53 protein-coding genes and 1 pseudogene (2 of these 54 only partly in view) are annotated in these 54,873 nt (G+C 67.9%); 26 read left to right on the top strand and 28 right to left on the bottom strand.

Annotation, left to right across the window (positions count from 1 at the left end; genetic code table 11):
- Positions 1–224 carry the 3' portion of a hypothetical protein gene (locus tag BLV60_RS10795; protein ID WP_093054171.1) on the top strand. Its footprint begins 43 nt before the window's first position, so 224 of the gene's 267 nt are visible here — the last part of the coding sequence; its start codon lies off the left edge, out of view; its stop codon occupies positions 222–224.
- Here BLV60_RS10795 and rpe read toward each other — a convergent pair.
- Positions 214–909, bottom strand: coding sequence for a ribulose-phosphate 3-epimerase (gene rpe / locus BLV60_RS10790; RefSeq protein WP_093054169.1), 696 nt, complete (start codon positions 907–909; stop codon positions 214–216). The two genes, BLV60_RS10795 and rpe, sit on opposite strands and share 11 nt — an antisense overlap.
- Positions 910–1,018: 109 nt before the next feature.
- Between rpe and BLV60_RS10785 the strand changes: the two genes are divergently transcribed.
- The 5 genes from BLV60_RS10785 (at position 1,019) to BLV60_RS10765 (ending at position 7,432) form a co-directional block, all read left to right on the top strand.
- The gene (locus tag BLV60_RS10785; RefSeq protein WP_176928767.1) at positions 1,019–2,398 is read left to right on the top strand and encodes an RDD family protein; all 1,380 of its coding nucleotides are present in this window, start codon (positions 1,019–1,021) and stop codon (positions 2,396–2,398) included.
- Between the two features lie 48 nt (positions 2,399–2,446).
- A complete protein-coding gene (gene apaG, locus BLV60_RS10780) occupies positions 2,447–2,842 on the top strand; it encodes a Co2+/Mg2+ efflux protein ApaG (protein WP_093054165.1) in 396 nt (131 codons plus the stop codon).
- A 119-nt stretch (positions 2,843–2,961) separates the two neighbouring features.
- Entirely contained in the window at positions 2,962–4,947 is a 1,986-nt protein-coding gene (locus BLV60_RS10775; protein ID WP_093054163.1) for a site-specific recombinase, read from the top strand.
- Positions 4,944–6,215: a cation:proton antiporter gene (locus BLV60_RS10770; RefSeq protein ID WP_093054161.1), complete on the top strand. Its 1,272-nt coding sequence runs from the start codon at positions 4,944–4,946 to the stop codon at positions 6,213–6,215. Before BLV60_RS10775 ends, BLV60_RS10770 begins: the two co-directional genes overlap by 4 nt.
- Positions 6,212–7,432 carry a YbdK family carboxylate-amine ligase gene (locus BLV60_RS10765; RefSeq protein ID WP_093054159.1) on the top strand — a complete coding sequence of 407 codons (1,221 nt, stop codon included), beginning with the start codon at positions 6,212–6,214 and terminating at the stop codon, positions 7,430–7,432. The genes BLV60_RS10770 and BLV60_RS10765 overlap by 4 nt, the downstream gene beginning before the upstream one ends.
- A gap of 49 nt (positions 7,433–7,481) precedes the next feature.
- On the opposite strand, the gene BLV60_RS10760 is transcribed toward BLV60_RS10765, so the two are convergent.
- Complete coding sequence (locus BLV60_RS10760; RefSeq protein ID WP_093054157.1) at positions 7,482–7,943, bottom strand: hypothetical protein; 462 nt, start codon at positions 7,941–7,943, stop codon at positions 7,482–7,484.
- An 80-nt stretch (positions 7,944–8,023) separates the two neighbouring features.
- Between BLV60_RS10760 and thiL the strand changes: the two genes are divergently transcribed.
- Positions 8,024–8,980 (top strand): thiamine-phosphate kinase, encoded by a 957-nt coding sequence (gene thiL / locus BLV60_RS10755; protein ID WP_093054155.1) that lies wholly within the window; start codon positions 8,024–8,026, stop codon positions 8,978–8,980.
- A 27-nt stretch (positions 8,981–9,007) separates the two neighbouring features.
- Here the strand turns inward: thiL and BLV60_RS10750 are convergent, their stop codons facing one another.
- A complete protein-coding gene (locus BLV60_RS10750) occupies positions 9,008–9,718 on the bottom strand; it encodes a DUF3053 domain-containing protein (RefSeq protein WP_093054153.1) in 711 nt (236 codons plus the stop codon).
- Positions 9,719–9,754: 36 nt separating this feature from the next.
- Entirely contained in the window at positions 9,755–10,651 is an 897-nt protein-coding gene (locus BLV60_RS10745) for a LysR family transcriptional regulator (RefSeq protein WP_093054151.1), read from the bottom strand.
- Between the two features lie 97 nt (positions 10,652–10,748).
- Here BLV60_RS10745 and BLV60_RS10740 point away from each other — a divergent pair, with 97 nt between their 5' ends.
- Complete coding sequence (locus tag BLV60_RS10740; protein WP_093054149.1) at positions 10,749–11,780, top strand: Bug family tripartite tricarboxylate transporter substrate binding protein; 1,032 nt, start codon at positions 10,749–10,751, stop codon at positions 11,778–11,780.
- A gap of 30 nt (positions 11,781–11,810) precedes the next feature.
- Positions 11,811–13,526 (top strand): FAD-dependent oxidoreductase, encoded by a 1,716-nt coding sequence (locus tag BLV60_RS10735; RefSeq protein WP_093054147.1) that lies wholly within the window; start codon positions 11,811–11,813, stop codon positions 13,524–13,526.
- 28 nt (positions 13,527–13,554) lie between these two features.
- Here BLV60_RS10735 and BLV60_RS10730 read toward each other — a convergent pair whose 3' ends face one another.
- A complete protein-coding gene (locus BLV60_RS10730) occupies positions 13,555–15,003 on the bottom strand; it encodes an MFS transporter (protein WP_093054145.1) in 1,449 nt (482 codons plus the stop codon).
- 182 nt (positions 15,004–15,185) lie between these two features.
- On the opposite strand from BLV60_RS10730, the gene BLV60_RS10725 reads away from it, so the two are divergent.
- Both BLV60_RS10725 and BLV60_RS10720 read left to right on the top strand, forming a co-directional pair.
- Positions 15,186–15,713: a phosphatidylglycerophosphatase A family protein gene (locus tag BLV60_RS10725; protein WP_093054280.1), complete on the top strand. Its 528-nt coding sequence runs from the start codon at positions 15,186–15,188 to the stop codon at positions 15,711–15,713.
- Complete coding sequence (locus tag BLV60_RS10720; protein WP_093054143.1) at positions 15,707–16,234, top strand: CinA family protein; 528 nt, start codon at positions 15,707–15,709, stop codon at positions 16,232–16,234. Before BLV60_RS10725 ends, BLV60_RS10720 begins: the two co-directional genes overlap by 7 nt.
- Positions 16,235–16,272: 38 nt before the next feature.
- On the opposite strand, the gene BLV60_RS10715 is transcribed toward BLV60_RS10720, so the two are convergent.
- A complete protein-coding gene (locus BLV60_RS10715; protein WP_256328960.1) occupies positions 16,273–17,457 on the bottom strand; it encodes an Acg family FMN-binding oxidoreductase in 1,185 nt (394 codons plus the stop codon).
- Positions 17,458–17,534: 77 nt separating this feature from the next.
- Here BLV60_RS10715 and BLV60_RS10710 point away from each other — a divergent pair, with 77 nt between their 5' ends.
- Genes BLV60_RS10710 through BLV60_RS10700 form a run of 3 tightly spaced genes read left to right on the top strand, consistent with a single transcriptional unit; the run spans position 17,535 to position 19,267 of the window.
- Entirely contained in the window at positions 17,535–18,431 is an 897-nt protein-coding gene (locus tag BLV60_RS10710; RefSeq protein ID WP_093054139.1) for a LysR family transcriptional regulator, read from the top strand.
- Positions 18,432–18,458: 27 nt separating this feature from the next.
- Complete coding sequence (locus BLV60_RS10705) at positions 18,459–18,953, top strand: nuclear transport factor 2 family protein (protein ID WP_093054137.1); 495 nt, start codon at positions 18,459–18,461, stop codon at positions 18,951–18,953.
- Positions 18,950–19,267, top strand: a complete 318-nt coding sequence (locus tag BLV60_RS10700) for a GNAT family N-acetyltransferase (RefSeq protein ID WP_093054135.1) — start codon at positions 18,950–18,952, stop codon at positions 19,265–19,267. The genes BLV60_RS10705 and BLV60_RS10700 overlap by 4 nt, the downstream gene beginning before the upstream one ends.
- Here BLV60_RS10700 and BLV60_RS10695 read toward each other — a convergent pair.
- Together BLV60_RS10695 and BLV60_RS10690 are read right to left on the bottom strand one after the other, a co-directional pair.
- Positions 19,257–20,444, bottom strand: coding sequence for an MFS transporter (locus tag BLV60_RS10695; protein ID WP_093054134.1), 1,188 nt, complete (start codon positions 20,442–20,444; stop codon positions 19,257–19,259). The two genes, BLV60_RS10700 and BLV60_RS10695, sit on opposite strands and share 11 nt — an antisense overlap.
- A 52-nt stretch (positions 20,445–20,496) precedes the next feature.
- Positions 20,497–21,291: a YecA/YgfB family protein gene (locus BLV60_RS10690; RefSeq protein ID WP_093054132.1), complete on the bottom strand. Its 795-nt coding sequence runs from the start codon at positions 21,289–21,291 to the stop codon at positions 20,497–20,499.
- A gap of 55 nt (positions 21,292–21,346) precedes the next feature.
- On the opposite strand from BLV60_RS10690, the gene BLV60_RS10685 reads away from it, so the two are divergent.
- Positions 21,347–23,044, top strand: a complete 1,698-nt coding sequence (locus tag BLV60_RS10685) for an FMN-binding glutamate synthase family protein (protein WP_093054130.1) — start codon at positions 21,347–21,349, stop codon at positions 23,042–23,044.
- Between the two features lie 64 nt (positions 23,045–23,108).
- Positions 23,109–24,020 (top strand): BUD32 family EKC/KEOPS complex subunit, encoded by a 912-nt coding sequence (locus tag BLV60_RS10680; RefSeq protein WP_093054128.1) that lies wholly within the window; start codon positions 23,109–23,111, stop codon positions 24,018–24,020.
- A gap of 18 nt (positions 24,021–24,038) precedes the next feature.
- Here the strand turns inward: BLV60_RS10680 and BLV60_RS10675 are convergent, their stop codons facing one another.
- The 3 genes from BLV60_RS10675 to BLV60_RS10665 all read right to left on the bottom strand — a co-directional run bounded on the left by BLV60_RS10675 (position 24,039) and on the right by BLV60_RS10665 (position 25,374).
- A complete protein-coding gene (locus BLV60_RS10675; protein WP_093054125.1) occupies positions 24,039–24,284 on the bottom strand; it encodes a hypothetical protein in 246 nt (81 codons plus the stop codon).
- A complete protein-coding gene (locus BLV60_RS10670) occupies positions 24,281–24,763 on the bottom strand; it encodes a type VI secretion system amidase effector protein Tae4 (protein ID WP_093054123.1) in 483 nt (160 codons plus the stop codon). Before BLV60_RS10670 ends, BLV60_RS10675 begins: the two co-directional genes overlap by 4 nt.
- Positions 24,764–24,942: 179 nt before the next feature.
- Entirely contained in the window at positions 24,943–25,374 is a 432-nt protein-coding gene (locus BLV60_RS10665) for a putative toxin-antitoxin system toxin component, PIN family (protein WP_093054121.1), read from the bottom strand.
- 129 nt (positions 25,375–25,503) lie between these two features.
- Here BLV60_RS10665 and BLV60_RS10660 point away from each other — a divergent pair, with 129 nt between their 5' ends.
- The gene (locus BLV60_RS10660) at positions 25,504–25,971 is read left to right on the top strand and encodes a surface-adhesin E family protein (protein ID WP_093054119.1); all 468 of its coding nucleotides are present in this window, start codon (positions 25,504–25,506) and stop codon (positions 25,969–25,971) included.
- Here the strand turns inward: BLV60_RS10660 and BLV60_RS10655 are convergent.
- Positions 25,957–27,195: a THUMP domain-containing class I SAM-dependent RNA methyltransferase gene (locus BLV60_RS10655; RefSeq protein ID WP_093054117.1), complete on the bottom strand. Its 1,239-nt coding sequence runs from the start codon at positions 27,193–27,195 to the stop codon at positions 25,957–25,959. The two genes, BLV60_RS10660 and BLV60_RS10655, sit on opposite strands and share 15 nt — an antisense overlap.
- An 82-nt stretch (positions 27,196–27,277) precedes the next feature.
- Here BLV60_RS10655 and BLV60_RS10650 point away from each other — a divergent pair, with 82 nt between their 5' ends.
- The 5 genes from BLV60_RS10650 to BLV60_RS10630 all read left to right on the top strand — a co-directional run bounded on the left by BLV60_RS10650 (position 27,278) and on the right by BLV60_RS10630 (position 31,704).
- Entirely contained in the window at positions 27,278–29,068 is a 1,791-nt protein-coding gene (locus tag BLV60_RS10650; RefSeq protein ID WP_093054115.1) for an ATP-binding response regulator, read from the top strand.
- Between the two features lie 87 nt (positions 29,069–29,155).
- Positions 29,156–29,740 (top strand): cytochrome b, encoded by a 585-nt coding sequence (locus BLV60_RS10645; protein ID WP_093054113.1) that lies wholly within the window; start codon positions 29,156–29,158, stop codon positions 29,738–29,740.
- Positions 29,740–30,327, top strand: a complete 588-nt coding sequence (locus BLV60_RS10640; protein ID WP_093054278.1) for a YceI family protein — start codon at positions 29,740–29,742, stop codon at positions 30,325–30,327. Before BLV60_RS10645 ends, BLV60_RS10640 begins: the two co-directional genes overlap by 1 nt.
- Positions 30,328–30,392: 65 nt before the next feature.
- On the top strand, positions 30,393–31,037 hold the full coding sequence (locus BLV60_RS10635) for a YceI family protein (protein WP_093054276.1): 645 nt from the start codon (positions 30,393–30,395) through the stop codon (positions 31,035–31,037).
- 19 nt (positions 31,038–31,056) lie between these two features.
- Positions 31,057–31,704 carry a LysE family translocator gene (locus BLV60_RS10630; RefSeq protein ID WP_093054111.1) on the top strand — a complete coding sequence of 216 codons (648 nt, stop codon included), beginning with the start codon at positions 31,057–31,059 and terminating at the stop codon, positions 31,702–31,704.
- A gap of 7 nt (positions 31,705–31,711) precedes the next feature.
- On the opposite strand, the gene BLV60_RS10625 is transcribed toward BLV60_RS10630, so the two are convergent.
- The 7 genes from BLV60_RS10625 to argS form a co-directional block, all read right to left on the bottom strand.
- Entirely contained in the window at positions 31,712–33,319 is a 1,608-nt protein-coding gene (locus BLV60_RS10625; RefSeq protein ID WP_093054109.1) for a phospholipase D family protein, read from the bottom strand.
- A 10-nt stretch (positions 33,320–33,329) separates the two neighbouring features.
- Positions 33,330–34,931 carry an RNA polymerase factor sigma-54 gene (gene rpoN, locus BLV60_RS10620; protein WP_093054107.1) on the bottom strand — a complete coding sequence of 534 codons (1,602 nt, stop codon included), beginning with the start codon at positions 34,929–34,931 and terminating at the stop codon, positions 33,330–33,332.
- A gap of 17 nt (positions 34,932–34,948) precedes the next feature.
- Entirely contained in the window at positions 34,949–35,743 is a 795-nt protein-coding gene (lptB, locus tag BLV60_RS10615) for an LPS export ABC transporter ATP-binding protein (RefSeq protein ID WP_093054106.1), read from the bottom strand.
- A complete protein-coding gene (gene lptA, locus BLV60_RS10610; RefSeq protein ID WP_093054104.1) occupies positions 35,740–36,453 on the bottom strand; it encodes a lipopolysaccharide transport periplasmic protein LptA in 714 nt (237 codons plus the stop codon). The genes lptB and lptA overlap by 4 nt, the downstream gene beginning before the upstream one ends.
- 166 nt (positions 36,454–36,619) lie before the next feature.
- Entirely contained in the window at positions 36,620–37,267 is a 648-nt protein-coding gene (locus BLV60_RS10605; RefSeq protein ID WP_093054102.1) for a thiol:disulfide interchange protein DsbA/DsbL, read from the bottom strand.
- A 142-nt stretch (positions 37,268–37,409) separates the two neighbouring features.
- Positions 37,410–38,171 (bottom strand): SPOR domain-containing protein, encoded by a 762-nt coding sequence (locus BLV60_RS10600; RefSeq protein WP_093054274.1) that lies wholly within the window; start codon positions 38,169–38,171, stop codon positions 37,410–37,412.
- 11 nt (positions 38,172–38,182) lie between these two features.
- Positions 38,183–39,868: an arginine--tRNA ligase gene (argS, locus tag BLV60_RS10595; RefSeq protein ID WP_093054100.1), complete on the bottom strand. Its 1,686-nt coding sequence runs from the start codon at positions 39,866–39,868 to the stop codon at positions 38,183–38,185.
- Between the two features lie 131 nt (positions 39,869–39,999).
- On the opposite strand from argS, the gene BLV60_RS10590 reads away from it, so the two are divergent.
- Positions 40,000–40,338: a hypothetical protein gene (locus BLV60_RS10590; protein WP_093054098.1), complete on the top strand. Its 339-nt coding sequence runs from the start codon at positions 40,000–40,002 to the stop codon at positions 40,336–40,338.
- A 77-nt stretch (positions 40,339–40,415) separates the two neighbouring features.
- Here BLV60_RS10590 and BLV60_RS10585 read toward each other — a convergent pair whose 3' ends face one another.
- The 6 genes from BLV60_RS10585 to BLV60_RS10560 form a co-directional block, all read right to left on the bottom strand.
- A complete protein-coding gene (locus tag BLV60_RS10585; protein WP_093054096.1) occupies positions 40,416–42,464 on the bottom strand; it encodes a spermidine synthase in 2,049 nt (682 codons plus the stop codon).
- Between the two features lie 7 nt (positions 42,465–42,471).
- The gene (locus BLV60_RS10580; protein WP_093054094.1) at positions 42,472–42,924 is read right to left on the bottom strand and encodes a DUF2214 family protein; all 453 of its coding nucleotides are present in this window, start codon (positions 42,922–42,924) and stop codon (positions 42,472–42,474) included.
- 61 nt (positions 42,925–42,985) lie between these two features.
- Positions 42,986–43,912 (bottom strand): LysR family transcriptional regulator, encoded by a 927-nt coding sequence (locus tag BLV60_RS10575; protein ID WP_093054092.1) that lies wholly within the window; start codon positions 43,910–43,912, stop codon positions 42,986–42,988.
- Positions 43,913–43,961: 49 nt separating this feature from the next.
- Entirely contained in the window at positions 43,962–44,942 is a 981-nt protein-coding gene (locus tag BLV60_RS10570; protein ID WP_093054090.1) for a Bug family tripartite tricarboxylate transporter substrate binding protein, read from the bottom strand.
- 4 nt (positions 44,943–44,946) lie between these two features.
- Positions 44,947–46,137, bottom strand: a complete 1,191-nt coding sequence (locus BLV60_RS10565) for a CaiB/BaiF CoA transferase family protein (protein ID WP_093054088.1) — start codon at positions 46,135–46,137, stop codon at positions 44,947–44,949.
- Entirely contained in the window at positions 46,130–47,068 is a 939-nt protein-coding gene (locus BLV60_RS10560; RefSeq protein ID WP_093054086.1) for a hydroxymethylglutaryl-CoA lyase, read from the bottom strand. Before BLV60_RS10560 ends, BLV60_RS10565 begins: the two co-directional genes overlap by 8 nt.
- A gap of 131 nt (positions 47,069–47,199) precedes the next feature.
- On the opposite strand from BLV60_RS10560, the gene BLV60_RS10555 reads away from it, so the two are divergent.
- The gene (locus tag BLV60_RS10555; RefSeq protein ID WP_093054060.1) at positions 47,200–47,940 is read left to right on the top strand and encodes an IclR family transcriptional regulator; all 741 of its coding nucleotides are present in this window, start codon (positions 47,200–47,202) and stop codon (positions 47,938–47,940) included.
- A gap of 12 nt (positions 47,941–47,952) precedes the next feature.
- Here BLV60_RS10555 and BLV60_RS10550 read toward each other — a convergent pair whose 3' ends face one another.
- Positions 47,953–48,924: a Bug family tripartite tricarboxylate transporter substrate binding protein gene (locus tag BLV60_RS10550; RefSeq protein WP_093054058.1), complete on the bottom strand. Its 972-nt coding sequence runs from the start codon at positions 48,922–48,924 to the stop codon at positions 47,953–47,955.
- Positions 48,925–48,969: 45 nt separating this feature from the next.
- Positions 48,970–49,953 (bottom strand): annotated as a pseudogene (hisC, locus tag BLV60_RS10545) (histidinol-phosphate transaminase); the annotation flags it as partial.
- A gap of 200 nt (positions 49,954–50,153) precedes the next feature.
- On the opposite strand from hisC, the gene BLV60_RS10540 reads away from it, so the two are divergent.
- On the top strand, positions 50,154–52,328 hold the full coding sequence (locus tag BLV60_RS10540; protein ID WP_093054054.1) for a malate synthase G: 2,175 nt from the start codon (positions 50,154–50,156) through the stop codon (positions 52,326–52,328).
- Positions 52,329–52,385: 57 nt separating this feature from the next.
- Here the strand turns inward: BLV60_RS10540 and BLV60_RS10535 are convergent, their stop codons facing one another.
- Positions 52,386–53,585 (bottom strand): PDDEXK nuclease domain-containing protein, encoded by a 1,200-nt coding sequence (locus BLV60_RS10535; protein WP_256328959.1) that lies wholly within the window; start codon positions 53,583–53,585, stop codon positions 52,386–52,388.
- A 144-nt stretch (positions 53,586–53,729) separates the two neighbouring features.
- Between BLV60_RS10535 and BLV60_RS10530 the strand changes: the two genes are divergently transcribed.
- Positions 53,730–54,873, top strand: partial view of an MFS transporter gene (locus tag BLV60_RS10530; RefSeq protein WP_093054050.1) — the 5' portion only. Its footprint extends 146 nt past the window's final position; only the first 1,144 of its 1,290 coding nucleotides appear in the window; its start codon is at positions 53,730–53,732; its stop codon lies beyond the right edge, outside the window.

Genomic DNA, 54,873 nt, shown 5'->3' with positions numbered 1-54,873 from the left:
AAAAGGATGCCGGCGGCGGCAAGACGAAGGTGGAGCAAGGCGGCGAATCGGCGCCGCGCCTGCCGCACGAGCACGACCAGTCGTCCGACAGCCAGCAGACGCAGGACGGCCGTCCGACCGAGGTGGGCCGCCAAGCCCATGAAGACGTGGAGCGCGGTTTGGTCGATACCGACCGCGGGCTGGAGGCCAACCGCGTCTACAAGAGCGGGAAGATCAAGCGCTGACGACGCCCGCCAGCTGCTTGCGCATGTCGGTGATGACGGCGCCGTAGTCCTTGGCGTTGAAGATGGCGCTGCCCGCCACGAAGGTGTCGGCGCCGGCCGAGGCCACGCGCGCGATGTTGTCGGCCTTGATGCCGCCATCCACCTCGAGGCGGATGTCGCGTCCGCTCTGCTCGATGCGCTTGCGCGCGAGTTCGATCTTGCGCAGCGCAGAGTCGATGAAGCTCTGGCCGCCGAAGCCGGGGTTCACGCTCATGATCAGGATCAGGTCGATGTCGTCGATGGCCCAGTCGAGCGCCTCCAGGCCCAGCCCCGGGTTGAACACCAGCCCGGCCTTGCAGCCGGCCGCCTTGATGGCCTGGATGCTGCGGTGCGTGTGGGGCGAGGCGTCGGGGTGGAAGCTGATGTAGTCGGCGCCCGCTTGCGCGAAAGAGGCCGCCAGTGCGTCGACCGGCTGGATCATCAGGTGCACGTCGACGGGCACCGGGGTGCCGTCGGCGGTCTTGGCGTAGGGCTTGAGTGCCTGGCAGATCATCGGGCCGAAGGTCAGGTTCGGTACGTAGTGGTTGTCCATCACGTCGAAATGGATCCAGTCGGCGCCGGCCGCAATCACGTCGGTCAGTTCTTTGCCGAGGTGCGCGAAGTCGGCGGACAGGATGGAGGGCGCGATGCGAAACGGGGTGCTCATGCCCCCGATTGTCGCTTCAGCCCCGCCCGCTTGTCCTTGGAGCAAGGAGTACTTCCCGATACATTTGTGTGGCCCGCAGAGGGCGGCACTACAAGACGGGGGAGCTTCCATGGACGAGGGCTGGTGGTACGCACGGGGCGAAGACAGGCAGGGTCCGTTGTCGGTCGCGCAGATCCATGAACGCATTCGCACGGGCGTCATCGACGCGCAGACGCTGGTCTGGCGTCCGGGGCGGCTGGCCTGGAAGCCCCTGCACCAGGTCGAGGAACTGATGCTGCCCGGCATGCGCATGGAGCCAGTGCTGCTGCCGGACTTCGGGCCCGCCGCAGTGCGCGAGGCGCCGCCTTTGCCCGACGAGGAAGCAGCCCCGGACCACCCGATGCCCGCGCCGCAGTCCGCGCGCCCCGACCCGGAACCGTGGCTGTCCGACGGCCCCCTGGAGGCACCAGCACCGCAAAGGCGTGACCCCGGCCTGCCGGCGGCCGGCCCGTGGCGCCGCTTTTTCGCCCGTCTCTTCGACGTCTGGACGATGTGCCTGCCCGCCGGCTTCTTCATGGCCGCGGTGGTGGGCCGCATCTGGCCGGCCTTCGGCCTGTGGATGGAAAACCCGTCGTCCACGCCAACGCTCGGGATCATCTTCCTGCCCGTGGCGCTGGTCTTCGAAGCCATCGTCTTCGGCCTGTTCGGCACGACGCTGGGCAAGCTGCTGTTCGGCGTGCGGGTCAGGCTGCGCGACGGCGGGCGGCCAACCTTCCTTCAGTACCTGGGACGCGTGGCGTGGATGTACCTGTCCGGCCTCGGCCTGGGCATTCCCTTCGTCACGCTGTTAACCATGGGCCGCCAGTTCTTCGAGGTGAAGGAGGGCCGCCCCGCCACCTACGACGCGAAGCGCTATCTGGTGCAGGCGGCCGGAACCGGCGTGTTGCGCACGGGCCTGGCCGTGACCGCACTGGCGGGCCTCGTGGCCGGAGTGGTCTTCATCAACCAGCGCGAGGCGCAAAGAAGCATGCGCTTCTACGCCGGCTTCGAGTGGACGAACCCTGTCACGAAGCTGCGCGCGAGCATCCCGCGCGGGTGGCAATACCGGGAGCAGTCCAACACCACCGGCGACGTGGTTCACACCTTCTTCTCGGACACCGTGGTCGCGGTCTTCGCCGTGGAAGGTGGCATGGAGCAGGTGAGCCTGGACGAGTACCAGCGGATCTGGGCGATGGCGGTGCGCCCGTCGATGGAGCTGGACGCGCGCGCGCGCCCCATCAACGTCAAGGGCCGCCTGGGCCTGCAGATGAAGGGTGCGATGACCACGGACGCCTCGCGGCACGTGGACGCCACGCTGCTGAAGAGCGGCACCCAGGTCTGGCGCATCGTGCTGGTCGGCACCTCGGACCGGGACCCGGACACGGCCGCCACCGCGGCGCTGCGCGACCTGCTGTTCCAGACCGTTCCGGCCGCGGCACCCGAGAGCACGCCGAAGGGCAACACGATCTGACATCGCCAGGCGGACATGGGGAAAAGGCCTCCAGTTACCATCGCGCCCATGTCACACAGCCCCTTCAGCGTGCAAGTCGAACCGCGCTACCTGGCCGAACAGTCGTCGGCCAAGGACAACATCTACACCTTCTCGTACACGGTCACCGTCACCAACACGGGGACGGTGGCTGCCCAGCTGATCGCCCGCCACTGGCTCATCAACGATGCCTCGGGCCATGCGCAGGAGGTCAAAGGCCTCGGCGTGATCGGCCAGCAGCCGCTGCTGGCGCCCGGCGAATCCTTCCGCTACACGAGCGGCTGCCGCCTGCAGGCGCCCAGCGGGACGATGCATGGCAGCTATTTCGTGGTGACGGAAGAAGGCGAGCGCTTCGACGTGCCGATTCCGATGTTCGTGCTTGAAGCGGATGTGGGCGGAGCCCCCGTCTCCCGCGTGCTTCACTAGGTACTCCCCCAGGCTTCGCGCACTTCGTGTCGCTTCGCCAACCCCCTCGCCGGGGGCAACACCAGCGGCCCGGCAAAGCCGGTTCCGCGGCGTTCCCCGGCGCTTGACGAGATCGTTCCATGGCTGCCGCATCGCGCGACTTGCAGGGGCTGCTTGCCGGCCTCGACCCGACAGCCGACGTGGCGCAGCGCCACATCTGGCTCATCAATATCTTCGACTGGCTGCGCGGCGACCGCGCCTCGCCCCAGGCGGCAATTGGCCGCGTGCAGCTGCTGCTCGACGCCATCGAGGCGCGGCCCGAATTGCGCGAGCGGCTACGCGCCTGGTGGCGCGTGTTCACGCAGGCGGTCGACCTGACCACGCTGCTGGCCGACTACGGCTTTGCGCCGCGCACCGCCTTCGCCAGCGAGCTGGGCGAGCGGCTGCGCCGCAAGATCCTGCCCGGCACGCCCGAGACCACCGACGCGTCGGACCTGTTCCGCATGGTGCTGCCCGGCGTGTTCGACGCGGGCTGGATCGCTCTGCTCGACGAAACGCAGCTGGCCCGCATCGGCGCGCTGCTGGCCGATGCGGCGCTGGACGACGACGGCGCGCCGCGCTGGCGCCACACGGTGATGGATGCCGTCACCTACTGCAGCAGCCAGGTGGTGGCGGCCGGTTTCTCGCCGGAGCTGCGCCTGCGCATGAGCACCGAGGTGCTGGGCCAGGGGCGCCCTTTCCATTCGCTGATGGCCGACCTCGACGAACTGCGCGAGCAGATGTTCGACCGGCCCGGCGAGCCCCGCGACGAGGAGGCGCTGCAGGCTGCCTTCTTGGCCTTCCGCGACCGGCTCGACGCCTGCCGGGCCGGCGCCGCCTCGGTCTACACGCACCTGGAAGACAACGGCATCTCGGTCGGCCTGGTGTTCCGGCTGCGCCAGTTGCGCGAGCGGGTGTTGCGCATCCGCGAGCTGCTCGACTGCCTGATGGCGCCCAACCCCGCGCCCAGCGTCGCGCGGCTGGTAGGCCGGCTGGTGCTGGCGGGCGGCGAGCGCAACAGCATCCGCGCGCTGATCGCCTCCAATTCATCGATGCTGGCCGCCAAGGTGACCGAGCGCAGCGCCGAGACCGGCGAGCACTACATCACCCGAGACCGCGCCAGCTACCTGCAGATGGTGAAGAAGGCCGCGGGCGGGGGCGCGCTCACGGCCATCACGGTGCTGCTGAAGTTCGGCATCTATGCGCTGGGCCTGTCGGCCTTCTGGAGCGGGCTGGGCGCGGGGCTGATGTATGCGGCCAGCTTCGTCGCGATCCAGCTGCTGCACCTGACGCTGGCCACCAAGCAGCCCGCGATGACGGCGCCGGCCATGGCGGCGCGGCTGCGCGACATCGATTCGGACGGCGCGGTGAACGATTTCGTCGACGAGGTCGCGAACCTCGTGCGCTCGCAGGTGGCGGCGGTGCTGGGCAATGTGCTGGTCGTGGTGCCGGCGGTGGTGGGCATCGCGCTGCTGGCCCAGCTGGCGCTGGAACGACCGTTGCTCGACGCCGCGCATGCCGCAGCCACGCTGAAATCGCTTTCGCTGGCGGGGCCGACCGCGCTTTACGCGGCAATCACCGGCATCCTACTGTTTTCGGCCAGCATCGTCGCCGGATGGACAGAAAACGCCTTTGTCCTGCATCGCATGGACTCCGCCATGCGTTACAACCCCCGCATCGGCGCTTTTCTCGGCGCCGCACGGGCCCGCCGCTGGGCCGATTTCATGCGCACACACATCTCAGGCTTCGCCTCCAACATCTCGCTGGGACTCATGCTCGGGCTGCTGCCCGCGTTCGCGGGTTTCTTCGGGCTTGGCCTTGATGTGCGGCACGTGACACTCTCGGCCGGACAGATCGCCGCAGCCGCGGCATCCACCGGCCTCGGGGTGCTGCAGCAGCCCGCGCTGTGGTGGGCGGTAGCGGCGATCCCGGTCATTGGCGCGCTCAATGTGAGCGTGAGTTTCTACTTCGCTTTCCGCCTGGCGCTGCGCGCGCACAGCGTGAGCCTCGGTGACCGCGCCCGCATCCGCAGCGCGATCTGGGCCCGCTGGCGCAGCCGGCCGGTGAGCTTTTTCCTGCCTGGATGAATTTGACGAGCTTCCTCAACGATCTGCTGGGCTTCTGGTCCGAATGGGTGCGCCCCTCGGCGGGCCTGCCCACCGTGCTGTGGTCGCTGCTGCTGGCGGCGGCGGCGGCTTCCGGCCACCTGGTGCAACGCTATCTTGGGTTTCCCAAGGTCATCGGCTATTCGCTGGTGGGCGCGGTGGTGGGCTTCGCCGGCTTCGAAGGCGCGATCTGGCCGCTGCGCGGCATCAGCCTCTTTCTGCTCGAACTCGGCGTGGCCGTGGTGCTGTTCGAGGCCGGCGGGCGGCTGCCGCTGCGCTGGTTCCGCCATAACCCGATGGTGCTGGTGCAGAGCCTGCTCGAAGCCACGCTGACCTACTTCGGCGTGTACTGGGTGCTCACGCTGCTGGGCCTGCCCGAGCCGGTGGCCAACCCGATCGCGCTGATGGCCATCGTCGCCTCGCCGGCGGTGCTGAGCCGCGTGATCATCGACACGCGCGCCGCTGGCCCCGTGACCGAACGCGCGATGACGCTGGCCACGCTCAATACCTTCTACGCACTGGCACTGGGCTATGCGCAGGCCGGGCTGATCGAGCGCGCGCCGCAGACGATGCTGCAGAAGCTGTATCCGGTGGCGGTGGTGCTGGGCCTGTCGTTCGTGGTCGGCGGGATCATGGCGCTGGCGCTGCGCTCAGCCCTGCGGGTGATGAGCCCGTCGAGCGAGAACACGTCGATCCTGCTGCTGGCGATCATCGCGGCGGGCGCCGCGCTCACCGCGCACATCGGCGGTTCGGCGCCGCTGGCAGCGTTGATCGGCGGCGTGCTGTTGAAGACGCTCAACCCCAAGCCCTGGGCCTGGCAGCGACAGTTGGGCACAGCGGCTTCGCTGCTGACCATGCTGATGTTCGTGCTGGTGTCGATCGTGGCGGCGCAGGCCGACTGGACGTTGCCGGTGGCCAGCGTGGTGCTGGCCGTGATCGGCGTGCGCCTGCTGGCCAAGATTTCGGGCGTGGCCATCGCCAACCCCGGTAGCGGCGCGAGCTGGAAGCAGGCCTTCTGGGTCGGCTGCGCGATGTCGCCGCTGTCGTCGATTGCACTGCTCATTGCCTCCAATTTCGCCACGGCATCGCCGCTGCTGGGCACGATGATCACGCAGGTGGCCCTGCCCTCGATCCTGTTGATGGAGGTGGTGGGCGCGATGCTCGCCACGGTGGCCATCCACGCGGCGGGCGAAAGCTCGGTGCCCTGGATGCCCCAGGCCTTCAGCATCACGGAGGACACGCAGCGATGAGCACCGCAACCAACAACCACAACAACACGCCTATCGACCCGGACAGCGACGACGTCCGCTCGGCGCCGCTGCCTTCGGACCCGGAGAGCCGCGCGGTCAAGCTCGAACCCTTCAACAAGTCGGAAGCGCTGTCGCTCGGCGTGGAGCTGGAGCTGCAGCTCGTGAACACGCACGACTACGACCTGGCCCCGTACGCCGAGGACATGCTGCGCCTGATGGCGCAGACCCCGCTGCCCGGCAGCGTGGTGCCCGAGATGACGTCGAGCATGATCGAGATCTCGACCGACATCTGCCACTCGGCGCAGGACGTGATCACGCAGCTGTCACCCATTCGCGAGGCGCTGATCCGCAATGCCGACAAGCTCAACATCGCGGTGGTGGGCGGCGGCACACATGCGTTCCAGCAGTGGCACGAGCGGCGCATCTATGACAAACCGCGCTTTCGCGAACTGTCGGAGCTGTACGGCTACCTGAGCAAGCAGTTCACCATCTTCGGGCAGCACGTGCACATCGGCTGCCCCGATGCCGACTCGGCGCTGCTGATGCTGCACCGCATGTCGCGCTACATCCCGCACTTCATTGCGCTGTCGGCGTCTTCGCCCTTCGTGCAGGGGCAGGACACGCAGTTCGACTCGGCGCGGCTGAACTCGGTGTTCGCGTTTCCGCTGTCGGGCCGCGCGCCTTTCACACTGAGCTGGAAGGAATTCGAGGCGTACTTCGAGCGCATGACCCGTACCGGCGTCGTGCGCAGCATGAAAGACTTCTACTGGGACATCCGCCCCAAGCCCGAGTTCGGCACCATCGAGATCCGCGTGTTCGACACACCGCTCACCGTCGAGCGCGCCGCCGCGCTCGCGGGCTACGTGCAGTCGCTGGCAGCGTGGTTCCTGCAGGAGCAGCCCTTCGAGCCGACGGAAGACGACTACCTCGTCTACACCTACAACCGCTTCCAGGCCTGCCGCTTCGGGCTCGATGCGGTGTACGTGGACCCGGCCACCGGCCAGCACATGCCGCTGCGCGACCACATCCTGATGACGATGACCCAGCTCGAATGGCACAGCGAGGCGCTCAACGCCACGCAGGCGCTGGGCGAGCTGCGCACCAGCGTGGAAGCCAACCGCAACGATGCGCGCTGGCTGCGCGAGAAGCAGGGCAAAGAGCGGCTGCTGGCCGAAGTGGTGCGGCAGGCGGCGCTGAGGTTCCGCGGCGCGGCCTGAGCCGTGCGGGGCTGACAACCGGCAAGGCCGCGCTTTTCTTCCGTACCAATCAGGCTTGGTCGTCGAGGAACGGTGCAGCCACGGCACGGCACCGCGGCAACATTGGCGGGAGTTCGCTTCGCACGAACGCAAGTGCGGCCTTTTCGTCTTCGCAGTCGCTGAGCAGGTGATCGAGCTGGTAACCGAAGGACACAGCAGGCTCGGACAACTCCTCGCCCATGCAGTATCGCGAGGCCCAGTTCGCGAATGCCAGTGCCGAAACCGTCGAATCGAATTCGGTTTCGACCGCCCGGACGCAGAACTGCTGGAGATAGCTCATCGGCGCCGGGCGCGGAGGAAAATCGTATTGAGCCCGCTTCAGGCACAGCTCGGGCCCGTAGGTCACGAGATCGAAAAGCTCCTGCTGAAACTCATCGGTTCTCGCGACGGCAACGCCGGCCCAGTCGACAAGCGCTTGAGAAGACAGAAGACCCGAAGCCCAAAGGCCGAGCATGTTCTCGATCGATCGCATCAAAGAAGTCCGAATTCAGGCATTGCAGGTTTGTAGCATTGCCCGCCACCGAGGCAGTCCACCCCTTATGCTCCAACCCCATGGGTGAATTCGACCTGATCACGCGCTACTTCAAGCGCCCCGCCACGCGCTCCCCGCTGGGCGTGGGCGACGACTGCGCGCTGCTTGCGCCCGCTGCGGGCATGCAGCTCGCCGTGTCCTCCGACATGCTGGTCGAGGGCCGGCACTTTCTTTCCACCGTCGATCCGGCGCGGCTGGGCCACAAGGCGCTGGCGGTGAACCTCAGCGACCTGGCGGCCTGCGGTGCGAAGCCGCTGGCCTTCACGCTCGCGCTCGCGCTGCCGGGCGTCGACGAGCCCTGGCTCGAGGGCTTCTCGCGCGGCCTGTTCGCGCTGGCCGATGCGCATGGCTGCGAGCTGGTGGGCGGCGACACCACGCGCGGCCCGCTCAACATCTGCATCACGGTGTTCGGCGAAGTGCCGGCCGGCGCGGCGCTGCTGCGTTCGGGCGCGCGCGCGGGCGACGACATCTGGGTGAGCGGCACGCTGGGCGATGCGCGGCTGGCGCTCGAGGTGTTTCGCGGCACGATCGTGCTGTCGGCCGAGGCTTTCGAATCGACGCGCATGCGCATGGAGCAGCCCACGCCGCGCGTGGCGCTGGGGCAGGCCTTGCGCGGCATCGCCTCTTCGGCGGTGGATGTGAGCGATGGGTTGATCGGCGACCTGGGCCACATCCTCGGTTCGAGCGGCGTGGGCGCCACGCTCGATGCCGATGCGGCCACGGCCCTGATCGCTGCCGAGGCGCCCGGCCTGCGCACCGAGCTCTTGCGTACCTGCGCACTCTCTGGCGGCGACGACTACGAGCTGGTCTTCACCGCGCCCGCCTCTGCGCGCGACGCGGTCACGCAAGCCGGCCTGAACAGCGCCACGCGCGTCACGCGCATCGGCCGCATCGAGGCCGATGCCGGCCTGCGCATCGTCGATGCAACCGGCGCGCCGGTGTCACAGCGCTTCGGCTCGTTCGACCACTTCGTCTGAGCTCTTGTCGTTGCTGCGCCGCTCCGGTCAGGAGCCGCGCACCATCGCCTGCATCTTCTGCTGTGCAGCGTTGATGGCTGCCGATTGACCGTTGAGCTGCTGCAGCATCTTGTTGAGCTCGGCCTGCACCGCCGGGTCGGTCACGGTGACCGAAGAGCCTGCGACCTGGATCTTCGACTTGTTCTTCTCCATGAAGTCGCCGATGGCCAGCGCGCTGTTGAACACGGTGTCGAGCGCGGGGAACACTTCCTTGAAGGTGGTGGCTGGCGCAGTCACGGTCTTGTCGAAGGCCTTGTCGTAGACCTGCTTCAGGTCGTCGGGCTGCTTGAGCTGCGCATGCGCGGCATCGGCCTTGGCGGTCTGCTGGTCGAGCGCGGTGCGCAGGGCGGTCAGTCCATCCTTCGCGGCCTTGAGGTCGTCGCGGCGCGCCGGCAGGTCGGCGATGGAACGCAGCGCGCCCTTGGCCATGATCTGCGTCATGGGCTGGCTCACCGACTTGTTCATGCCTTCGTTGAAGTCGGTGATCACGGCGTAGTGCTTCGCGTAGTCGCCGAACGAGGTTTTCTCTTCCTCGCTAGGCACCGGCACGCGCAGGCCGGGCTTGTCGAGCACGCGGGTCTGCAGGAAGGTGGTGAAGGCCTTGCGCTGCTCGGCTTCCTTGTTGCCGCAGGCCACCAGCGCGAAGCTGAAGACCACCAGGAGCGACAGGGCCCCGAGACGTTGAATGAAAGTTCTCATGGGGACTGGCCCTCCCGTGTGTTGTGGATCTAAAAATTATAGGGAGCGCTTCAGAGCCTCTATGAAGGCACGCGCCGCGGCCGAGAGCGAGTGGCCGCGCTTGGTGACGATGGAGATGTCGCGCGCCACGCGCGGCGAACTCAGTATCTTGATCACCAGAGACGGATTGGCCTCCGCGCGCGCGAAGGCCGAGGGCATGATCGACGCGCCCATGCCGGCGGCAGTCATCCAGATGGCGGTCGAGAGAAACGAAACCTCGTTCACCACGTCAAGCGCCACGCCCGCATCGGCCGCGGTGCCGTCGATGAGCGGGCGCACGCCGTAGCCCGGGCGCACGGTGATGACGGGATGGCGCGCCAGGTCGGTCCAGCGCACCACGCGCGCCTTGGCCAGCGGGTGGTCTTCCCGGCACACCAGCGCAAGGTGGTCGCGCATGAGCCGCTGCACCTCGACCTCGGCGCCGGGCCGCTCGGGCGTGCCGATGCCGAAATCGACGTGCTCGCCGAGGATGCGCGAGATGAACTGGTCGGGCGCGCAGTCGTTCACCAGCACGCGCACGCCGGGGTGCTGCTCGTTGAACGCGCGCATGGCATCGGGCAGAAGAAAGGCCGAGAGCGTGGGCGTGATGGCCAGCGTGACGCGGCCGCGCTCGAGCGTGGCCAGTTCGCGAAAGTCGGCCGAGAGCGAATCGACGTCGCGCAGGATGCGCTCGACCGTGACCATCATCTGCTCGGCCGCCGCCGTGGCCTTGAGCGAACGCGTGGTGCGGTCGAACAGGCGCGTGTCCAGTCCGTCCTCGAGCTGGCGGATCAGCATGCTCACCGCCGACTGCGTAACGAACAGCCGCTGAGCCGCCGCGCTGAGCTTTTTCAGCTGGTAGACCGCGAGGAATGCACGCAGCTGGCGGATCGTAGGACTGAAGTTCGTATTCATCAGAAAAGATGATATTTCATTAGAAATATCTTGATTTACGAATGAATGCTGTCATCGTTCAATCGTTGAAAAGACACATCACATTCAAGGAGCCTCGATGGCAGTACCTCTTGCCGACGGGAAGAGCGCGCTTCGCAGGCAGCTCATGCTGGGCGCAGTCGGCGCGGCATTGACCGGCGGCTCGGCTTTCGCGCAGGCCCCTGCGCCATCGCCATCTTCGACCGTCGGCGATTTCCCGAACAGGCCCATCCGCATGGTCGTGACCTTTCCGCCGGGCGGCAGCGCCGACGCGGTGGTGCGCCTGATGGTGCCGCGGCTCAACGAGAAACTGGGCCAGCCCTTGGTGGTCGACAACCGGCCCGGCGCCGGCGGCAACGTGGGGCTCGCGCTGGTGGCCAAGACACCGGCCGACGGCTACACGCTGGGGCTGGGCGCGGCCGGTGCGCTGACGGCCAACGCGAGCCTGTACGCACAGATGCCCTTCGACCCGGTGAAGGACTTCAAACCCGTGGGCATGGTCGCGGCCACGCCCTTCGTGATCGTGGGACACCCTTCCCTTCCGGCGCGCACGCAGCGCGAGCTGATCGCGCTGGCGAAGGCGAAGCCGGGCACGCTGTCGATCGGTCATGGCGGCAACGGCACGGCCATGCACCTGTCGGCGGCGCTGTTCGCGCAGATGGCCGACGTGAAGCTGGTTGAAGTGCCCTACCGCGGCTCGGGCCCCGCGGCGCTCGACACCATGGCGGGGCAGATCCAGCTCGCGCTGGTCGACCTGCAGGCTTCGCTGCAGCAGATCCGCGCGGGAAAGCTGATCGCCTTCGCGGTGACCAGCGCACAGCGCGTGCCGATGCTGCCCGAAGTGCCTTCGGTGGCCGAGGCCGGCCTGCCCGGCTACGACTCCACGGGCTGGTTCGGCGTGGTGGCGCCCGCAGGCACACCCGCGCCCATCGTTGCGCGGCTCAACGCCGAGATCAACGCCGCGCTCGGCGACGAGCAGATCAAGGCCGCGATGCGCAACCTCGGTGCAGAACCAGCGCCGAGCTCGACAGACGCCTTCGAGGCCTACATCCAATCCGAGACGAAGAAGTGGGCGCAGGTGATCCAGACCGCCCACATCCGGCTCGACTGACGGCACGCACCCTTCCGCCCTCTTGCGAACATGACCGACCACCACACCGCAGCAGCACTGCAGGCCGACGTGATGATCGTCGGCGCCGGCCCCGTGGGCCTTACGCTGGCCATGGACCTCGCCTCGCGCGGCGTCTCGGTCGTCATCTGCGAGACGCGCCGTTTCGCGGAGCCACCGAACGTGAAGTGCAACCACGTGGCATCGCGCACCATGGAGCAGTTCCGCCGCCTGGGCGTGGCGCAGAAGCTGCGAGATGCGGGGCTGCCCGCGGACTATCCGAACGACGTGGTGTTCCGCACCAGCGTGACAGGCACCGAACTCACGCGCATTCCGATTCCGTGCCGCCGCGATCGCTACACAGAAACCGAGGGCCCCGACGCGTGGTGGCCCACGCCTGAGCCGCCGCATCGCATCAACCAGATTTACCTCGAGCCCATCCTGCTGAAGCACACGGCCGCGCTGCCGGGCGTGACGCTCCTGAACCGCACGCAGTTCGCAGGTTTCACGCAAGACGATGAAGGCGTGACCGCCATCGCCACCGACATGGACAGCGGCGTGACGCGCAGCATCCGATGCCGCTACATGGTGGGCTGCGACGGCGGCGCCTCCACCGTGCGCAAGCAGATCGGCGCAAGGCTCGAAGGCACGGCCGTGATCCAGCGCGTGCAGTCGACCTTCATCCGCGCGCCGCAGCTACGCGCGCTGATTCCGGGCAAGCCGGCGTGGTCGTACTACGCAATGAACCCGCGCCGCTGCGGCACCATGTTCGCCATCGACGGGCACGAGACCTGGCTGGTGCACAACCACCTGAATGCCGAAGAGCCCGAGTTCGATTCGGTCGACCGCGACAAGTCGCTGCGCGAAATCCTCGGCGTGGGCCCCGACTTCAAATACGAGATCATCAGCAAGGAAGACTGGATCGGCCGCCGCCTCGTGGCCAATCGCTTCCGCGAGGGCCGCGTTTTCATCGCTGGCGACGCTGCACACCTGTGGGTGCCCTATGCGGGCTACGGCATGAACGCGGGCATTGCCGACGCGCTCAACCTCTCGTGGCTGCTGGGCGCGGTGGTGCAGGGCTGGGGCGACGAGGCCATCCTCGACGCCTACGAGGCAGAGCGCCAGCCGATCACCGAGCAGGTGTCGAACTTCGCGATGGACCATGCGCAGAAGATGATCCGCGCGCGCCGCGCCGTGCCGCCGAACATCGAGGAGCCCGGCCCCGCCGGCGATGCGCTGCGCGCCGACATCGGACGCGAGGCCTACGAGCTGAACGTGCAGCAGTTCTGCTGCGGCGGCCTCAACTTCGGCTACTTCTACAGCGGCTCGCCGATCATCATTGCGGACGGCGAGCACATGGCGCCGCCCTATTCGATGGGCGAGTTCACGCCGTCCACCGTGCCGGGCTGCCGCGCGCCGCACTTCTGGCTTTCGGACGGCCGCTCGGTCTACGACGCCTTCGGCCCCGGCTACACGATGCTGCGCTTCGACCGCAGCGCGGACGTGCGGCCGCTCGAACGGGCCGCGGCCGCCTACAGCATGCCGCTCACGGTGCTGGACATCGAGACCGAAGACGTACCCAAGGCCTACACGCACCGCCTCGTGCTGTGCCGCCCCGACCAGCACGTGGCCTGGCGCGGTGCGCACCTGCCGGCCGAGGTCTACGACCTGGTGGGCCTGCTGCGCGGTGAAGGCCTGCGGGTGCGGGCGCGCCGGCGGGCGCTGGCCTGGGAAGGCGTGGTGGCCTGAGCCTTCTCTTCTTCTAAGGCTGGCCCGCTCACCAGCCGCGCCGTGCGACGGCGCGGTACGCAAGCCACACCGCCAAGGCCGGCGCGAGCGCAAAGCTCGCGAACAGCCACACGGCCGCCGAGCGCGCGCCTTCGAGGCCGCCCGGCACGGTGAGGCCCGCCGCATTCGCCACCAGCCCCGCCACGGCCGCGCCAACGGCCATGCCGTAGAGCTGCACGGTGGTGATCGAGGCGGAGGCCAGGCCTTCCTCGCCCCTGGGCGCGAGCGCCATCACGCGCGTGATGAGGTGCGGCCAGCCGATGCCCACGCCAAGCCCCACGGCCGCCAGTGCGACGGCGATCAGCAATGTCTCGAAGCCGTCGGCGAAGAACGCCGGTGACGGCAGCAGCCACGCCAGCGCCGCCAGCCCCAGCGTGCAGATCACCGGGCCGGCGCGCAGCATGCGGTCGGCCCCCGTGCCGCTGCGGCCCGAGGACAGCAGCGAGCCCGCGCTCCAGCCGCCCGCCATCGCGGCGGTGAGATAGCCCGCTGCCAGCGGCGAGTGGCCGTGCAGCAACTGCAAAAAGTACGGCACGAAGATTTCGGTGGTGCTGCCGATCAGCAGCAGCGCCACGCTCGCGTAGATGGCGCCCAGCGGCGCGCTCATCGAATAGGCGCCGCTCGGCAGCACGCGCACGGTGGCGCGACTGTCGATGCGCGTGGCCGCGAAGCCGATGGCCAGCCCCAGTGCCACGCCGACGGCCTGCCAGAGCAGCTCGGGCCACAGGCCGCTGGCCGCAATCACCAGTACCGACAGCGCGAGCAGGCCGATCTGCATCCCCGGCACGCGCGGTGGAACCTCGGGCCGCGCGTGCTTCACGCCCATCGAGGGTCGCAATTGCACGAGCACCAGCAGCGCCTGCGCCGCCGCCACTGGCAGCAGGAACCAGAAGGCCCAGCGCCAATGCCCGGCCTGCGCGAACAGGCCGCCCACGGCCGGCCCGCACAGCGTGGCAACGCCCCACATGCCAGACACCAGCGCCACTGCGCGCGGCCACAGCCGCTGCTCGAACACCAGCTGGATCAGCCCGTAGCTCAGCGCCGCGAGCAGGCCGCCGCCCAGCCCCTGCACCGTGCGGCCCGCGAGCATCCACGGCATGGCCGGCGCGAGCGCGCAGCCGACCGAGCCGGCGCTGAACACCGCCAGCGCCGCCAGGCACGCGCCGCGCGGGCCGAGCACCGCGAGCAGCCGCACCGACAGCGTGGCGCCGAGGATCGAGCCGACCACGAAGAGCGTGGTGCTCCAGGCGTACCAGTCGAGCCCGCCGATCTCACGCACCACCGACGGCAGCACGGTGGTCACGATGTGCACGTTGACGGCATGCAGCGCGACGCCGCCTGTCAGTGCCAGCGCGCGCCAGCCATTGCGGCCGCTGAACAATTCGCTCCAGGCGGCGGTGGCAGGCGGACGACGCAGGGCGGCGGAAGAGGAAGACATGGCGCGAAGACGAAGCTTGGAAAGGAGTCCGGATACTAGGCGGCCGGCGCCAATTAAACAAGCTATTACTTTGATAAATAAACCGCACCGAACCGGTGCCGGCGCAGATGCGCGACACTTCTGCCCCGATGCACGCCGCTTCTTCCTCTCCTTCTTCCTTGTCCACCACGACCACCGGCGCCATGCCCCAACCCCCGATGCGCCGCGCCACGCTGCGCTTTCTGCTGTCGCACCCCGCGCATTTCATAGCGCTGGGCTTCGGCTCGGGCCTGTCTCCCTTCGCGCCCGGCACCGTGGGCACGCTGTGGGCCTGGGTGGCTTTCGCGGTGATGCAGCTTTGGTTCACGCCGGCGACCATCGGCTGGATCATCGCGGCCTCGCTGCCCATCGGCTGGTGGGCCTGCACCGTGGCCGCGCGCAACATGAACGTGGCCGACCCCGGCGCCGTGGTGTGGGACGAAGTGATCGCCTTCTGGATCGTGCTCTGGCTGGTAACGCCGGCCGGCCTCTTCGCACAGGCCATCGCCTTTGCGCTGTTCCGTTATTTCGATGCCGCCAAGCCCGGCCCGGTGGGCTGGGCCGACGCGCTGTTCAAGCAGCGCGATGCGGTGCAGGTGCGCTGGTGGCGCGCGGGCTTCGGCATCATCCTCGACGACCTGGTGGCGGCGTTCTGCACGCTGCTGGTCATTGCACTCTGGCGCGCATGGTGAACCCGATGGACTCTTCCTCTACAACGGCGCTCGCCGACCAGGACACGCCCGAACTGGTCGTGGCCCTGGCCGGCTTGCTGCAGAAAAAAGGCTGGATGCTGGCCACCGCCGAAAGCTGCACGGGCGGGCTGATCGGCGCGGCCTGCACCGAGCTGGCAGGGTCGAGCGTGTGGTTCGAGCGCGGCTTCATCACGTATTCCAACGAAGCCAAGACCGAGCTGCTGGGCGTGGACGCAACGGTGATCGCGGCGAACGGCGCGGTCAGCGAGCCGGTGGCACGCGCCATGGCCACGGGCGCGATCGCGCATTCGCCGCCGTCGCGCGTGGCGCTGGCCGTGACCGGCGTGGCGGGCCCGACCGGCGGTACGCCCGACAAGCCGGTGGGCACGGTGTGGTTCGGCTGGTCGGTCGATGGCGATGTGCGCACCGAGCGCCGCCGTTTCGACGGCGACCGCGCCACGGTGCGCGCGGCCACGGTGCATCACGCGCTGAAGACGCTGGTCGAGCTGCTCTCGCGCTGAACGCGCGGGCAGGCTCCGGCCTTCAGGCCTTCAGGCCTTCAGGCCGTCATGAAGTCGCCGAGCGGCCGGCGCGGCGCGGCAGGCACCGGCGCCATCGGGTAACCGAGACGGCACATCATCTGCACCGTCGGGCTGTGCCTGTCGCCCGGCCGCGCGGTGCCCAGCAGCAGGTCGTGCGCGACCGCACGGCACGGCGCCATCTCCGCGAACTCTTCGAGCGGCTGGCTCATCGGGTGCATGCCCAGGCCCAGGTCGGTGGCGCGCAGCTGCTGACGCACGTGGGCGCGGCCCGCCGCAATCTGCTCGGTGCGGCTGTTGCCGCGCGTGCTGAGCCAGACGAATCCCATCGCGGTTTGGGCCTGGTCCTCGAACATCTGCAGGGTCTGGCGGAACGAAGGGCTGTCTTCGGGCGCGGGCGTGCTGCGGCTGAACTGCCCCAGCGCAACGGCGATGCGCAGCGCCGGATCGTTGACCGAGAAGCCGTCGCGGTGTTCGAGGATCTCCTGCGGGCCGATGCGCAGCAGCTGCAGGTTTTCCATCGCGGTGCCGGGCGTGGCGAGCTCCACGCGCGCGGCCGCGGCGCAGAGCCTGCGCAAGGGCAGCACGCGCGCCATCTCGACCGTGCCGGCCGAGCTCACCATGCCGCCCACCGGCACCACCGAGGTGAGGCCCTGCAATATGTCGGCCGACACCGGCCGCGTGAGGTCGAAGCGCTGCTTGGGCGTGCGCCGCCGCAGCACCTGCGCGAACAGCGGATCGGGCACGCCACCGTCCGCCAGCCGCAGCCGCGCCACCGGAATGTGCGGCCAGTGCCGCGGCTCGCCGATCAGCTCGCCCTGCGGCCACAGCTGCACGCTGGCCTGCACGCCCTGCTGCGCGAGCGCCATCACCAGCAGCTCGATGAAAGCGCCGTGGCCGATGACGACCTGCCGGCCGAAGGGATCGGACTCGGGCTGCACGCGCTCGCGGTCGCAATAGACCACGATGGCGTCGGGCTCGCGCAGGTCGACCAGCCAGGGCTGGCAGTTGTACGCGGTGGGGGCAGTGACGGCATAGGCGACGGCGCGCTTGCGCACGTCGGGCTCGTTGCCGGGGCCGTTCCATACCTCCAGCGCGGCCGCCGGCATGTCGGAGTTCAGCCACCAGGCTGCCAGCGCGGCCGCACCCGCCGCTACGACAACGCCGCCTCCCAGCAGCCGGACAAAGTTTCTTCGCTCATCCATTGCGCGGATTATCGAAAGCGCGCCCGCAGTTCACAATGCGTCAAGCTTCGATAACTGCTATTCAAAACTGAATACCGATGAGACCCGACAAGGAACTGGGCTTCGACTGGCGGCTGGTGCGCGCGTTTCTGGCTGCGCTCGACCATGGCAGCCTGCTGGGAGCGGCGCGCGCCGTGGGCGCGAGCCAGCCGACGCTGGGCCGCCACATCGCCGAACTCGAAGCGCAGCTGGGCGTGGTGCTGTTCGAGCGCACCGGCCGGGGCCTGCGGCCGACCGAAATGGCCACGCGGCTCGCCCAGGCCGCGCGCGCCATGGAAAGCGGCGCGCTCGCGCTGTCGCGCAGCGTGTCGGGCGCCAACACCGCGCTGGCCGGCACGGTGCGCATCTCGGCGAGCCAGGCCACGGCGCGGCACCTGTTGCCGGCGCTGCTGGCCCAGATGCGGCGCGAGCTGCCCGAGATACAGGTCGAGCTGGTGGCAACCAACGAAGTCAGCAACCTGCTGCGGCGCGAGGCCGACATCGCGCTGCGGATGAGCCCGCCCGAGACCGGCTCGGTGATCGCCCGGCGCGTGGGCCGGTTCGCGCTCGGCACCTTCGCCCAGCGTGACTACCTGCGCCGCCGCGGCACGCCGCGCCAGATCACCGACCTGCTCAAACACGACCTGCTGGGCTACGACCGCGACGACAGCATCCTGCGCAGCTCCGCCCAGCTCGGCGCGCCCCTGAAGCGCGAGGACTTCTGCTTTCGCACCGACGACGTCAGCGTGTACTGGGAGGCGCTGCGCCAGGGCATGGGCATCGGCTTCGTGAGCGAGTCATTGGCCCACACCGACGGCGAAGTGGTGCGCGTGCTGCCTTCGATCAAGCTGCCGGTGCTGCCCGTGTGGCTGGCGGTGCACCGCGAGGTGCGCACCGACCGGCGCATCCGCTCGGTCTATGATTTCCTCGCCCGCACCATTCCCCAGGTGCTGTGACTCCCCGCCAACCAACCCGAAGGCCTCATGACCGCAGCCACCAATGCCCAGACCATCGAGCGCTTCTACAGCGCGTTCGCCAAGCTAGACGCCGCCACCATGGAAGCCTGCTACGCAAGCGACGCGGTGTTCGACGACGAAGCGTTTTCGCTGCGTGGGCGGCGCGAAGTGGGCGGCATGTGGCGCATGCTGGCCACGGCCACGAAAGCCAAGGGCGCCGACGTGTGGCGCCTGACCTGGCGCGACGTGAAGGCCGACGACAGTACCGGCAGCGCCCACTGGGACGCGCACTACCGCTTCAGCGCCACTGGCCGCCTCGTCGACAACAGCATCGACGCGCGCTTCACCTTCACGCCCGAGGGGCTGATCGCGACGCACCGCGACAGCTTTCCGTTCTGGACCTGGTCGCGCCAGGCGCTCGGCACGCCGGGCCTGCTGCTCGGCTGGACACCCATGCTGCGCAACAAGGTGCGCGCCACCGCCGCAGCCAACCTCGCCACTTTTCTTGCACGCCAGCCATGAGCAACAACACCGCCCTCACCTTTTCCAACAACGAAGCCCAGCACCGCTACGAGGCCACGCTGGATGCCAAGCTCGCGGCCTATGCCGAGTACAACCTGCTGACCGACGCGATCATGTTCACGCACACCGAGGTGCTGCCGGAACACGAGGGCAAGGGCGTGGGCTCGGGCATCGCGAGGCACGTGCTCGACGAGGCGCGCGCCAAGGGGCTGCATGTGATTCCGGTGTGCCAGTTCATCGCGGGCTATATCCGCAAGCATCGCGAGTACGCCGACCTGGTGCGGCCGGACATTCAGCGCGCCTTCAAGATCTGACGGAATCGGCCTTCGGCGCGGGCAGCCACGCGAAGGCCGCGATGCCTAGCACCAGCAGCGCGGCGATGGTGGCCAGTACGGCCGTCAGCGGGTCGCCGCCATGCGCCGACGCCACCGAAGCGGCGACGCCCGTGCCCCACTGCATGAGCGCCACGCCAAGGAACATCGCCATCGTGAACACGGCCATCGCGCGGCCGGTGAGCGTGGCCGGATAGGCGCCGCGCACGTCGGCGTATTGCCAGACGATGAAGCCCGAGAGCACGCCGATCAGCACCATGCCGGCGATGTCGAGCCAGGCCGAGTGCAACACCGCGATGAGCGCGAAGAGCCCCGCATAGCCGAGCGCGCAGATCACGATCCAGCGGCGGCGCCCGGCGCCGTCGCGGTCGAGCCGGCCGAAGAGCGGCGCGCCGAACAGCGAGATCACCGACACCGCCAGCGCGACGTTGCCGCTCTGCACCAGCGAATAGCCGTGGCGCTCCATCATCAGCGGGCCGAGCCACAGGCCGCGCAGCGAGATGAAGGCGGCGTAGGTGACCGCCCCCAGCACCATGATGCCCAGCGTGTGCGGCATGGCGAACAGCGCGCCGAACTGGCGGATCGCCTCGGGGATCGACTCCTTGACCTGCGGCACGGCCGAGGCCGGCTCGTGCACCCAGTACCAGATTGCGAGCCATGCCAGCGCGGCCGCCACGGCCAGCACCAGGAAGCCCGCGCGCCATGAATAGGCCTGCACCAGCCACGCCAGCGGTGTGCCGGTGGCCAGCATGCCGAGGCCGCCGACGGCCAGCACCATGCCCGACACGGTGGCGAAGCGCGCCGCCGGAAAGTGCCGCGCGATGAACACCGTGCACACCAGGAAGGCTGGCGCGCAACCCACGCCGATCAGCGCCTGGCCCGCCACCAGCACGAGGTAGCTGGACGACACCGCCGACAGCAGCGCACCCGCGATGGCGACAGGAAAGGCCACCAGCACCGTGCGACGCACGCCGTGCAGGTCGATGCCGATGCCCATGAACAGCTGCATGGCGCCGAACGCAAAGTGAAAAGCCCCCGAGAAGATCCCGAGGGCCTGGGCGGAAAGATGAAAGTCGGCCTGCAGCGGGCTCGCCATGATGGCGCCGACCGTGCGGAAAGCCTGGCTCAGCGCGACCCCGGCGCACAGCGCCAGGACCATCACCCAGGCCGCGCGCGGCGTCAGGGGTGCGCTGCCAGTGCCACTGCCGGCGCTAGGTGGCACCGTGGCACTTCTTGTATTTTTTTCCGCTGCCGCAGGGGCACGGGTCGTTGCGGCCGGGAGCAGCTTCCTTGCGGATGGTCTCGGCCTTCGGGCCCAGGCTCTTCCAGAGCTGGCGCAGGTCGTACACGGCCCAGATGGCGGCACCGAAATCGTCCAGCCGCTGCTGGCTCACGCTGGGCGGGGCATCGTCGCTGTACATCGACAGCGTGGGCTTGGCGTTGTCGTCCTCGGTGAGGGCAACGATGTTGTCGAGTGCGTCGTCGAGCATGCGCGCAGCATCTTTGTCGCGCGGCGTGGCCCAGTCTTCGGGCCAGTTCTCGACCGCGTACATGAAGCCCAGCGCCCAGACCTGCGCGAATGAGGGAATCGCTTCGCCGGCCACTTCGGCACGTTCTTCCTCGGGCAGCGAGGCGATGGCGCCGCGGGTGTCGAGCACCTCGGGTTGCCAGCTGCGTTCGTCGTCGAGGGTTTCGACGGGGGCATCGAGGCCCTCTTCGATCTCGACCCAGCGGCGCTTCCAGTTCCAGACGAACTCCATGTGCTGCGCGGACGAGAAGCTGTCGCCCAGCAGCACGGGCCAGTATTCGGACGGCATGATGGGCCGGCGGGTGCAGATCAGCGCGGCCATGAAGCCCTCGCAGAACTCCCATTGGGGGATTTCCTCGTCGTGCTCGCGCATGGCGTCGAGCGCCTGGTCGAGTGCGTCGAAATCGTCGGGGCCGAGGGGGGACTGGGCTGCGGAGGTGGCCTCTGGGGGCGAAATGGGGTCGGGAATGGTCGTCATGGCAAGTTCGGGGCAGCCCTCTATGATGCAGCAGGCTCCGGTCGAGACTATTTCTATGCCCACGATTATTCCGTTTCCGACGCGCTACAGCGCCTTCGCCCTGTGCGTGGTCGGTCTGGTGGCCTGCCTCGCGTTCGTGCTGGTGTCGCCGCACCTGTGGCTGTCCTGGATCGGCGTGGCAGTCTTTGCGGTACTTACAGGTACCGGCGTGCACGACCTGCGGCAGGCCCGCCACGCCATCCTGCGCAACTACCCGGTCATCGGCCATTTGCGCTTTCTGCTGGAGTTCATCCGGCCAGAAATGCGGCAGTACTTCATCGAGAGCGACTCGGAAGCCGCACCCTTCTCGCGCGCCCAGCGCTCGCTGGTGTACCAGCGCGCCAAGGGCGACCCCGACAACCGGCCCTTCGGCACGCAGCTGAACGTGACCATCGCGGGCTACGAGTGGATCAACCACTCGATGCAGCCGACGAAGCTCGAGAACCACGATTTCCGCATCGTGATCGGCGGCACGCCGCAGCCGGTGGGCGCCAACCCGGCGCAGGTCTGCACGCAGCCCTACAGCGCGAGCGTATTCAACATCTCGGCCATGAGCTTCGGCGCGCTGTCGGCCAACGCCATCCTCGCGCTCAACAAGGGCGCGAAGATGGGCGGCTTTGCGCACGACACCGGCGAGGGCTCGATCTCGCAGCATCACCGGGTGCACGGCGGCGACCTGATCTGGGAAATCGGCTCGGGCTACTTCGGCTGCCGCAACGACGACGGCACCTTCAACGAAGAACGCTTCACCGCCAACGCACGCGACCCGCAGGTGAAGATGATCGAGATCAAGCTGAGCCAGGGCGCCAAGCCCGGGCACGGCGGCGTGCTGCCAGCCCCCAAGGTCACGCCCGAGATCGCGGCGGCGCGCGGCGTGCCGGTGGGTGTGGACTGCATCTCGCCCTCGTCGCACAGCGCGTTTTCCACGCCGACCGAGATGATGCATTTCGTCGCGAAGCTGCGCGAACTGTCGGGCGGCAAGCCGACCGGCTTCAAGTTCTGCCTGGGCCATCCGTGGGAATGGTTCGGCATCGTCAAGGCGATGCAGGCCACCGGCATCACGCCCGACTTCATCGTGGTCGACGGTGCCGAGGGCGGCACCGGCGCGGCGCCTGTCGAGTTCAGCGACCACGTGGGCGCGCCGCTGCAGGAAGGCCTGCTGCTGGTGCACAACACGCTGATCGGCGTGAACCTGCGCCACCGCATCAAGATCGGCTGCGCCGCCAAGGTGATCACCGCCTTCGACGTGGCCCGCATGATGGCGCTGGGCGCCGACTGGTGCAACGCCGCGCGCGGCTTCATGATGGCGCTGGGCTGCATCCAGGCGCAGAGCTGCCACACCGGCCATTGCCCCACGGGCGTGACCACGCAGGACCCGCTGCGCCAGCAGGCGCTGGTGGTGCCCACCAAGGCCGACCGCGTGCGCAACTTCCACCGCAGCACGCTGCATGCGCTGCAGGAGCTGGTGCAGGCCGCGGGCCTCGACCATCCGCAGCAGATCACCGCGCACCACATCGTGCGCCGCATTTCCGACACCGAAGTGCGCCTGTTGAGCAACCTGGTGATGCAGGTGCAGCCGGGCGCCCTGCTCGGCCCGCTCGACGAGCAGCACAATGTTTTCCGTACCTACTGGCCGCTGGCCAGTGCTGAGAGTTTCCAGCCCGTCACACAGGGCCCGCAAGGGCTTGTGACGGGCTTTGCAATGGCCGCATGAGTGCAGCGCCGGGCCGCCCCAAGCAAGCTCGTACCGCAGCACGGAGTGCGGAGGTATCGACCTGATGAATCCTTTGAGACGAGGCGCCAACGCGCGCCTGCAAACGCGCAAGGGCGCAGCTTCGGCGCCCGCGCCCCTCGACGCGCTTTCCCCGAACCCGCCAGCGCCCAGCGACTACGCGGAGTTCCTGCGCACCACCCTGCCCCAGCAGAAGAAGAACGTGGCCAGCCACCGCTTCGGCAGCGAACGCGTGTGGCTCAAGAAGGCCGGCCCCCGGCATGGCAAGTGGGGCTACCGCGTGATGGCGGCGGTCGCCCGCATGGCGCGGCTGGACATCATCAAGCCGGTGCCCAACCCGGGCGGCGAAGCGGCCATCGCCACCGAGGCGCGTCGGCTGAAACAGCTCGCGGCCGCCGGCCTGCGCGTGCCGGTGGTGCTGGCACAACAGGCCGATGGCCTGCTGATCTCCGACCTGGGTGAAAGCGGCCGCGCGACGGTCGTGCTGCAGGAGCGGCTCGACCAGGCCGCCGCAGCGGGCCCCGCGGCGCTGCTGGCTGTTTGGCGCGAGGGCCTGACAGCAATCGCCGCCGTGCACGTGCGCGGCCAGCACCTGAGCCAGGCCTTCGACCGCAACCTCGTGCAGTGCCCCGACGGCGTGATCGGCTACATCGATTTCGAGGATGACCCGGCCGAGGTCATGACACTGGCCGAATGCCAGGCGCGCGACTGGCTGAGCTACCTGCACTCGACGGCCATGATGCTGGAAGCCGCCGCGCCGCAGGCTGCCGGGCAGCACTGGCATGCGGCGCTGTCCGGTGTGAACGAAGAGGTGCGCGAGCGCATCGCGAACGCAGCGCGGCGCATGAAGTGGGCGCAGAAGCTGCCGGCGAGCCGGCGGTGGGGGCGCGATACGCAGCGGGTGCGGGCGGTGGCGCGGCTGCTGGGGCGGTGGTATCTGGCGCCTCTCCCGAATTAGCGACAGTCGTTGCGCGAGTTATTGGCGATCGAGTCGCTTCTGCCGCCATTTGCGGAATGCCCAGTCGCCTAACCAACCACCCACGATGGCGCAAATTGCCTGCACCGCAAGGGCGATTACAAAGGCTTGAGTTAGATCGCTCTCGCTTTGCGCTTTGTTCATTTCGTACCACTGGCCAATGGGCACGAGCACGCACTTTGCCACAACAAAACTGAGCGCCAGCCCCCCCAGCACAATGCAGATGAGGCGAAGTAGGATTTTCATGAAACCTGCCAAAACCAAATAGCTTGCGCCAGACGCATGTCAGTGATGATCCCCTCCCAAGAGAGATGCCACTGCACACGGAAATATGACATGAGTTCTGTCATCCGCGACCCATTCCAGAGGTCGATGTGGTCACCTTGTCTCCCCTCGCCCCAGTAGTTCTGGATGAACACGATTCCAGTGCGCTTGGCGATTTTGTCGAATCCTTCTTTGCCGGTGTACTTTTCGGTGCGCGACATAAGACCCGAGGTTCCCGAATCCAGCCAGTTCGCCAACTCCTGCGCACGAATCGGGTACTTCGGCCTGTCTTTCTGCCAGGAATAGACACCTCGGAAGTTGTCGAGGCTCATGCTCGAACGAATAAAGGCAGCGCCTACGTTGATCGCGCATTGGTCCTTGTAGGTATCTTTGTCCAGCAGGTCATCGTCGCCCTTGATATTGGGGTGATTCGACCAAAGAGTCGCAAAAGATGGTTGCATGGTTTCCAGTCATAGCAAAGGCTGAAGGGGTGGCGTCGGTGCCGCAAAAAAAGCAAGGGACTGCAATGCCTATTCGCCGCAACCATCCTCGCCTTGCTGAAAAATCTAACAGCGTCCTGACAAGGATCGATGACTAAAAGGTTGTCAATTGATACCCGACACCCGAACCATTGAGGCAGCTAGGCCGCGAACGTCGCCTGCACCGCCACCCCACGCAGCGCCAGCCTCTTCTTCATCGACAGCACCGCCCGATCCTTGCTCAGCAGCAGCGCCCGATGCGCCACAGCCAGGTCGATGAACACCTGGTCATCAGGATCGCTGCACACGCAAGGTGCGCGCGGCGGAATGCCCTCGACCATCTGCACCCGCGCGTCGAAATCTGCCAGCACCGCCGGCACCTGCAGTTCGCGCTGCGCCATGCGCCTTGCAATCAGCGGATAGCCCAGCACGCGTTCGAGCTCCATGCGCATGGCGGCCGTAACCAGCCAGCGCAGTTCTCCCGCGGCCAGCCGCGCAGTCAGCGGCTCCCAGGCCGGATCTTCGAAGACCAGCAGGTCGAGCGCGATGTTGGTGTCGATGACGACGGGGGCGGAGGATTCTGTCAACGTCATGGAATGTGCGGGGGATATCGCCGATGTTGCACCATGCGAGTGCCGGCGTCAGGCCCGAGTCGGTTCGGCCGACGACAATGCTCCCGGGCGCTTGCGCGCCCTGCCTCATCACAGCATCCGCCCTCTTTCATGAAACGTTTCCCGCTGCTCTGCCTCGTCCTGCTCGCCTCCGTGGGTGTCCGGGCCGAGTGGTTCACGCTGTCGGGCACGCCCGGCGACGCCACCAGCGGCTATGTGCAGGTCGAGCCGACCAGCGTCGAGGTGGACGGCTCGAACCGCCTCGTGAGCCTGCGCATGAGCCTGCCGGAAGACCGCACGGGCCGCGACGGCATCAGGTTCCGCTCCTTCCAGGCCCGGGCCAAGGTCGATTGCGAGGCCCGCAGCGCGCGCTACGTGAGCGCTACCTACTTCGGCCATCCGGATTTCGTCGGCGAGCCGGTCGCGGTAAGGCATTTCGAGGAGAGCGACGTGCGCACCGTGACCCTGGCCGGCGCGCGCGACCTCGTCACGCGAACGATCAACGCGGCCTGTGCCGTTCGCCCCAAGGAAGCCAAAGAACAGCAGCCGAAGCCCGAAGGCGAGCTACTTCCGCGCTGAGCCCGCGACCATGTCGAAGCGGAACAGGCGGCATTCGATAGGGCCGTTCCACATCGGCACGCGGCGCGATTCCTTCAGGCGCATCTGCTTGGGCAACTTGAGGTCGGGCGTGAGCACCCAGGCGGTCCAGCCGGCGTAATTCTTCTTCCAGTGGGTGGCGAGCTGCGGGAAGAATTCGCCGCCATCACCCCCTTCGCCTGCTTCGGTCTGCGCCGATTCGCGCGCACCCGAGCGCCCCGTGCCGGCCACGCCGCCCACCTCGATGCGCTCGCCGTACGGCGGGTTGAGCATGATCACGCCGCCCTCGGCCGGCGGCATGCGCTGCAGCGCGTCGCCGCCGCGGAACTCGATGGCCTGCGCCACACCGGCGCGCTCGGCGTTGCGTTCGGCAAAGTCGACCATGCGGTGCGACACGTCAGAGCCGAAGATCGCCACGCCGCCCTCGCGCACGGTCGTCTCGGCCTCCTGCCTGATGGCGGTCCACACGTGCGCCTGGAACGGCAGCAGCTTCTCGAAGCCGAAGCGCCGCAGCGACCCGGCCGCGATGCCGCGCGCGATCTGCGCCGCCTCGATGGCAATGGTGCCGCTGCCGCAGCAGGGGTCGTACAGCGGCTGGGCCGACACTTCGCCCGTTTCGGGATTCCACCAGCCGCTGGCGGCCAGCATGGCGGCGGCCAGGGTTTCCTTCAGCGGGGCGTCGCCCTTGTCCTGGCGCCAGCCGCGCTTGAACAGCGGCTCGCCCGAGGTGTCGATGTAAAGCGTGCAGGTGTCGGTGGTCAGGTGGGCGAACACGCGGCAGTCGGGCCACTGGGTCTCGATGCTCGGGCGCACGCCGTTGGCCTTGGCGCGGAAGCGGTCGGCAATGGCGTCCTTGATGCGCAGGGTGGCGAAATTCAGGCTCTGCAGCGGGCTGTGCTGGGCGGTGGTCTCGATCTTGAAGGTCTGCTTCGGGGTGAACCAGATCTCCCAGGCCACGCCGTTGGCGATGGCGTACAGGTCGTTCTCGCTGCGGTAGGGCGCGTGGGCCAGTTCGACCAGCACGCGCTGCGCGAGCCGGCAGTGCAGGTTGAGCTTCAAGGCGTCGCGCCAGTCGGCGCGCACGCGCACGCCGCCGCGCAGCGTGAGCAGGTCCTGGCCGACGCGGCCGGTCAGGGCGTGCACCTCCTGGGCGAGGAATTCCTCGACGCCGGCGGCGCAAGGCAGGAAAAAGGAGAGATCGTTCACGGAAATTAGGCCATCGGGGAACCCGACTAGGGGACTCCATTGTCGCCGCGTCACGCACCTTCTCTATATAGTCGATTCGCCGATGACCCCCACCCCCGCATCACCGACCGCGCCGGCCGCCGCCAGCGACAGCAGCGACGACCGCTTCGCGATCCAGTGCGAGGTGCTGCGGCTGTCGGTCCGGCCCATCGGTCCGGTGCTGCTGGTGCAGTACCTGCTGAACTGCGGCGTGGCGGCGCTCTTCGCCTGGCAGTACTCGCTGACGCGCGCGCTGGTCTGGATCGCACTGGTCACGGGGGTGACGGTAATGCGCGGCTTCTTCCCGCAGCGCCTGCCAGAGCCCTTCACGCCCGAAACGCTGCGCGAGGCGCAGCGCACGCACACGCTGCGCACGGCCATCTGGGAGCTGGCGCACGGGCTGGCCGGGGTGCTGCTGTTCAACCCCGCGAGCGCCGACCTGCAACTGCTGCTGGGCCTGATCCTGATGGGCATGACGCTGTCGTCGGCCTTCTCGGTGTCGTTCTACACGCCGGCCACGCAGCTCGCCATCACGCTGCTGCTGGCGCCGATCATCGTTACCGGCCTATGGATGGGCGCGCCGGTGATGATGGCCGTGGCGGTCATCGGCATCGGCCTGATCGCGATGATGTGGAAGCTGGTGGCCGAGCGCTCGCGCCAGCTCGAAGAGAACATCGGCCTGCGGCTCAACGAACGCACCCTGCGCGAACAGGCACTGGCCGGCCTGCGCGCCTCCGAGCATGCGCAGGCCGAGCGTCTGCGCTTCTTCTCGGCCGCCAACCACGACCTGCGCCAGCCGGTGATGGCCATCGGCCTGCAGGCCGAGGTGCTGCGCCAGCAGCTGAACAACGGCGCGGACATGGAGGCGGTGCAGCACACGGTGGGCTCGCTGGCGCGGGCGCAGCAGGCGCTGGAGGGGCTGACCAACCAGCTGCTGGAAATCGGCCGCATCGAGGCCGCGGTCGATCCGCTGCGCCCGGCGGCAGTGGCGCTGGCACCGCTGCTGCAGGAACTGGCCCGGCAGGCGGGCGACGGCCGGGTGCTGGTGCGCTGCCCGCGCGACGCAATCGCCTGGAGCGACACGGTGTCGCTGCGCCGCGTGCTCGCCAACCTGGTCGACAACGCCGTCAAGTTCACACCGCGCGGGCGCGTGCTGCTGGCGGTGCGGGCGCGGCGGCGAGGCGCCGGCAGGGCCTGGCGCGTGGAGGTGCGCGACAGCGGCATCGGCATCGCGGCCGACGCGCAGCAGCGCGTGTTCAACGACTTCGAGCAGATCGGCAACGTCGAGCGCAACCTGCAGCGCGGCCATGGGCTGGGCCTGGCGATCGTGCGGCGGCTGGCGGCGCAGCTCGGCATTGCGGTGTCGCTGCGCTCGGCGCCGGGGCGAGGGTCGGTGTTCAGCTTCGAACTGCCTGCCGCACCGGAAGGCGCGGTGGTGGCGACGCGCCCTGCTGCGGTGGCGCAGGACGACGGGGCCACGCTGCGCCCCGGGCTCGCCGTGCTGGTGGTGGAAGACAACACGGTGGTGGCCGACAGCCTCTCGGCCCTGCTGCTGCAATGGGAAGTGGAGCCGCGCGTCTATGCCAGCGCCGCCGAGGCGCTGGCGCTGGCCGACCTGCGCGCGCTCGACGCGGCGCTGTGCGACATCCGCTTGCCGGGCGCGCTTGACGGCATCGCACTGGCCGAAAAGCTGCAGCGGCAGAAGCCCTCGCTGGCGATCGCGCTGATTTCGGCCGACATCAACGAAGCCACCCAGCGGCTCGCCGCCGAGCGCGGCTGGCATGCGCTGCGCAAGCCGGTGCAGCCGGACGAACTGCGCGGCGTGCTGCTGAAGGCGCAGCAGCTGCGGGGCTGACCGAGGCCACCGGGCTGGCACGGCCCCTGCTGTGCTGTCATGGCTTCCGATATATGCTCCGCGCACAGGCCGCCAGCCCTGCCTTCGATGTCCACCGACACATCCCCCCCTCCCCTCGCCGCCGACCCGCGCTACGACCCGCTCGCGATCGCGCTGCACTGGCTGCTCGCGGCCCTGATCGTCGGCTCGTTCGGCGTCGGGCTCTACATGACAGGCCTGCCGTTCTCGCCGCTGCGGCTGAAGGTGTACAGCTGGCACAAATGGGCGGGCATCACGATCCTCGCGCTGTCGGCGCTGCGGCTGCTGTGGCGGCTGGGGCACCGTCCGCCGGCACTCCCGCCGGGCATGACGCGGCTGCAGCTGGCCAGCTACCGCATCAGCCACACGCTGATGTACCTGCTGTTCTTCGCGGTGCCGCTGTCCGGCTGGGCCTACAGCTCGGCCATGGGCATGCCGGTCGCGTGGTTCGGCGTGCTGCCGCTGCCCGACTTCGTGCCTGTCGACCACGACTTCGCCGAGGCGGTGCTGCAGCCGCTGCACCGCAACTGCGCCTTCGTGCTGGCGGGCGTCACGCTGCTGCACGTGGCTGCCGTGCTCAAGCACCACTGGATCGACCGCGACGGTCTTCTGAAACGCATGTGGCCCGGGCCACGCAAGGAATCTGCTCGATGATGAAGCGACTGTTTTTCCGCCTCTTGCCGCCGCTCGCGGCGCTGGCCTTCGCGACGGCGCTGCCGGCCGGCGCCGAGCCCGCGGCCGCGAAGCTCGTTGCCGACAAGAGCCAGATCGTGTTTGTCACCAAGCAGATGGGCGTGCCGGTGGAAGGCACGTTCAAGAAGTTCGACGCACACGTCGCCTTCGATCCGAAGAAGCCCGAGGGCGGCAGCGTCGCGCTGCAGATCGACACGGCCAGCGCAGGCTTCGGCGTTCCGATGAGCGATGCCGAGTTGCCCAAGCAGCCATGGTTCGACGCCGCGCATTTCCCGCAGGCAAGCTTCCAGTCGAGCGCCATCAAGGCGCTGGGCGACGGCAAGTTCGAGATGGCGGGCAAGCTCACCATCAAGGGCACGGCCAAGTACGTGACGGTGCCCGTCAGCATCGCGGCGGCCGGCGGCAACTACGCGGTGGCCACCGGAAGCTTTACGATCCAGCGGCTCGACTACAAGGTGGGCGACGGCGAATGGACCGACACCTCGATGGTCGGCAACGAGGTGCAGGTGCGCTTCAAGTTCACGCTTACAGGCCTCGGGCCGCTGTGAACGGCCGAATGGGCCTGCCCTCCCCTCACTCACTTTTCTCTTTCATGACCCACACAACCAACGCCATGAAAAAGCTCCTTCTCGCCGCGGCCCTGTCGGCCGCCGCGTTCACCGGCGCCACGGCACAGCAGCAACCACAAGGGCCCGAATACACCGCGCCGGCCGTGGCCGCCAAGCCCGCGGGCGGGCCGGTGAAAAACGCCAACTACGTGGTCGACCCGACGCACACCTTCGTGATGTACGAAATGGGCCACTACGGCACCACCACCAACCGGGGCCGCTTCAGCACCAAGGACGGCTCCGTGCAAATCGACGGTACCGGCGCTAGCGGCAAGGTCGACATCACGATGGACATCAGCTCCATCAACACCGGCGTCGACCTACTCAACCGCCATGTGCAGAGCAAGGACTTCTTCAACGTGGCCGAGTTTCCGACCGGCCGCTTCGTGGCCGACCGCATCGACTTCAGCGGCGGCAAGGTGGTCGACGTGCCCGGCACGCTCACGCTGATGGGCCAGACCAAGCCGGTGACGCTGAAGGCCGTGCGCTTCAACTGCTACCTGAGCCCGCTGATCAACCGCCAGGTGTGCGGCGGCGACTTCGAGACGACCGTGGAGCGCAGCGACTGGGGCATCACCTGGGGGCTGAACTTCGGCTTCGAGAACAAGGTGAAGCTGCTGGTGCAGGTCGAAGCGGTCAACGTGCAGTGACACCGGAGAAGGCAAGGCCATGATGGACACCACCCTTTCGCTGCTCGGCATCGCCGGCGCCATGACTGTGGGCGCGATGAGTCCCGGCCCCAGCTTCGTGATGGTGGCCCGCACCGCCGTGACCTCGCGCACCGACGGACTGGCCGCAGCGCTGGGCATGGGTGCCGGCGGGCTGATCTTCGCGATTGCCGCGCTGGCCGGGCTGCAGGCGGCGTTCCTGGCCGTGCCGGCGCTGTACGTGGCCATCAAGGGCCTGGGGGGCGCCTACCTCGTCTACCTGGGCTTTCGCATCTGGAGCGGCGCGCGGCAGCCGCTGGCCGTGGCGGCGCAGGAGACGGACGGGTCGCCGCGCCAGCAGGGCCGCAGCGGCCGCACCTTCCTGCTGGGCCTGGCCACGCAGGTCAGCAACCCGAAGACTGCCGTGGTCTACGCCAGCATCTTCGCGGCCTTCCTGCCGCGCGAGGTGCCGCTGGTGCTCGCACTGGCGGTGCCGGCGGTCATCTTCTGCATCGAGACGGGGTGGTACGCCATCGTGGCGCTGGCGCTTTCCTCGGCAGCGCCGCGCTCGGCCTACCTGCGCTACAAGGTCTGGATCGACCGGGCCGCCGGCGGCGTGATGGGGCTGCTGGGCCTGCGGCTGATCTGGTCGGCCGTGCGCGGCAACTGAGCCGACGCTACAACAGGCTCTCCGGCGTCAGCGGCGCCAGCAACTCGAGCATGGTCCGGTCCCAGAAGCCGGAGTCGGGCTCCTCGCTCAGCACGGTGAGCTTGCCGGCGTCGTCGCTGACCCATTCGATGCGCGACTCGTTGCTGCCCTCGGCAAAGCGCAGCCGGTAGGCGCCCTGCTGCTTGAGCACGTCGATGAGCTTCAGTGCCTGCTGCGCCATCTCGGGGCTGCGGATGAAGAGGCCGATCTCGGTGTTGTGCGTCTCCGAGCGCGGATCGAAATTCATCGAGCCGACGAAAAGAATGCGCCGGTCGATCACCGCCGACTTGGCGTGCAGCCTGCCCACCGAGGTGCCGAACAGGCCGAGCCGCACGCTGCGCCGGGTGCGCGTGGAGCTCAGTTCGTAGAGGTCGGCGCCGAGCTTGAGCATGTCGGGCCGGTAGCGGCGGTAGGCGGTGTGCACCAACGGCTCGTCGGTGGCGGCCAGCGAATTGGTGACGACGCTGATCTTCACGTTGCGGCCGCGGATCTCGCGCATCACCTCCAGCCCCGAGGCGCCCGGAATGAGGTAGGGCGAGACGATGGTCACCTCGGAGCGCGCACGGCGCATCTGCTCGACCACGTTGTAGCGCACGCTGTCGACGTCCAGCAGCGGCACGCCGCCGTATGAGGCGGTCTTGCCGATCACGCGCTCGGGCGAATCGGCGTAGGCCTCTGCGGTGGCCCAGATCAGTCCGAGCTTGCCGGTGTTCAGGTCTTCCGCCATCGGGCTGTAGCCAAGCAGGTCGTTGGGCGCGGGCGGCGGCGGTGGTGGCGTGGTGTCGGGGCCGGTGGCGACATCGAAGCGCTTCTGCAGCTCCTCGCGCGACAGGTCGCTGGCCACCACCGACTGGATCGGCCGCACGTAGATGCTGTTCCAGTACTGGTCGAACAGGCTGCCCAGCCGCGGGATCAGCGCGCCGGTGACGAAGGTGTCGAGGTCTAGAAAGTTCTCGCCCGCCGTGCGCCTGAAATACTGGTTGCCGATGTTGCGCCCGCCCGCCACCGCCATCGCGCCATCGGCGATGAACAGCTTGTTGTGCATGCGGCGGTTCACGCGGCTGAAGTCGAAGAGCGAGGCGCTGAAGCGCTTCAGCAGGCTGCCGCGCCCGGCCGGGAACGGGTTGAACAGGCGCAGCTCCACGTTGGGCGTGGCGGCCAGGCCGAGCAGCAGCTCGTCTTCGCCGGAGGTGTAGAGGTCGTCCATCAGGAGCCGCACGCGCACGCCGCGCTGAGCGGCGTCGCGCAGGGTGCGCATCAGGTAGCGGCCGGTTTCGTCGTTCTCGATCTGGTAGTACTGCACGTCGAGCGTGCGCTGCGCGCGACGGGCCAGCTGGATACGGGTGTCGAAGGCGAAGTCGCCGCCGGGCATGAGGCGAAAGCCGCTCAGGTCGGGGTCGGGCTGCGAGGCCAGCGCGATCTTGCCGAGCGCGGTGTCGGCTGACACGGCCATGGCCTTGGTGGGCGGGCGCGGCGCCTCGTCGGGCAATGTGGCGCAGCCTGCGAACAGCAAGACCGCCGCCATGACGAAAACCCAATGCCCACAACGCGAAAGCGACAGCAGGCGACGAGTCATCGGTGGCTTTCTACAGGGCCTTGCGAAGGTTGGCGGGCGCGATGCGCAGCGCCTCGCGGTACTTGGCCACGGTGCGGCGCGCGCACTCGATGCCCTGCTCTTTCAGCATCTCGGAGATCTGGCTGTCCGACAGCGGCTTCTTGATGCTCTCGGAGCTGACGAACTGCTTGATCAGCGCGCGCACCGCGGTGCTCGACGCATTGCCGCCGGTTTCGGTGCCCAGCGCCGAGCCGAAGAAGTACTTGAGCTCGACCGTGCCGAAGGGCGTGGCCATGTACTTGGCGGTGGTCACGCGCGAGATGGTCGATTCGTGCAGGCCCAGCTCGTCGGCGATCTCGCGCAGCACCAGCGGACGCATCGCGAGTTCGCCGTGCACGAAGTAGCTCTTCTGCCGCTCGACGATGGCGTTGCTCACGCGCAGGATGGTGTCGAAGCGCTGCTGGATGTTCTTGATGAACCAGCGCGCCTCCTGCAGCCGCTGCGACAGCGCCTGGCTGCCTTCGCCCTTGTGCGACTTGAGCGCGCCGGCATAGATGTCGTGCACGCGCAGGCGCGGCATCACCTCGGGGTTCAGCATGACGCGGAACTTCACGTTGGTGCCGCGGCCCGTCTTGGTGACGATCACGTCGGGAATGACGATGTTGCGCTCGACGTCTACAAAGCGCCGGCCCGGCTTGGGCTCGAGCCGCGCGATGATCTGCAGCGCCGAGCGCACCAGCTCCTCGTTGCTGCGGGTGAGCGTGGCCAGGCGCTTGAAGTCGCGGCGCGCGAGCAGCTCCATCGGCTGCTTGCAGATGGCGATGGCGATCTTGCGAACCAGCTCTTCCTCGTCGGTCTCGTCCTCGCGGGCCAGGGCGCGCAGCTGGATGCCCAGGCATTCGCCGAGGTCGCGCGCGCCGACGCCGGCCGGCTCCAGGCTCTGCAGCAGGCCGAGCGCCACCTGAAAGTGATGCACGAGGTCGTCGAACTGGTCGTTGTCGTCGCCGGCCAGGCCCGAGGCCAGTGCGGGCAGCGAGTCTTCCAGGTAGCCGTCGTCGTTGAGCGATTCGATGAGAAAGCGCAGCGCGGCGCTGTCGTTCTCGTTCAGGCGCAGGCTCAGGGCCTGGCGGTGCAGGAAGGACTGCAGCGACTCCTGGCTGCGCGCGAGTTCGGTGGCGTCGGCACGTTCGTCGTCGCCCAGGTTGTTCTGGCGCGCGGGCGCATCGCTGCCCCATTCGCTGTCGTCGGGCGCCATGTCGACGGTGCCGTCGCCTTCCCAGTCGGGCTCGCGCTCGGTGATTTCGGCAGCGGGGCCGTCGGTGTCGGCCGTGGTGGTTGTGCTGGTTTCGGTGGAAGCAGTGGACGCGCTGGCGGCGGGCGAAGCGAAGTCGCTTTCGCCGTCGCCGCTATCGCCGCCGTCGTCGCGCGGCACCGGCGCATCGGCCGTGTCGAGCCCGAATTCCTCACGCGCCGCTTCTTCCGCGGTGCGCTCGAGGAACGGGTTCTCGTCGAGCATCTGCTCCACCTCCTGGCTCAGTTCGAGCGTGGAGAGTTGAAGCAGCCTGATCGACTGCTGCAGCTGTGGCGTCAACGCCAGATGCTGCGAGACGCGAAGGGATAGCCCTTGCTTCATGGGAACCGCTCCCGCCCTTACATGCGGAAGTGTTCGCCCAAGTACACCCTGCGTACTTCGGCGTTGTCGACGATCTCCGAGGGTGTGCCTTGTGCCAGCACATGCCCGTCGCTGATGATGAAAGCGTGATCGCAGATGCCCAGCGTTTCACGCACGTTGTGGTCGGTGATGAGCACGCCGATGCCGCGCTCCTTCAGGAAACTGATGATCCGCTGGATCTCGATCACCGCGATCGGGTCGATGCCGGCGAAGGGCTCGTCCAGCAGGATGAAGCGCGGCTGCGTAGCCAGCGCACGCGCAATTTCGACGCGGCGGCGCTCGCCGCCCGACAGCGCGAGCGCGGGCGAATCGCGCAGGTGGTCGACGCGCAGGTCGGCCAGCAGCTCGGCCAGGCGCTCGTCCATGTGCTGCTTCGACAGCGGCGCCATCTTGCCGTTCTCGTCGGGCTCGCTCTGGAGCTCGAGCACGGCGCGCACGTTTTCCTCGACCGTGAGCTTGCGGAAGATCGAGGCTTCCTGCGGCAGGTAGCTCAGGCCCATGCGGGCGCGGCGATGGATCGGCATGTGGGCGATGGGCTCGCCGTCGATGCTGATGTCGCCCGCGTCGGCACGCACCAGCCCCACGATCATGTAGAACGAGGTGGTCTTGCCCGCGCCGTTCGGCCCGAGCAACCCGACGACTTCGCCCTTCTGCACGTCGAGCGAGACGTCTTTCACGACCGTGCGGCTGCCGTAGCTCTTCTTCAGGCCGCGCGCGATCAGGCGGCTGCCCGGTGCGCCGTTGGCGTCCTGCGTTCCTGCGGTTTCGATCACTTGCGGGTTTCTCCCTGGTCACTGAGCGTGGTGCTCTGGCGCAGGCCCTTGCCGGGTGCGGGCGTGGGCGCCGGCGGCGGCGCCTTCGCGCCGGCCGGGGCCGAGGCACCGGCTGCCGGTGCGGTGGCGGCCTTGGGGGTCAGGATGGTCTTGACGCGCCCGCCCGGGGTGGACGCGTTGACGGCGGTGTTCGGCGGCACGGTGGAACCGTTGACCGTGTAGGTGTCGTTGCTCTGGTCGTAGACGATCAGCGCGCCCTGGCTCTCGTCGTTCGGCGTGGCGCCGAGCAGGCGGCGCATGGTGGCGTTGCGGATGAACTTGACGTTGTCGGCGCGGCTGTCGTACTCGATGACTTCCGACTCGCCCTCGATCCACTCGTCGGGCGCATTGCGTTTCTGCTTGTAGTAGGCCCGCTTGCCCGGTGCCGCCGTGACCACGCCGTACTGGTAGCCCTCGGGGTCCTGGCGTACATCCATGCGTGCGCCGCGGATGATGATCGTGCCCTTCGTAACGAGCACGTTACCGGTGAACACGCTGGTCTGCTTCAGGTCGTCGTAGCGCATCGAGTCCGACTCGATGTTCATCGGCTTGGTGCGGTCGGCGGTTTCGGCCAGTGCGCCCGAGGCAAGGCCGGCCAGCAACAGCGCGCCGGCGGCCAGGCGGCCGATGCGACGGAGGAAGGGAGTGGTGGGGTGAGGGTGCAATGTCATAGAGGCACGAAACTTGCTCGGCATTGTATGCGGCTGATTGCGTCAGCCCCGCACGCACAGATGAAAAAGCCCGCCGATGCGGGCTTGACTTTCTTCCTGGATTTCTCTCGGGAATTCCTCCAGGAACACCGCGGAACCGGCTCCGCCGGACCGCGATCCTGGGGGGTCAGCCCTTCTTCGCTTCGCCGATCAAATAGTTCACGACCTGAAGCACTTTGGTCATGTTGCCGGCGGTTTCGCCGTCCACGTACCAGCGGCCGGCCACGGCCATTGCCGGCACGCCAGCCACCTTGTAGGCGTCGGTCATTTGCGAGGCGCGCTTGGCCTTGCTGGCCACGCCGAAGGAGGTGAAGACTTCCTTGAACTTGGCGCCGTCCAGGCCGTTCGCGGCGGCCCAGGCAATGATGTTGGCGTCGCCGTTCACGTTCTGGCGCTGCGCGTGGATCGCGTTGAACACCTTCGGCTGATATTCGTCGACCTTGCCCATGGCTTCGAGCGCGTAGTACAGGCGCTGCTTGGCTTCGACGTCGTTGCCCACGAAAGGCACCGGGATGCGGCGGAAGGCGACTTCCTTGGGCACCGTCTTGATCCAGGCCTCCAGCGCCGGCTCGAAGTCGTTGCAATGCGGGCAGTTGTACGAGAAGAACTCGACCACCTCGATCTTGCCGGCGGGCGCGTCGACCGGCACGCGCTTGTCGAGCACCAGGTACTCGGTGCCGGCCTTGGGCGCACGCGCCTGGGCGTGGGCCGGGTTGGCAGCCAGGGACAGCAGCCCGAGCGAAGTGGCGGCCAGCGAAAAGTCACGACGTTTCATTGAAAGAGCTCTCCAGTTGTTACGGCAGACTGAGCCGGCGCGCGGCGGGGAGTTCCCCCTCATCCGGCGCGCCCGAGGCAGTGGATGGTGGCGGCAAACGCCGCGCGGCGAAGCTTAGGGGCTATTTGTGTCGGCTGCCGGGTCAGCGCTGCACGCGAACCAGCGCCGAATCCATGCCGCCGCCGTCAAGCCGCTCCTTGAGGCGGTCGGCGTCGTCCTTCTTGTTGAAGGGGCCCGCGCGCACGCGGTAGACGGTGCGGCCCGCCTGCTCGCGCTCGGTGACCTTGGCCTCGACGCCCATCAGCGACAGCTTGGCGCGCTGCGCCTCGGCGTCGTCAGTGGTGCGGAAGGCGCCGGCCTGCACGAAGTACATGAACGGATCGGGGCCCGAACTGCTGCCGGCATTGCTGTTGCTGCTCGGTGCGGCCGACGCGGTGGTCGTGCTGCCGGAGCTGGCGCCGCCGCCCGAGCGCGCCCTGGCCAGGTCGCCCAGCGGATCATTCGACGGCGGCAGGGCATTGGCTTCGGCCGGCACCGGCGCAGGGCGCGGCGGCTTGGGCGCCACCACCACGGGCACCGGCGGTGCGGTCGTGGGCGGGGCGGTGGCAGGGGCCACGGCGGTGGTGGCCGGCTCGCCGGTGACGGGGTTGACCGGGCCGGTGGGTGCGGGCGCCGGCTTGGCGGCGCCTGCCTTGCCGGCCAGCGGCGCGTTCGGGTCCCAGTCGCGGTTCTTGCGGGCTTCGGCCTCGTCCTGCTCGGCGCCGCCGCGCTGCGTCTTGGTCACGAACGGGATCGGCACCTTGGTCACGTAGACCGCGATGCCCAGCGCGACGCCCAGGCCGAGCACCAGCCCGATGATCAGGCCGATGACGATGTTGCCGCGTTGTCTGGTTGTCTTCTTCATGGTGAGGAGGTTCACATCTTGCTCGGCGCACTGACGCCGAGAATCGCGAGGCCATTGTGCAGCACCTGCGCGGTCGCGGCGACCAGCGCCAGGCGGGCCAGCTTGACCTTTTCGTCGTCGACCAGGATGCGCTCGGCGTCGTAGTAGCTGTGGTAGCTGGCGGCCAGCTCGCGCAGGTAGAACGTGACGTCGTGCGGGGCGAAGTCCTTCGACGCGGCCGTCAGCATGGCCGGGTACTTGGCCAGCAGCAGCATCAGCGCCTGGGCGGCCGGGCTTTCGAGCGGCGACAGGTCTACATCCTTCAGCGTGGCCGCGTCGCCGCCCCAGCCGGCCAGCACCGAGCAGATGCGCGCATGCGCGTACTGCACGTAATAAACCGGGTTGTCGTTGTTTTTCGTCACCGCGAGGTCGACATCGAAGGTGTATTCGGTGTCGGGCTTGCGGCTGAGCAGGAAGAAGCGGATGGCGTCGGTGCTGGTCCACTCGATCAGGTCGCGCAGCGTGACGTAGCTGCCGGCGCGCTTGCTGATCTTGACCTCTTCGCCGCCCTTCATGACGCGCACCATGGTGTGCAGCACGTAGTCGGGATAGCCCTCGGGAATGCCTTCGCCCGCCGCCTGCAGGCCGGCGCGCACGCGCGCGATGGTGCCGTGGTGGTCGGTGCCCTGGATGTTGATGACCTTGTGGAAGCCGCGCTCCCACTTGGCGATGTGATACGCGACGTCGGGCACGAAGTACGTGTACGTGCCGTCCTGCTTTTTCATCACGCGGTCTTTGTCGTCGCCGTAGTCGGTCGACTTCAGCCACAGCGCGCCGTCTTGTTCGTAGGTCTTGCCGGCGGCCACGAGCTTCTGCACGGCAGCTTCGACGCGGCCGCTGGTGTAGAGGCTGGACTCCAGGTAGTACTGGTCGAAATGAACGCGGAAGGCCTGCAGGTCGAGGTCTTGCTCGCGGCGCAGATAGGCCACGGCGAACTCGCGGATCGCGTCGATATCGTCGATGTTTCCGCTGGCGGTGACTTCGCGGTCTTCCGACTTGACGGTCTTCTTCGCCTTGAAGTCTTCGGCGATGTCGGCGATGTAGTCGCCGTTATAGGCAGGGGCCTTCTCGCCGCTGGGCCATTCGGCGTCGCCGGGCTTGAAGCCGCGGGCGCGCAGCTGCGTGCTGGTGGCCAGCGTCTGGATCTGCACGCCGGCGTCGTTGTAGTAGTACTCGCGCCAGACGCTTTCGCCCTGCGAGGCGCGCAGGTTGCAGATGGCGTCGCCCAGTGCCGCCTGGCGGCCGTGGCCGACATGCAGCGGGCCGGTCGGGTTGGCCGAGACGAACTCGACCAGCACCTTTTCGCCGGTGGCGGGCTGTTGCCCGAAAGTATTCTCGGCCGACAGCACCTCGCGCACGATCTGCTGCTTGGCCGTCGTCTTCAGGCGGATGTTGAGAAAGCCGGGCCCGGCGATCTCGATGGCCTCGACCCATTGGCCGAAAGCGGAGGTGGCGAGCAGCGCAGCGCTCAGTTGCTCGGCCAGCTCGCGGGGCTTGCGCCCCAGCGGTTTGGCGAGCTGCATGGCGGCCGTGCTGGCGAAATCGCCATGCGCAGCCACCTTGGGCGACTCGAACGCGGCTTTGGAGCCAGCGCCGGGCGAGAAGGATTCGAGCGTGTTCGCGAGCGCCGCGAGCAGCTCCTGTTTGACCAATAGCATCCGGGAATTTTACCGGGGGCAAACCCGGGTGCAGTTGACGATGGTCATCCGATTGTTGGCTTGGCCCGTTAGGATGGTCGGCCCCGAGGCGGGGCTCCTGTCACAACCCAACCTTGCAAGGACACATCACCATGAAGAAGCTCCTTTCCCTGCTCGCACTCGGCGCCTGTCTTTCCTTCGGCGCCGCACAGGCTCAAGACAAGGCCGCCACCCCGGCACCAGCCCCCGCCGCCGCTGCTGCACCCGCTGTCGCCGCCGGTGCAAGCTGCGAATCCAAGGCTGTGGACAAGAATGGCAAGGCCCTCGCTGGCGCGGCCAAGGCCAGCTCCATCAAGAAGTGCGAGAAGGACACCAAGGCTGCAGCTGCTCCCGCCTGCGCCGCCAAGGCCGTCGACAAGAACGGCAAGGCACTGGCCGGCGCCGCCAAGAACAGCTTCATGAAGAAGTGCGAGAAAGACGCCAAGGCCTGAAGCCACGCTGCGCTGACAATTGTGAAAAGAGGCCCGCCACGTGCGGGCCTTTTTCATGGCCGCGCCAACGCACCACGCTACTTCAGCACGCCCAGCAGGTTGTTGAAGTCGTCGGTCCAGGGCCGCTGGCCCGGCTTCGTGGCGATCGGCGTCGCGGCCTCCCGCATCAGCTCGCGCGCCAGCACCTGCGGATCGCGCGCGACCAGCACCCAGTCGGTACGGTGCAGCCAGTCGGACTGCTCAGCCTCGTCGTGCACCAGCACCGCGTGCAGTCCCCGGGCCTCGGCCACTTTGGCGATCACGGGTGCGAGCGCCAGGAACCGGTTGGTCACGTGAAAGGCGATCACGCCGTCGGGCTTCATGTGCCGCAGGTACACGTCCATCGCCTCGGCCGTGAGAAGGTGCACCGGCACCGAATCCCCTGAAAAGGCGTCGACCGCGAGCACGTCGAAACCCTGCGCCGGCTCTCGCTCCAGCGCCAGCCGGGCATCGCCGAGCACGCGCTCGATGCGCGCTTCGCTGTCGCGCAGGAAACTGAACTCCTTGTCCGCCAGCGCGAACACCTGCGGATTGATCTCGTAGAAGCGGTAGACGTCGCCGCTGCGGCCATAGGTCGCGAGCGTGCCCGCACCCAGTCCGATCAGGCCCACGCGGCGCGGCCCGGCCGGCGCAGAGTCGATCGCGCGGCCGATGCCGGAGGTTTCGCCGTAGTAGGTTGTGGGCTCGTGCCGACGCTCCGGGTCCAGGAACTGCGAGCCGTGCTTGATCGACCCATGCGCCAGCTGGCGCACGTTGTCGGACGGAGGATCGCCCGTCGTGTCGTAGACCAGCAGCGCCCCATAGAAATTGCGCTGCAGGCTGCGCGCGCCCGACCGGTCGCTGCCGACCTGCAGCAGCAGGAAGAGCGTGCAGCAGGCGGCCAGCACCACGCAGCAGACCCGCAGCCACACCCGCTGGCGCAGCACGGCCGCCGCCGCCAGCGCGGTCAGCATCAGGCCGAGCCCCAGCTCGTAGTACGCCACCAGCACATGCGGCGCGACCAGTCCGACCGTCACCCCGCCCAGCGCCCCGCCGAGCGACATCATCAGATAGAAGCGCGTGAGGTAGCGCGGCCCCGGCCGCAGCTTCGCGGTTTCGCCGTGCAGGAACATGCACAGCACGAACAGCCCCGACACATACAGCGGCAGCGCAATGCGGACCTCGGCGCCGATGTGGTGCTGCAGGCCGAAGGCGCACAGCAGCAGCATGACGGCCGCCAGCGGCAGGAACACGCCGCGCCTGTACCAGCGGTCGCTCTCGAAGCACAGGACGAAAGTCAGCAGGTACAGCGACAGCGGCAGCACCCAAAGGAATGGCACCGCGGCAACGTTCTGGGTGATGTGGTTCGTCACGGCCAGCAACAGCCACGACGCCAGCGCCGGCAGCGCGAGCCACAGCAGGTAGTCGGCGACGCGCGGCGGCTTGTCCTCCACGACGGCTTGGGTGGCCTGGCCCGGCGATGACTGCTGCGGCACTACCTCGGCCGTCAATCGCCGCGCCATGTACAGCGTCGTGCCGGCACACAGCACCACGAAGGCGGCGTAGCCCCACGACCAACCGTGCGCCTGCTGCAGCAGCGTGCTGCGCGGCTCGATCAGCACGGGATAGCTCAGCAGCGACAGCAGCGAGGCCAGGTTCGACAGCGAGAAATAGCGGTACACCTGCGCGCCCCACGGCGTGCGCGCCACCCATGACTGCACCAGCGGCCCGGTGGTCGAGAGCAGGAAGTACGGCAGGCCGATGGTGCCGAACAGCAGCCCCAGGATGCGCCAGGCCGGGTCTTCGGTGCCCGTCGGCTTCCAGTTGACGCCCACCACGATCGGAAGAAACGCCAGGCTCGCGAGCAGCAGCGCCACGTGCAGCACGGCCTGCGCCCGCATGCGCAAATGGCGCGTGACCCAGTCGGAATACGCGTACCCCGCGAGCAGCACCACCTGGAAGAACACCATGCAGATCGACCACACCGCGGCCGAGCCGCCGAACCACGGAAGAATCTGCTTCGCGATCAGCGGCTGGACCAGGAACAGCAGGAACGCGCTGCTGAAGATGGTGCCGGCAAACAGAAGCTGGATGCCGGGGTGTCCCATGCCGGGCTTACTTGCCGAAGCCGCGTGCCAGGAACACCGCTACCAGCGGAATCAGCGCTATCAGGTGCGCCTGCACCATCACCAGCTTGCGCGTTTTCTTGATGTCGGCCTCGGCCGGCAGCTTGCCGGTGGCGCGCAGCGTCTTGCGCCAGCGGAAGTAGGTGAGCGTCGGGAAGATCGAGAGCACGCCCACGATGATGAACAGCCCCAGCTTCACGTGCAGCAGCGGGTTGGTCCAGTACCAGGCCGTGCCCTTCACGCCCCACCAGGTGCGCGCGATGCCCGTGGCGAGCACCGCGATGGCGGCAATGCCGTAGACCATGTCGACCTTGGCCAGCCGCTCGACCACTGCGGCGTTGAGCCACTGCACGCGGCATAGCGCCGCTTCGCTGGAAATGAAGACAACCATCGTGAGGATGGCAAGCAAGTGCAGGTACGCGAGGATGGCTTCGAGCGTCATCGATGGCTTTCTTCCGAGTGGGGTTGCAAATGCAAACAGATTGTGACGCCGCTGATGCGCCTCAGGCCCTTCCACCCCAGAATTCCGGGTTGCCGTATTGCTCCTTGAGGAAATCAAGCCACAGTCGCACCCGCAGCGGCAGGTGCTTGGCGCCCGCGAACACCGCGTAGATGCCGTTGGGCGGCGCGGCGAACTCGTCGAGCAGGGGCACGAGCAGGCCGGCATCGATCTCGGCCTCGACCTCCCAGGTGCTGCGCCAGGCGATGCCGTGGCCGGCCAGGCACCAGTCGTGCAGCACCTGCCCGTCGGAGCAATCGAGCGGGCCGCTGGGGCGCAGGTGGATCAGCTCCTGGGTGCCTTCCTCGTTGACGATGCGAAACGCCCAGCCGCGCGTCTGCGAGGCATCGCTCGACAGCGTGAGGCAGGCAAAGCGCGAGAGCTCGCCCGGGTGCTTGGGCATGCCGTGGCGGCGCACGAACTCGGGCGTGGCCACGCAGCGGCGGCGGTTGTCGGCGAGCCGCACGCTCACGAGCGACGAATCGGGCAGGTCGCCCACGCGCACCGCGCAATCGAAGCTCTCGCCGGTGACGTCGACCACGCGGTCACTGAGGTTCAGCGAGATCGTCACTTCCGGATGCAGCGCATGAAAGCGCGGCACCAGCGGCGCGACGTGGCGGCGGCCGAAGCCGGCCGGCGCCGTTACGCGCAGGTGGCCGCTGGCCTTGATGCCGCCGGCACTCACGCTGGCTTCTGCGTTGGCGAACTCGGTCAGCAGGCGCTGGCAGTCCTCGAGGAATGCGCTGCCCTCGTGCGTGAGCGTGATGCGCCGCGTGGTGCGCACCAGCAGCTTGACGCCCAGGCGCTCTTCCAGCGCATCGAGCCGGCGCCCCATGATCGCGGGCGCCACGCCCTCGGCCTTGGCCGCGGCCGTGAGACCGCCGCGGGTCGCGACCGAGACGAAGGATTCGAGCTGCTTGAGGCGGTCCATGGGGCGGAAACTATATCGCCCGCCGGTTTGCTGGTTAGCTGGAGGGCGCCTATTCGGGCCGCACGCCCGCCTCGCGCACCGCCGCGCCCCAGCGCGCATGCTCGGCCTTGACGTACTGTGCCGCCTGCTCCGGACTGCCGCCCACGGGCGTGCTGCCTTCGGCCAGCAGCTGCGAGATGGTCGCGGGCTTGGCCAGCGCCTTGTCGACGGCGGCATTGAGCTTTTTCACGATGTCGGCGGGCGTGCCGGCCGGCACCACGAGCGCCTTCCAGTCCACCGCCTCGAAGCCCTTGTAGCTCTCGCCCACGGTCGGCACCTCGGGCATCACCGGCAGGCGCTTGGCCGAGGTGACGGCCAGCGCGCGCAGCTTGCCGCCCTTGACCATGGCGAGCGCGCCCTGCGGCGTGGCGAACATGTAGTCGGTCTGGCCGCCGAGCAGGTCGGTGATGGCGGGCGCGGCGCCCTTGTACGGCACGTTGAGCACCTGGAAGCCCGCGCGCTTCGCGAGCACCTCGCCGGCCATGTGGCCCAGCGTGCCGGTGCCGGCAAGCGCCTGCTTGATCTCGCCGGGCTTGGCCTTGGCGGCCGCGACCAGATCGGCCAGCGACTTGTACGGCGCGTCCGCGCGCACCACCAGCACCACGGGCTGCGAGGCCACGACCGACACCGGCACCAGGTCCTTCAGCGCGTCGTAGGGCATCTTGGGGAACAGCGTCGGGTTGATCGCGAGGTTGGCGGTCTGGCCCAGGCCGATGGTGTAGCCGTCGGGCTTGGACTTGGCGACCACGTCCATGCCGATGTTGCCGTTGCCGCCCGCGCGGTTGTCGACGATGAAGGTCCACTTGGTGTCGTCGACGAGCTTCTGCGCGATGAGGCGCGCCACGATGTCGGTTGCGCCGCCGGGCGTGTAGGGCACGACGAGACGCACGGGCTTGTCGGGCCAGGCTGTGTCGGCAAGGGCGGGAGCGGCGTTCAGGCATGCGGCGGCCGCGGCGCACGCCAGCAAGGCGCGCCGTGTGATGAAAAACATGGGGTCAGTCTCCGAGGGTGATGTGTTGTGTTTCGAGCGCGGCGATTTCTTCGTCGCTGTAGCCCACTTCTTTCAGCAGCTCGCGGCTGTGCTCGCCGACGTGCGGCGGCTGCAGCCGGATGCCGGGCCGTTCGCCTCCCAGCGTGAACGGCATCAGCGGCACCTTGGCCGTGCTGCCGTCGTTCATGCGCACCGGCGCAAGGCCGCCGGTGGCGTTCAGGTGCGGGTCGTCGAACAGCTCCTGCGGCTTGGTGATGGGCGCGAAGGGCAGCTCGTTCTGCTCGAACACCGCGCTGAGCTCGGCCGCGCTGTGGTTCGCGAGGTGCGAGCGCAGGATGGGCATCATCCATTCGCGCGCCAGCACGCGGTCGTTGTTGGTCTTCAGGCGCGGGTCGGCCAGCATGTCTTCCAGGCCGAAGGCCTTGCAGAAGATGGCCCACTGCTTGTCGCTCACTGCCGCCAGGAAGATCTGCTCGCCGTCCTTCACGGTGAACACGTCGTACACAGCCCAGGCCGAGATGCGGCTGGGCATCGGGTCGGCCGCCTTGCCGGTGGCGGCGAACTGCATCATGTGCTGCGCGACCAGGAACACGTTGTTCTCGAACAGAGCGGACTGCACCTCGCAGCCCTTGCCGGTGAGGTCGCGCTGGCGCAGCGCTGCCATTGCGCCGATGGCGCCGAACATGCCGCCCATGATGTCGTTCACGCTGGTGCCGGCGCGCAGCGGGTCGCCCGAGCGGCCCGTCATGTAGGCAAGGCCGCCCATCATCTGCACCACTTCGTCGAGCGCGGTGCGGTGGTCGTACGGGCCGGGCAAGAAGCCCTTGTGGCTCACGTAAACGAGGCGCGGGTTGAGCTTGCTGAGCGTGTCGTAGTCGAGCCCCAGCTTCTTCATGGTGCCGGGCTTGAAGTTCTCGCTGACGACGTCGGCGGTGGCGACGAGGCGCAGCGCGGCCTCCACGCCCTCGGGCTTCTTCAGGTCGAGCGCGATGCTCTTCTTGTTGCGGTTGAAGGTCGGGAAGAAGCCCGAGCCCGAGCCGAGCAGGCGGCGCGTGTTGTCGCCCTCGATGGGCTCGACCTTGATGACCTCGGCGCCGAGGTCGGCCAGCAGCAGGCCGCAGGTCGGACCCATGACCATGTGGGTGAACTCGACGACGCGGACGCCGGCATAAGGAAGAGGATTGGCTTCAGACATGTTGTGCGGTGTGTTCCTGGACGAAGCCCTTGGGCAATCCGGCTTCCGGCGTCATGCCGTAGACCGGCTCGCCCGGCAGGCCGGCCATGAGCGGCGCGCGCGCCGCAATGAGTTTCTGGATGTCGATGCCGGTGCGCACGCCCATGGCCTCGAACATGAACACAAGGTCTTCGGTAACGGCATTGCCCGAGGCGCCCGGCGCATAAGGGCAGCCGCCGAGACCGCCGAGCGATGCGTCGAAGGTACGCACGCCCTCGTCCCAAGCCGCGAGGCAGTTGGCGATGCCAAGTCCGCGCGTGTTGTGCATGTGGGCCGCGCCCGCGTGCCTGCCGATCTCCGCGCGCAGCCGCTTGAAGAGGCGGCGCACCTGCGCGGGGTTGGCGTAGCCCACGGTGTCGGACAGGCCCGATTCGTCGGCGCCGGCCTCTATGCATTGCGCGGCCAGGCGGATCACGTCGTCTTCGGGCACCAGGCCCTGCAGCGTGCAGCCGAAGGCGGTAGAGATGCCCGCTTCGAGCTTCACCTGTGGCGCGATGGCGCGGCGTAGATCGGAGATGGCGCGCACCTCCTCGACCATTTCGGTCGGTGTCTTGCGCACGTTGGCCAGCGAGTGCGCCACGCTGGCCGACACCGGCATCGTGAGTTTGTGCACGCCGGCTTCGAGCGCGGCCTGCGCGCCCTTGCGGTTGGGCACCAGCGCCATCACGGTGAGGCCAGGCAGCGTGACGGCGTGGCGCACCACCTCGGCGGCGTCGGCCATCTGCGGCAGCAGCTTCGCGGGCACGAAGGACGCGACCTCGATCTCGCGGATGCCGGCGGCGTAGAGCGCGTCGATCCAGCGCAGCTTGTCGGCCGTGGGCATCGTGGCCTTGACCGACTGAAGGCCGTCGCGCGGGCCGACCTCGCTGATGAGGACGTCGGGGGGTGTCATCGGACTGGTCTCCTTCGATGGAATCGTGGAATCGCTTGACTGTTCTATCTTTCAGAACTATATTCCGTTAAACAGAATTAGACCGTCGATCCACCCGACTGTCAAGCCGACCCATTCCCTCCCTCCTCCTCATGCCCCGCAAAGCCCAGACCGAATCCGTGTCCGACCTCAATGCCGCCCCCGGCGGCGCGGCGGCGGTCGACCGCGCGCTGAGCCTGCTCTCGGCCTTTCAGGCGGGCGACGAGGCGCTGTCGCTCGCGCAGTTCGCCGAGCGCACGCAGCTCTACAAGAGCACCGTGCTGCGACTGCTGGCCTCGCTCGAACATGCGCGGCTCATCCGCCGGCAGGACGACGGGCGCTATGCGCTGGGCATGGAGATCGCGCGGCTGCACGGGCTGTACGCGGCGTCGCAGTCGCTCGACCGCATCGTCCTGCCGGTGCTGCGCTCGCTCGCTGCAACAACGGGCGAAAGCGCGGCGTACCACGTGCGACAGGACCAGGGCGACAGCTGGGTGCGCCTGTGCCAGTTCCGGGTCGATTCATCGCACGTGGTGCGAGACCACGTGCGCGTTGGCGACCTGCTGCCCAACGACCGGGGCGCGGGTGCGCGCGTGCTGATCGCCTTCGGCCCGGAGGCCGAACAGCCGCGTGGCACGAAGGAACGCAAGCTGTACGACAGCATTCGCGCGCAGGGCTACTGCGCGCTGGTGGGCGACCGCACGGCCGAACTGGCGGGCATCTCGGCGCCGGTGTTCCATGCGGACGGCAGCCTTGCCGCGGCAGTCACGCTGACCATGCCCACGCACCGCTACGACGAGCGCTACATCGAGCCTGTGCAGGCTGCCGCGCGGGAGCTCGGCGGGCAGGTCTGAGCGGGCGGCGAATCAGGACTCGGCCTTGAAGCCCGAGTTCTTGATCGGCATTTCCCAGCGCTTCAGATGCGCCGCCTGGATGGCTGCCAACTCGGCCGGCCCGGCATGCGCAGGCACCAGCCCCAGCGAATAGATCTTCTCCTGCACGTCGGGCATGCGCAGCGCATCGGCCACGGCCTTGTCGATCCGTGCGACCACTTCGGGCGACATCCCCGGCGGGCCATAGAGGCCGAAGAACGCATCGGCCGTCACGTTGATGCCCGACTCCTTCAGCGTCGGCACGTCGGGCAGCGCGCGGCTGCGCTGCTCGCCCGTCACCGCGAGGATGCGGACCTTGCCGGCGCGGTGGTGCTCGATGGTTTCCGAGGCCGTGTCGACCATCAGCGGCACCTGGCCGCCGATCAGGTCTTGTGCAGCCGGCGCGCCACCGCGGTAGGCCACGTGCGTCATCGGCACGCCGGCCGCCTGGGCGATCAGTTGTCCGGCAAAGTGCGGCACCGTGCCCGCGCCCGAGGTGGCGTAGTTGGCCTTGGCCGGGTTGGCCTTCATCCACGCCAGCACCGTCTTCAGGTCGCCGGCGGGCGCGCCGGGCCCGGCCGTCACCGCGAAGTCGAAGGTGCTGCCGAGCGCTATCGGGGAGAAGTCCTTCGCCGGGTCGTAGCCGAGGTTCGAGTAGAGCCACGGATGGATCACCATCGCGCCGCTCGGCGAGAACACCAGCGTGGTGCCGTCCGGTGCCGCGCGCCTGAGTTCGCCCAGCGCGAGCCGGCCGGCCGCGCCGGGCTTGTTGTCGATGATGACGTTCTGCCCGAGCGACACACGCATCTTCTCGGCGAGCACCCGCGCCACCACGTCCGCCGAGCCGCCCGGCGGAAAGCCGACCAGGATCCGCACCGTGCGGTCTTGCTGCGCAAACACCAGCGGCGCAGCGGCCGCGACGGCAAAGGCGGCAGCGGACTGCGCTGCGAACTGACGGCGTTTCATGGTCTTGTCTCCTCGGGCGTTGTTGAAAAAGGAGTGCCGCCCTGCTCAGCGCAGCGCGGCCAGCACCGCGCGGTTCTGCCCGGGCAGGCCGATGCTGATGCGCAGCCACTGCGGCAGGCCGTAGTTGCCGAGCAGCGAAACCTCGATGCCGGCCGCCAGCAGGCGCGTATGCACGGCCTGCCCGTCGCCGACCTGCACCATCAGGAAATTGCCCGACGAGGGAACGTACTCGAGGCCCAGTTCCTTGAAGCCCGCAGCGAGCTGGTCGCGCCCGGCCGTGTTGAGCTCATAAGTGCGCGCGAGGAAGTCCGCATCGCCCAGCGCGGCCACCGCCGCGGCCTGCGCCGGTGTCGTCACGTTGAAGCGCGGGCGGTGCGCGTTCATGCGCGCCGTAAGCGCCGGCTGCGACACGCCGTATCCGATGCGCAGCCCGGCCAGGCCGAAGGCCTTGGAGAAAGTGCGCGCCACGATCAGGTTGGGCAGGCGCCGCACCCACTCGATGCTGTCGTAGCGCTGCGCAGGCGACAGGTACTCGGTGTAGGCCTCGTCGAGCAGCACCGTCACGTGCGCGGGCACCGATTGCAGAAAGGCCAGCAGCGGCGCAGCATCGATGAAAGTGCCGGTCGGGTTGTTCGGGTTGGCCACGAACACCAGCTTCGTGTCGTCGCCGATGGCAGCGCGCATGGCGCCCAGGTCGTGGCCGAAGTTGAGCGAGGGCACGACAGTTGCGTGCGCATGGGCCTGCGCCGTGGCCTGTGCGTAGACGACGAAGCCGTACTGCGAATAGACGACGCCCTCGCCGGGCTTCAGGCTGACCTGCGCCGCGAGATGGAGGATTTCGCTCGATCCGCTGCCCAGCGTGAGCCAGTCGGCCGGCACGTCGAGCCGCGCGGCCAGCGCGTTCTTCAGCGCGGTGCCGTTGCTGTCGGGGTAGTTGCCAGCGCCTACGAGCGCGGCGGCGGCCGCGCGGCGGGCCGATTCGGGCATGCCGAGGGGGTTTTCGTTGGAGGCCAGGAGGATCATGGAAGCGGGTCGGGATTTATTTAAGAAGTTAAATATATCCCTCGCCTGCGGCGTTCTTATCAGTGCCTACCCTTTGCGCCCCAGGCCGCTCGCCAGCGATTACCTTCATTTTTGTCACGGATAAATCCCGCTTCCGGCTCTTACTCGCCAGCAAAGTATCGAATAAAGTTCGCCCCAGGATTGCATTTTTCTCAAGGAGAAACCCCATGACCGCCCGCACCACCGCCCACGGACTCCAGGTCGCGACCGAGCTCCACCGCTTCATCGAAGACAAGGTCCTGCCCGCCAGCGGCGTGGCCAGCGACGTCTTCTGGAAGGGCTTCGACGCCATCGTCAGCGACCTCGCGCCGAAGAACATCGCCCTGCTCGCCGAGCGCGACCGCCTGCAGAGCGAACTCGACGCCTGGCACAAGAAGAACCCCGGCCCGATCGCCGACATGCCGGCGTATCGCGCCTTCCTCGAGAAGATCGGCTACCTGCTGCCGCAGCCCAAGGGCACGAAGGCCACCACGGCCAATGTCGACTCCGAACTCGCGCTACAGGCCGGCCCGCAGCTGGTGGTGCCCATCCTGAACGCGCGCTACGCGCTCAACGCCGCCAACGCGCGCTGGGGTTCGCTGTACGACGCGCTCTACGGCACCGACGCCATCTCCGAAGCCGGCGGCGCCGAAAAGGGCAAGGGCTACAACCCCGTGCGCGGCGCCAAGGTCATCGAGTTCGCGCGCAACGTGCTCGACCAGGCCGCGCCGCTGGAAAACGGCTCGCACAAGATGGCCACCGGCTACAGCGTGAAGGACGGCAAGCTCGTCGTCGCACTGCAAAGCAGCAGCACCGGCCTGGCCGATGCCTCGCAGTTCATCGGCTACCAGGGCGATGCCGCCGCGCCGTCGTCGGTGCTGCTCAAGCACAACGGCATTCACCTCGACATTCGCATCGACCGCAGCACGCCCATCGGCAAGAGCGACGCGGCCGGCGTGAGCGACCTGGTGCTCGAAGCCGCGCTCTCGACCATCCTCGACCTCGAAGACTCGGTGGCCGTGGTCGATGCGGCCGACAAGGTGGTCGCGTATTCGAACTGGCTCGGCATCGTCGAAGGCACGCTGACGGAAGAAGTCGCCAAGGGCGGCAAGACCTTCACGCGCGGCCTGAACCCCGACCGCGAATACACCGGCGCCGACGGCAAGCCCGTGAAGCTGCACGGCCGCTCGCTGATGTTCCTGCGCAATGTGGGCCACCTGATGACCAACCCCGCCGTGCTGTATGCCGGCGGCAAGGAAATCCCCGAAGGCATCCTCGATGCCGTGGTGACCACCACCATCGCCACCATCGACCTGAAGCGCAAGGGCAACTCGCGCACCGGCAGCATCTACATCGTCAAGCCGAAGATGCACGGTCCGGCCGAAGTGGCCTTCGCGAGCGAGCTGTTCGGCCGCGTCGAGCAGCTGCTCGGCCTGCCCGCCAACACCGTGAAGCTCGGCATCATGGACGAGGAGCGCCGCACCAGCGTGAACCTGAAGGCCTGCATCGCCGAGGCCGCCGCGCGCGTGGCCTTCATCAACACCGGCTTCCTCGACCGCACCGGCGACGAAATGCACACCGCCATGCAGGGCGGCCCGATGATCCGCAAGGGCGACATGAAGTCCAGCGCGTGGATCGGCGCCTACGAAAAGAACAACGTGCTGGTCGGCCTCTCGTGCGGCCTGCGCGGCAAGGCGCAGATCGGCAAGGGCATGTGGGCCATGCCCGACCTGATGGCCGCCATGCTCGAACAGAAGATCGGCCACCCCAAGGCCGGCGCCAACACCGCCTGGGTGCCCTCGCCCACCGCCGCCACGCTCCATGCGCTGCACTACCACCAGGTCAGCGTGACCGCGGTGCAGCAGGAGCTGGAAAAGATCGACGCCGACGGCGAGCGCGACAACATCCTCAACGCGCTGCTGCAGGTGCCGATCGCGGCCGACGCCAAGTGGACTGCCGAAGAGCGCCAGCAGGAAATCGACAACAACGTGCAGGGCATCCTCGGCTACGTGGTGCGCTGGATCGACCAGGGCGTGGGCTGCTCCAAGGTGCCCGACATCCACAACGTCGGCCTGATGGAAGACCGCGCGACGCTGCGCATCTCCAGCCAGCACATCGCCAACTGGCTGCTGCACGGCGTGGTGACCAAGGCGCAGGTCGACGAGACCTTCCAGCGCATGGCCAAGGTGGTCGACGAGCAGAACGCGGGCGACCCGCTGTACCAGCCGATGGCCGGCAACTTCACGACCTCGTCGGCCTACAAGGCGGCGCAGGACCTGGTGTTCAAGGGCATCGAGCAGCCGAGCGGGTATACCGAGCCGCTGCTGCATGCGTGGCGGTTGAAGGTAAAGGGCGAAGCCTGAGACCCGATCAGGCAAAGCAAGCCAAGCCACACAAACGGCACCTTCGGGTGCCGTTTTTTATGCGCCCGGCGCTTTCTTCCTGGAGGCCCTCTTGAGCTGCGGCGTCATGGATAACTGCCGGATTTCCCGGCGCAACTCTCGTTCGAGTTCCTGCTCGGTCGGCAGGTGCAACTGGTAGCGGCTGGCGAAGATATTGCGCTCCTGCTGCTCGCCCAAGGTGTACTTCACCACGGCATCGTTCTTGTCCGGGCAAAGGATCACGCCCAAAGTCGGGTTGTCGCCTTCAGTGCGACGCTCGCGGTCGTAGTAGTTCACATAGAACTGGATCTGACCGAGGTCGCCATGAGTCAGCTTGCCGACCTTGAGATCGATGAGCACATAGCACTTGAGCACTGCGTGATAGAAGACCAGATCGATGTAGAAGTGGTCGCCGTCGATGGTGATGCGCTCCTGACGCGACACAAATGCAAAGCCCTTGCCCAGCTCGAGCAGGAAGGTTTGCAGGTTGTCGATGAGCGCCTGCTCCAGCTTGGACTCGACCAGCCTCGGGGACTCCGGCAGGCCGAGGAACTCAATGACTACCGGGTCTTTCAAGGCATCGAGCGGCTGCATCACCTCCTGGCCGTGAGTTGCCAATCGCATCAACCCCCTCTTGTCCTTGCTTTTGGCCAGGCGGTCGTACAGCAGGCTGGCCGTCTGGCGCTGGAGCTCACGCACGGACCACGCGCTTCGGATCGCTTCGATCTCGTAGAAGGCACGCGCTTGCGGCCTCGTCACACGCAAGAGTTGGCGGTAGTGACTCCACGAAAGAGACGGGTGCAGCGATCCGGGGCACCAGTCCGTGCCGCCATCGGATTTCCGAGACGGCGTCTCGGAACTGGCTTGAAGAGGCAGCACCAGCGGTGCGGTCGATTTCCGAGACGCCGTCTCGGAAATCAGTTGCGGATAGTCCAGATAGAACTGCCTGAACGCTTCCAGGTTGTCCACGGAATAGCCGCGACCAAACTCGGCATTCAGGCGGGTCGACAGATCGGCAAGCAGCTTGGCCCCATAGCCCGCTCGGCGCCGCCCTCGCTGCTCTTCCTCGACGATCTCGCGTCCGATCAACCAGTTGGCCGCGACCTGTGTCGTGTTGACCGTACGCGCTACACCGGCACGTGCAGCATCCAGGATCTCGCGCACACGGCTGAAAAGCGGCTGCGCGGCTGGCGCACCCTTTGCCGTGCGGGTACTGGGGGAGGTGGAGGGCGTTGGCAATGCGAAGCTCTGAAGAGTTGTCTGGAAATTATGGGGGTACCTGTCATGCTCAGTCGAATGCGCACAAAGCGTCGCCGCCGCGACTACGCGCGCTCCATGATCAACTAGCATCCAGGTCGCCCATCCTTCCTGGCCTCTCGCCCCATGAACCCGAACGCGGCATCCAAGCCCGCGGAGCGCACCGGCAACCCCGGCTCCAGCTCACGCTTTTTCCGCTGGTCCGACTCGACCACCGCGATGCTGATCGCCCTCGCCACCGCTTTCGCCCTGAGCCAGGCCTTCCGCACCGTTGGCGCCATGATGGCCACGCCCCTCAGTGGCTACTTCGGCCTGACGCCCCAGCAACTCGGCATGTGGGCAGGCACCTTCCACTTCGCCTTCGGGATCATGCAGCTCGCTATGGGCGTGTCGATCGACATCTTCGGCGTGCGCCGCACGGTGCTGACAACCTTTCCCCTGGCCGTCGCTGGCGCAGCGCTGTGCGCCGTGGCGCCGAACTTCCACGCACTGCTGCTCGGGCAGGCGTTGATCGGCGTCGGTTGCGCGCCGGCGTTCCTAGCCTGCACGGTGTTCATCGCGCGGCATTTCGATGCCTCGCGCTTCACCGCGATGTCGGGGCTGGTGATGAGCATGGCCGGCATGGGCATCCTGTTCACCGGCACGCCGCTGGCCTTGCTGATCGAGGCTGCGTCCTGGCGCGCCGGCTACGCGGTGCTGGCCGCATTCGCGGTGCTCTCGTGGCTGGTCATTTTCTGGCGCGTGCGCGAGCCCGCCGCGCGCGCGAACCCGCAGCCCGAACCGGCCGAACGCCAGTCGCTGCGCAAGGCCGTGCGCGAACTGCTGCCGCTGTTCGCGATGCCCCACACCTTGGGGCTGGTGTGCTTCGCCTGCGTGTCGTACGCGGCATTCATCACGCTGCGAGGCCTGTGGCTCGGCCCGGTGCTGCACGACCGCCACGGCCTCTCGCTGGTGGCCAGCGGCAACGTCGCACTGGTGATGACCGTCGCCGGCATGATCAGCCCGATGCTGTTCGGCCGCATGGACCCGGGCGGCGCGCGGCGCACGCGCTGGATGATGGGTTGCGCGTTCGCCGGTACGCTGATGTTCGGCGCGATGGCGCTCACGCATTCGCGCATGGTGGACATCGGCCTGCCGATCATCTATGGCCTGCTGTCCGGCTACAGCGTGCTGCAGTACGCGTACACCAAGAACGCTTACCCGGCGGCCATGACGGGGCGCGCGATGGCGCTGATGAACATGGCCATGTTCCTCGGTGTCTCGTTGATGC

The organism is Variovorax sp. YR634 (assembly GCF_900106655.1).
Classification (GTDB): Bacteria; Pseudomonadota; Gammaproteobacteria; order Burkholderiales; family Burkholderiaceae_C; genus Variovorax.
This window is presented reverse-complemented; position numbering and strand designations above follow the sequence as displayed.

Coding starts and splice junctions, on each gene's coding strand:
- BLV60_RS10585 (WP_093054096.1), bottom strand. CDS start 42,464: ATGGGACACCCCGGCATCCAGCTTCTGTTTGCCGGCACCATCTTCAGC.
- BLV60_RS10770 (WP_093054161.1), top strand. CDS start 4,944: ATGAATTTGACGAGCTTCCTCAACGATCTGCTGGGCTTCTGGTCCGAA.
- BLV60_RS10685 (WP_093054130.1), top strand. CDS start 21,347: ATGCCCACGATTATTCCGTTTCCGACGCGCTACAGCGCCTTCGCCCTG.
- BLV60_RS10645 (WP_093054113.1), top strand. CDS start 29,156: ATGTCCACCGACACATCCCCCCCTCCCCTCGCCGCCGACCCGCGCTAC.
- BLV60_RS10550 (WP_093054058.1), bottom strand. CDS start 48,924: ATGAAACGCCGTCAGTTCGCAGCGCAGTCCGCTGCCGCCTTTGCCGTC.
- BLV60_RS10720 (WP_093054143.1), top strand. CDS start 15,707: ATGGTGAACCCGATGGACTCTTCCTCTACAACGGCGCTCGCCGACCAG.
- BLV60_RS10665 (WP_093054121.1), bottom strand. CDS start 25,374: ATGACGTTGACAGAATCCTCCGCCCCCGTCGTCATCGACACCAACATC.
- BLV60_RS10750 (WP_093054153.1), bottom strand. CDS start 9,718: ATGAGAACTTTCATTCAACGTCTCGGGGCCCTGTCGCTCCTGGTGGTC.
- BLV60_RS10740 (WP_093054149.1), top strand. CDS start 10,749: ATGGCAGTACCTCTTGCCGACGGGAAGAGCGCGCTTCGCAGGCAGCTC.
- BLV60_RS10725 (WP_093054280.1), top strand. CDS start 15,186: ATGCCCCAACCCCCGATGCGCCGCGCCACGCTGCGCTTTCTGCTGTCG.
- BLV60_RS10675 (WP_093054125.1), bottom strand. CDS start 24,284: ATGAAAATCCTACTTCGCCTCATCTGCATTGTGCTGGGGGGGCTGGCG.
- BLV60_RS10765 (WP_093054159.1), top strand. CDS start 6,212: ATGAGCACCGCAACCAACAACCACAACAACACGCCTATCGACCCGGAC.
- BLV60_RS10570 (WP_093054090.1), bottom strand. CDS start 44,942: ATGTTTTTCATCACACGGCGCGCCTTGCTGGCGTGCGCCGCGGCCGCC.
- thiL (WP_093054155.1), top strand. CDS start 8,024: ATGGGTGAATTCGACCTGATCACGCGCTACTTCAAGCGCCCCGCCACG.
- BLV60_RS10690 (WP_093054132.1), bottom strand. CDS start 21,291: ATGACGACCATTCCCGACCCCATTTCGCCCCCAGAGGCCACCTCCGCA.
- argS (WP_093054100.1), bottom strand. CDS start 39,868: ATGCTATTGGTCAAACAGGAGCTGCTCGCGGCGCTCGCGAACACGCTC.
- BLV60_RS10630 (WP_093054111.1), top strand. CDS start 31,057: ATGATGGACACCACCCTTTCGCTGCTCGGCATCGCCGGCGCCATGACT.
- BLV60_RS10575 (WP_093054092.1), bottom strand. CDS start 43,912: ATGGACCGCCTCAAGCAGCTCGAATCCTTCGTCTCGGTCGCGACCCGC.
- BLV60_RS10700 (WP_093054135.1), top strand. CDS start 18,950: ATGAGCAACAACACCGCCCTCACCTTTTCCAACAACGAAGCCCAGCAC.
- BLV60_RS10735 (WP_093054147.1), top strand. CDS start 11,811: ATGACCGACCACCACACCGCAGCAGCACTGCAGGCCGACGTGATGATC.
- BLV60_RS10710 (WP_093054139.1), top strand. CDS start 17,535: ATGAGACCCGACAAGGAACTGGGCTTCGACTGGCGGCTGGTGCGCGCG.
- BLV60_RS10775 (WP_093054163.1), top strand. CDS start 2,962: ATGGCTGCCGCATCGCGCGACTTGCAGGGGCTGCTTGCCGGCCTCGAC.
- BLV60_RS10730 (WP_093054145.1), bottom strand. CDS start 15,003: ATGTCTTCCTCTTCCGCCGCCCTGCGTCGTCCGCCTGCCACCGCCGCC.
- BLV60_RS10580 (WP_093054094.1), bottom strand. CDS start 42,924: ATGACGCTCGAAGCCATCCTCGCGTACCTGCACTTGCTTGCCATCCTC.
- BLV60_RS10605 (WP_093054102.1), bottom strand. CDS start 37,267: ATGAAACGTCGTGACTTTTCGCTGGCCGCCACTTCGCTCGGGCTGCTG.
- BLV60_RS10640 (WP_093054278.1), top strand. CDS start 29,740: ATGAAGCGACTGTTTTTCCGCCTCTTGCCGCCGCTCGCGGCGCTGGCC.
- apaG (WP_093054165.1), top strand. CDS start 2,447: ATGTCACACAGCCCCTTCAGCGTGCAAGTCGAACCGCGCTACCTGGCC.
- BLV60_RS10635 (WP_093054276.1), top strand. CDS start 30,393: ATGAAAAAGCTCCTTCTCGCCGCGGCCCTGTCGGCCGCCGCGTTCACC.
- rpe (WP_093054169.1), bottom strand. CDS start 909: ATGAGCACCCCGTTTCGCATCGCGCCCTCCATCCTGTCCGCCGACTTC.
- BLV60_RS10540 (WP_093054054.1), top strand. CDS start 50,154: ATGACCGCCCGCACCACCGCCCACGGACTCCAGGTCGCGACCGAGCTC.
- BLV60_RS10625 (WP_093054109.1), bottom strand. CDS start 33,319: ATGACTCGTCGCCTGCTGTCGCTTTCGCGTTGTGGGCATTGGGTTTTC.
- rpoN (WP_093054107.1), bottom strand. CDS start 34,931: ATGAAGCAAGGGCTATCCCTTCGCGTCTCGCAGCATCTGGCGTTGACG.
- BLV60_RS10695 (WP_093054134.1), bottom strand. CDS start 20,444: ATGGTCCTGGCGCTGTGCGCCGGGGTCGCGCTGAGCCAGGCTTTCCGC.
- BLV60_RS10660 (WP_093054119.1), top strand. CDS start 25,504: ATGAAACGTTTCCCGCTGCTCTGCCTCGTCCTGCTCGCCTCCGTGGGT.
- BLV60_RS10745 (WP_093054151.1), bottom strand. CDS start 10,651: ATGAATACGAACTTCAGTCCTACGATCCGCCAGCTGCGTGCATTCCTC.
- BLV60_RS10785 (WP_176928767.1), top strand. CDS start 1,019: ATGGACGAGGGCTGGTGGTACGCACGGGGCGAAGACAGGCAGGGTCCG.
- BLV60_RS10555 (WP_093054060.1), top strand. CDS start 47,200: ATGCCCCGCAAAGCCCAGACCGAATCCGTGTCCGACCTCAATGCCGCC.
- BLV60_RS10560 (WP_093054086.1), bottom strand. CDS start 47,068: ATGACACCCCCCGACGTCCTCATCAGCGAGGTCGGCCCGCGCGACGGC.
- BLV60_RS10760 (WP_093054157.1), bottom strand. CDS start 7,943: ATGCGATCGATCGAGAACATGCTCGGCCTTTGGGCTTCGGGTCTTCTG.
- lptA (WP_093054104.1), bottom strand. CDS start 36,453: ATGACATTGCACCCTCACCCCACCACTCCCTTCCTCCGTCGCATCGGC.
- BLV60_RS10565 (WP_093054088.1), bottom strand. CDS start 46,137: ATGTCTGAAGCCAATCCTCTTCCTTATGCCGGCGTCCGCGTCGTCGAG.
- BLV60_RS10705 (WP_093054137.1), top strand. CDS start 18,459: ATGACCGCAGCCACCAATGCCCAGACCATCGAGCGCTTCTACAGCGCG.
- BLV60_RS10680 (WP_093054128.1), top strand. CDS start 23,109: ATGAATCCTTTGAGACGAGGCGCCAACGCGCGCCTGCAAACGCGCAAG.
- BLV60_RS10590 (WP_093054098.1), top strand. CDS start 40,000: ATGAAGAAGCTCCTTTCCCTGCTCGCACTCGGCGCCTGTCTTTCCTTC.
- BLV60_RS10650 (WP_093054115.1), top strand. CDS start 27,278: ATGACCCCCACCCCCGCATCACCGACCGCGCCGGCCGCCGCCAGCGAC.
- BLV60_RS10670 (WP_093054123.1), bottom strand. CDS start 24,763: ATGCAACCATCTTTTGCGACTCTTTGGTCGAATCACCCCAATATCAAG.
- BLV60_RS10715 (WP_256328960.1), bottom strand. CDS start 17,457: ATGGATGAGCGAAGAAACTTTGTCCGGCTGCTGGGAGGCGGCGTTGTC.
- BLV60_RS10600 (WP_093054274.1), bottom strand. CDS start 38,171: ATGAAGAAGACAACCAGACAACGCGGCAACATCGTCATCGGCCTGATC.